The sequence below is a fragment of the Gordonia sp. DT30 genome, from assembly GCF_049844915.1.
In the GTDB taxonomy this organism is placed as follows: Bacteria; Actinomycetota; Actinomycetes; order Mycobacteriales; family Mycobacteriaceae; genus Gordonia.
Map to the genome: position 1 here is coordinate 57,672 of NZ_JBNCLY010000017.1, position 49,219 is coordinate 106,890.

Genomic DNA, 49,219 nt, shown 5'->3' on the forward strand with positions numbered 1-49,219 from the left:
GATCTCGTCGATCCAGTTGGTGCGCGCCGAGGAGTTCTGGCCCCACGGGTTGCCCTTGTTCTCGAGGTTCTTGAACATGCCCGCGAGCTCGGTCGGGAAGTCCGACTCGATGAGGACCTGGTAGCGGCGCATGTCGAGGATGTGGTCGACGTGCTCGATGTCGACGGGGCACTGCTCGACGCACGCACCGCACGTGGTGCAGCTCCACAGGGTCTCGGTGTCGATGACCGCACCGAGCTGCTCGGGATCGAAGACGCTGATGCCCGACTCGTCGTCGGCGACGATGCCGTCGCCGCCACCGAGGGCACCCTTCGACTCGCCGACCAGCTTGCGCGCGGCCTCGGCGCGGGCCGACTCGGGGATCTTCGCGAGCTTGGCCTCGTCGGGTCTGCCGTCGGCGTCGACGAGACCGACCTCGTCGCCGCCCATGTCGGTGCGGCCGCCGGCGATCAGGTACGGCGCCTTGGCCTGTGCATGGTCGCGCAGGGACATGATGAGCAGCTTGGGGCTCAACGGCTTACCGGTGTTCCATGCCGGGCACTGGCTCTGGCAGCGACCGCACTCGGTACACGTGCTGAAGTCCAGCCAGGCCTTCCAGGAGAAGTCCTCGGCCTTGCCCGCACCGAAGGCGTCGACGTCGGGGTCGGCGGACTCCATGTCGAGCACCTGGCCATTACTCATCATCGGCTTCAGCGGGCCGAGGGCGACGCCGCCGTCCTGCTCACGCTTGAGATAGATGTTGAAGAACGCGGCAAACCGGTGCCAGGCGACACCCCAATCGATGTTCGAGCCGACCACCGCGAGCCAGATCATGCCGCTCATCAGCTTGATGACCGCCGCAACCGTGACCCAATACACGGACCAACCGTCGAAGGCCATCGCGAAGTAGTGGGTGAAGAACGACGTCCAGATGGGCGGGTTCTCGATACCGGAAGAGATCTTGAAGGTCTTCACGAAGACCATGCCCAGGCCCTCGAGCAGCACCACCCACTCGACGAAGTACGCGGCGCCGAAGCGCGACCCGGCAAAGCGCGAGAGCCGTTCGGGCCGACGGGGGTGGTTGAGCTGGCGGATCGTCATCAGGACGAGGATGCCGATGACGGTGCCCAGTCCCAGCACCTCGTCGGCGAAGATGTAGATGTTCCATGCACCGATCACCGGCCAGTGGAATTCGGGGTCGAAGATCTGTCCGTAGGCCTCGAACCAGAAGATCGCGCCGATCAGGAAGCCGAACATGACCAGCCAGTGCGCCCAGCCGACGGTCCGGAATTTCACCATCCGCGTGTGGCCGACGAACTCCTTGAGCATCGTCCACAGTCGCGGCAGAACAGGCCAGAACCGCGCTCTCTCGACGCGCTGACCCTGCGCGATGGCACGGATCATCGTCCATACGCCCCGCAGGAACAAGGCCCAGCAGAACAGGCTGATGACCGCGGCAATTGTGCCGATGGTGATCGTCGTGGCATTCACGGCGTCACGGCCCCTCTCTGATTGTCACGAGACCCTGCGGCGCGGGCTGACGTGCGCGGGGTCCGACGTCGGTTACGGGTAACCGTAATTGCTGAATACACCCAAGCGCTGCCAAGGCTGACCTAAGAAGCACTCGGATGGGCACATGCTTGGGTCGCATGGACCGTCCGTCAAATGATACTTGCCAGTAACTTACTGTCTAGTCAGTTCCGGACGATGTGACGTTTGCGACCTTTTCGAGTTCTTCGAGTGCCGTATCGAGGTGCGTGAGCAGACGCTGCAGACTCGGTAGCTCCTTGCGGGCGCCGATCAGGCCGAAGTTCACGTGCTCGGCGGTCGTGGTCACGGTGATGTTGAGCGCCAGGCCCTCCATGACCACCGACACCGGATAGACGCCGTCGAGGCGGGCGCCGTTCCAGTACATGTGCTCGCTCGGTCCGGGGACATTGCTGATGATGATGTTGAGCTGAGGCGGCGTGTAACGCACAAAACCCGGAACGGTCGCAAACGCCAGCGACGCGATCGTGGCCGCACCGTAGGCCAATGCCTGCAGCGGCGAGAGCCCACGGCTCACCCGCTTCGACTCGCGCATCGAGTTGACCAGGGTCTGCAACCGGCGCTCGGGATCCGGCTCATCGGTGGCCATGTTGGCCAGGATCGCGGTGATGGAGTTGCCGTCCTTGCCCTCGGCACCCGCGATGTGCAGTGACACCGGCACCGCGGCGATCAGCGGCGTATCCGGCAATTCGTCGTGATCGATGAGATAGGACCGCAGCGCACCCGAACACATTGCGATGACCACGTCGTTGAGGGTGATACCCATCTGCTGGGCGACGTCTCGCAACCGGTCGGTGGACCACTGTTGGGCCGCGAACCGCCGCGCACTGCCGATGGGAACGTCGAGCATCGTCCGCGGCGCCGGGCGGAACGGGGCGGCAAAGTCCTTGTTGGTCAAGGCCGTCCATGCGATACGCGCGGTGGCCGGCAGCATGCCCACGATCTGGCCGCCGACATCGAGGGCCGAGCCGGCGAGGTCCAGGGCGCCCGAGAGGTCGGGGATGCGTGAGGACGACGACGACGAGGAGGACGAGGGCTTGGGCGCCCGGCGGTACAGTGCCGGGTCCCAAGGGGCCGACCCGTTGCGGTCCTCGGGGTCGGCAGTCAGGGTGCGCTGCAACATTCGCAGTGCGGAGACGCCGTCGATCAGGGAATGGTGGATCTTGGTGTACAGCGCGACGCGGCCGTCCTCGAGGCCTTCGATGATGTGGACTTCCCACATCGGCCGATTGCGGTCGAGCAGCGCGCTGTGCTGCAAAGACACGTAGCGCAGCAACTCCCGGACGCGTCCGGGCCGGGGCAGGACCGACCGGCGCACGTGGTAGTCGAAATCGATGTCGTCGTCATGGGACCACGCCACATAACCCATCACGGTGGCCGGGGTGGCGGGACGCTTGCGGAACAGCGGATCTAGGTCGGTGCAGGTGTTGAACCGCACCACGAACTCCTCGGCCAGCTCGCTCGCCGACTGGCCGGCCCGGGGGACGAAGAGTTGCAGCCCCCCGACGTGCATGGGCTGCTCGCGGGTCTCCGCGATCAGGAACATCGACTCCGTGATCGGCATGTACGGCATGCGGCCCACCCCCTCATCGTGTGGCTGAACTGTGTGGCTGAAACTGTGCTGGGGATCACACTACAGCCACTTGTGTCACGCGCACACATGGAGGCCGTATACGGCGGCCCGGCGACTGCAGCCGGGCGGCCGGCTTCTGGCTACGGTGTTCGGGAGGGGTGTTCGGGAGGGGGTGATCGGGTGGGTGTCCGGAACACGGCGCGGCTGATGATCCCGATGGCATTGATCGCCGTCGAATTGATCGTGACGATCGCGGCCACCTGGGTGTTCGTCGCCTCGCGCGGTCATTCGCTCACCGCCGCCGAGGTTCCGCCGGATTCGACGGTCGTCGTGCTCGGTTCACTGGTCCGCGACGGTGACCCCGGAGATTACGTGCGGGGTCGCCTCGACACCGCGTTGGCGCTGTACCGGTCTGGTGCGGTACAGCGGATCATCAACTCGGGCAACGGGTCTCCCGACGCGGGCGATGAGCCCGCGGTGATGCGTGCCTATCTGGAGGCGCGTGGCGTGCCGCCGGAGAAGATCGTCGACGACCCCGCGGGCTTCGACACCGCCGACACCTGCCGGCGGCTGCGTGACGTCTACCGAGTCGACCGGCCGGTGCTCCTCACGCAGGACTTCCATGCACCGCGGGCGATAGCGCTGTGCCGCAGTCTCGGGGTCGATGCGAGCGGGGTGGACGCGGGATGCGACTGTTCGGCGATCTCGCTGGCGCGCAACATTGTCCGGGAGACGATGCTGGCGCGTCCTCGGGCACTGCTGACTGCTGTCACCGGTTGGTGAGGCGCGTCGTTCACGCCGATGCGCCGACGACCTTCGCAACCGTGGCGGCGATCGCGGCCTTGCCCGACGGGGTCTCGTGGTAGGGCGCCGGACTCTCGTACCCGTACAGCCACGGGTCGGCGGAGCAGACGCCGTGATCGTGCCCGGCCGTCGACATGCGGACCACCTCGGCGCCGACCGAATTGGCCGCGGTGGCAATGGCTTTGGTCAGTCCGGCGTAGACCGTGAGGGTCTCGGCTCGCTGTTCGGGGCTCAGCGGCAACACGTCACATGTGGCATCGCCGGTGGTCAGGGGCAGGTAGTCGACGAAGACGATGGTCGCCTGCGGCGCACGATCGCGGATGGCCTGCAGGACCCGGTGCAGCGTGGTGCTGAGGTGGGCGAAGTCCGCGGCGGCCGGCGGCGGTGGCGGGCTCGAGTTGCAGTGCTCGGCGCGGGCGCCGACGATCGGCCCGACGGCCCGGCAACTCAACGCCATCAGGCGGCCGACGTAGTGAATGTTGTTGCCGCCGACCGTCAGCGTGACCAGCGACGTGTCCGCGGTGACGGCATCGATCTGTGGCCGGTCCGCGACACCGGGCTGGGCACGGTCGACGATGTCGGCGGTGGTGGCGCCCGAGCAGCTCACGTCGGTGAGTTGCAGACCGAGACTCTGCGCCACCAGGCTCGGATAATTTCCTTCCGAACGGGCGCACCGCATGTCGGTGAGCCGAATCCCGCCCGGGCCGGCCGCGTATGAACTCCCAAGGGCAACATACTTCTTGGTGGGTGCGTTACTCGGGTGGACGATTGTCGACGACACCGTCGACGAGTTCGTGACCGTCGTGGTCGCCGGCACGCCGCAACCGGCACCGAGGCAGGCGGCCGCGATGGCGACGACGATGCGGGCCCCAACGGGCACCGACAATCGACGGGGCCACCACGGCCGGCCCGGTGATGAACCCGATATCACCGTGGTGCGTCACCGGTGATTTGGCAGATCCATTGGCCGTTGGCGTCGATGTAGTGGCCGGGGGCGCCGTTTTGATCGGTGCAGGGCTGGCCGCCCGGGTCGTCGTCGCGCTGGCTGGGTGTCGTGGTATTGACTTGCGGTGCGTCTCCGGTGATTTGGCAGATCCATTGGCCGTTGGCATTGATGTAGTGGCCGGGGGCGCCGTCCTGGTCGGTGCAGGGCTGGCCGCTGCGATTGCCGCCGCCGGCGGGGGTGGTGGTCTGCGGGCCGGGGGCCGGGGCCTGCTGATGGTGAGTCGTCGTCATGGGCGGGGCCGCTGAGGCCGACGAACTCGATACCGAGGCCGACGAGGACGACGGCGCGCTCGAAGAGCTCGAACTGGTGCCCGAGTCGGTTCCGCCGCTGCTACACGCTCCGGCCACGAGCATCAGGGCGAACGCGCCCGTCACGAACACCGATCGATTGATTCTGGTCATCACACCTTCTATGCAGAGCTATCCGGAATGTTACTGGAATGATGGAACGCAAATTGACATTACAATGTCAGCAACCTTGGACGGTGGTGAACAAGAGAAACCTGTGAATCGACAACTGCCGTTTTTGTTTGACTCCGCGGGCGTGTGGACGAGGCTCTGCGAAAGTCATGCACGGTAGGTTGACCGTACCTACTAGCCCAGGACTGTTCACGAGCGAAAGGGTCGAATCGAGGTGCGACTGTTACGACGATGGCGTGCCGCTCTCGTGGTCGCCGCGATTCCGTTGCTGCTGGCGGGTTGTGCGACTGAGGATTCTACGACGCCGACGAGTTCGGCCTCCCCGACATCGGTTGACCGGGACGCGGCCCTGGCCGCGAAGGTTCCGGCCGATATCCGCGCCCGCGGAAAGCTGATCGTGGGCACCGCCATCCCGTATCGGCCGAGCGTGTTCCTCGGTGCCGACGGAAAGCCGACGGGCTTCGAGGTGGAGGTCGTCGATGCCGTCGGCAAGATCCTCGGTCTGACGCCGGGTTACGTCAACACCGACTTTGCATCGATCATCCCAGGGGTGGCCGCCGGAACCTACGACCTCGGAATGCGCTCGATCTTCGATACGAAAGACCGCGAGAAGCAAGTAGACATGGTGACGTACTTCAGCGGGGGAACCCAGTGGGTCCGCCGCGCCGACGACGGCGTGGATCCCAACGACGCATGCGGCAAAAAGGTCGGCGTCGAGAATGGAACCGTCCAGGCCACCACGGAGATCCCCGCGAAATCCCAGTCCTGCACGGTGACCGGCGACCCACCGATCACCGCGACGGGATTCGGCACGCTGGACGACGCGCTGGCGGCACTCAAAGACCGTCGCGTACAGGCGGTCTCGTCCGACTCGCTCGCCGTCTCCTATGCGGTCGCCCAGTCGGCGAACGCCCTGGCGACAGCTGGTGCACCGTTCGACACCGAACCGTATGCGTTGGCGATCCGCAAGGGCTCAGAACTGGCCAAGCCGCTTCAGGCAGCGCTGCAGAAGCTCATCGACACCGGGACGATGCGGGCCATCGCCCACAAGTGGGGACTCGATTCCGGGCTGGTCACCGCTTCGCAGATCAACGGAGCGACGTCATCGTGATCGAATTGCCCACGCGCCGTTGTTCCGCGGTGCTGTTGCCGCTGATCGTGGTCAGCGCATTGCTGGCCGCCGGATGTTCGTCATCGCCGCAGCAGGAGGGTCGGCCGTCGCAGACGGTCACGCCCGTCGGCGCCGGTCCGGCCGCGGGCGATCTGGCCAAGGTGATCGCCTCGTCGAATGTGGATGCGCGCCGGTATCTCTATCCGACGACGACCGGCACCCGTGACGATACCCAGAACTGGGCCGACGTCTTCCTGCCCCGCGGCAACCATCCCGATGGCAGTGTGCCGCTGGTGGTTCTGATCCACGGTGGCTCGTGGCTGTCGACGGTCGGTGCCGATAGCTTCGTTACGTTCTCGCGTCGGTTGGCCGAACGCGGGCTGGCTGTCTATAACGTCGAGTACCGGCGGGTCGGCTCCGGTGGCGGCTGGCCCACGACATTTCAGGACGTGGCCGCGGCCCTGGACTTCGTCCCGGCGATCCAGAAGGCGATTCCGCAGATCGACACCCGCAACGCTGTCGTCGTCGGTCACTCGGCTGGTGGGCAACTGGCCATGTGGGCCGGTACCCGACACAAGCTCGGTACCGGAGAAGTCGGCGCCGACCCGAAGTTCCGTCCCACCAGCGTGGTTTCGCTGGCCGGCCCACTCGATATGCGCAAGGCGGTCGCACTCGGCGACGACCGCGTGGTCCGTGCGCTCGGTGGGCAGCCGTCCCAGGTCCCCGATCGATACGCATCGGTCGACCCGATCCAGAACATCGATCCGGCCACGCCCACCATCGCGATGGCCGGCGCCGAGGACCGGGTGGTTCCGCCGATCCTGTCCGAGACGTATGTGGCCGCCGACCACGCGGCCGGCGGCCGTGCGGTGTTCGTCTTACTGCCCAAGACCGACCACGGGTTGATCGTCGACCCCACCTCGTCGGCCTTTCCGGTGGTGCTCGAAACGATCAGCCGTGCTGCCCACCACGCGGCGGGCTGATCGGCAGCAGCGATGACCTTCGAGTCGGCGACGCGGTGACGCTCAGCCGCGGTCGGTCCGCCGGCCGAAGGTGAGCGGCAGCCGTGGACGTCCGGTGAGATAGGCCGAGCCGGGCAGGCGCCGCAGGATCTCGACGAGGAGCAACGAGCCGGCCAGCGTCAGCAGGTAGACGACGAGGGTGCTCCACGGTTCGCCGACGCGAACCAGTATCGCCGGCCGGTCGTTGAGCTGCGGGTACAGGATGAAGAACAGCACCAGCACGTGACAGAGGAACACACTGAACGACCGGTTCGACGCGAATGACACCGCCCGCGCGAATCGCGGGGTGAAGTCGCGCCAGTGTTCGCCCCAGTGTGCGGCGGCCGCGTAGAGGCAGGTCATGGCGACGATGAGGAAGGGCACCAGCGTCGGATAGAACGCAGAGTTGTTGTCGTGGACCGGTTTTCCGTCATACCAGACGCCGTACAGGTAGGTGCCCAGGGCAAGGCCACCGGTCGCGAGCAGCGCCCCGAACAGCCACCATCCTTTGCCGGCGAGCCAACGAGCGACCTCTTCGCGGTGCACGGCCGCGACCGCGCCGTAGAGGATGAAGAACTGATACGGCACGAACGTCGCGTAGTTGTGCCACCAGTAGGGGGCGAATGCCGCGGGCGGCTCCCAGTAGGTGATGGTCACGGTGATCGCGACCTGCACGGCGAGACTGCCCCCAAGAAGCCACCAATGCTTGCCGACAGTCGCTCGCACGAGCCACAGCACCAGTGGGAACAACAGATAGACCTGCAGCATCACGAACAAGAAGTACATCTGGAATCCCGACAGACCCCACATCACGAGTTTGCCGAACTCGCCCATATGTGTCGGCACATCGGCGAGGCGTCCATGGACCCACATGTCCTCGACGAGCCAGTAGATGAACGACCAGATCAGGTACGGGAAGATGACGAGCTTGATGCGCCGGCGCCAGAAGGCGAAGGTCGAGAAGTCCGCCTTGTCGAAGTTCTGATACATCAGAACGAATCCGGTGAGAGCGAAGAAGGTGTTACGGGTGAAGTGCAACGCCAGCGAGGTGGTGTTGACCGGCAGGCTGGTGAACTCGTCGGTGGTCTGGGTCAGGCAGTGGACGAAGATGACCAGTGAGAACGTCGTCGCGCGGATGAGATCAACGTGGTGGAGGTATGCCCGCCGGGGACGCTGACCACGAGCGGGAGCCGGTGTCTGCGTCGTGTGCTGCACGCCGGATGTGGTCGCGCGCGTGAGTGCTGTCGTCATACCTCAACTCTCGAACGGCTGCTCAGGACGGTTCCTCGACGGCCTTCTGATGGTCCGCGGGCGCCCCGGCGATGGTTGGGGCGCGGCTCCGCGCCCGAAATGGCCGTGATCTATCCGTGATCAAGCGTCACACTATCAGCGCAACCTTGTGACTCGCTGAGACGTATCTGGATAGCTGTCCCTTGGTGGGTGGGCACGCCCGAAACGCTCGAATCGGACAATTGACCCACGTCTGGTCGTCGTCACACTGCGCTATCGCACTGCGTCGCATTCCGCCGTGGCGTGATCCGACCACTTATGATCACTGATCGGCATTGTGCCCCCGGAGCCCGCGCACCGCCTTGACGATCTCGTCGACCAGTCGGGGAAAGGTCGTCGAGGTCGGCGAGACGATCGATGAATGTGTCTGTCCGGCAAAGACCATCAGGCGTGCATGACCGCCGGCGGCGTTGTCGGCGGCCACATAGTCCTGTGTGAGGATCGCCGGGACCGTGGTGTCGCGACTGCCGATCACCGCGATCACCGGCACCTGCGGGTCGAGATTCTGGAACGGGTCGACCGCCGCATACCGTCGGGGCACCTGCCCCGGGCTCCCGCCGAGCACCTGCACCACGTTGCGATCACCGAGCGCGGCGGCGCGCCGCATGTCGAGGGGGCCCGAAATCGAGAAGGCGAGTGCCGGCCGGTACCGCACAGGCACGCCGATGGCGTCGGCAGTGCGGTGATCGCGGGTGGCGCTCCACACGGCCAGCTGTGCCCCGGCCGAGTGGCCGACCACCACGGACCGTTGGGCGTCGATGACCGGATAGCGGTTCGCGACGGCGGGGATGTCGTTGATCGCGGCGGCCACGTCGGAGAAGGTCGTAGACCAGCCGCCGCCGCTGCCCACTCGTCGGTATTCGACGTTGAGAACTGCCACCCCGCGGTCGGCAACGGTGGCCGCGAACACCGCGAAGCTGGCCGCGCTGATGCGGTTGCGCCACGCCCCGCCGTGGATGAGCACGACGAGCGGAAGACGACCCGGGCGGTGGGTGGGCAGATACAGATCCATCCAGTTCTGGGTGGGATCGGCCTTACCTGCGGGCACCGGGTAATCGATACGCGCAACCTCGACGCCCTGGGGTGGGGCGGGAACGGCGGCCGGAGCGCTCGCACGCTGCCCGCCCGCGCATGCCGTCAGTCCGATCACCATGCTCGCGACGACGAGCGCGTACGCAGCCCGCGACCACGAACGCGCGACTCGGGATCGCGGGCCGCAGGCTCGCTCGATGTGCACCTGATCATTGTGGCGTGAAACCCGGTCACGGCGCCCATCGGAGGGCGAGAAGTCCGTCATGTGGTACCCACAAGGTCATCACAATTCAGGAGGACATCGATGCGAGGTAGGGGCTGGGGTCTGGCGGACGCGCCCACGCAGCGCGGACGGTTGGCCGTGGTGACCGGCGCCAACACGGGCATCGGGCTCGAAACAGCGCGCCAATTGGCCCGACTCGGCGCACGCGTGGTGTTGGCGTGCCGTAACCCTGACCTGGCGGCCGCGGCCCGCGAGGACATCGCTGCGAGTGTGCCCGGCGCCGACCTCGACATTGCGCGCCTGGACCTGAGCGACCTCTCGTCGGTGCAAGACTGCGCCGACAGGTTGTGTGCCGACCATCCGGTCATCGACCTCGTCGTCAACAACGCCGGCGTGATGCGCCAGCGTCGCGAATTGACCCGCGACGGCTTCGAGATGGACTTCGCCACCAACTTCCTAGGTCACTTCGCGCTCAACGGTCTGCTGCTCGGTGCGGTATCGGCCGCTGCCGGTGGCCGATTCGTCACCGTCGGATCGACGGTGTACCGCGCCGGCATCATCGATTTCGAGGACCTGACCATGGAGCGCGGATTCACCCCCGCGCGCGCCTACGCCCGCGCCAAGCTTGCTCAACTGGTGTACGCGGTGCAATTACAACGTCGGCTGGCACGGCGCGCCGGCCCGGCTCCGATGTCGGTGGCGGCTCATCCCGGTGCGACGCAATCCGGCGTCATGCGGGATCAGCAGGCAGTCTTGCGCTGGCTGTTCACCACACCATCGCTGCGATGGATTCGGCGCACCTTCATCATGGAGGCTGCCGGCGGAGCGCTGATCACCGTACGCGCCGCGACCGATCCGGCCGTGCTGGGAGGCCAGTACTACGGCCCGCGGGGCCCGATGGGCTTGAGTGGTCCGCCCGTCCAGTCGTCGCTGGCCGAGAAGGCCACTGATCCCGTTCTCGGACAACAGCTGTGGGAGACCGCAGAAAAGCTCACGGGCGTGCATTTCGACCTGTGACGCCGGCCTGAAGACTTCAGGTGGAATCGAACCACGGGCGACGCAGGACGCGGACGGCTACATTGACGCAATGCCGACACATGCTCTCGCGAAGGGCGCGAATGTGCGCGTCGCCGAGATCTTCGGTGACCCCGCCCCACAACTGGATATACGTATCAGCGCGACGCCTGGCGAAAGCCTCCGAGCCGTCGATGCGAGCGTGCTCGTCCTGGGTTCCGGTGGAAACGTTCAATCTGCGGATGACCTCGTTTTCTACAACCAGCCGAACGCACTGGATGGTGCAGTGCGTCTGGTGGGTGACGACGGTACTGGGGACAACGAGGATGGGAGCGACGATCTCGGCGGCAGGCTGCAGATCGACGTGGCGCGGCTCCCGGACCCGATCGACCGCCTGATCGTCGCCGCGAGTGCGGATTCCGAGTCGGGTGAGGATTTCGGACTGGTGAAATCGCTGGAAATGACTGTGAGTCTTGGCAGCGGCGAGTCCGATGAATCTGCGTACCTCCGCAGCGAACTGGACGGGTTCACCGATGAACGCGCGCTGATCGTGGCCGAACTGTACCGGCACGAGAGCGGCTGGAAGTTTCGGGCGGTGGGGCAGGGATACGCGGGCGGGTTGGCGGCCCTTGTCACCGACTTTGGCGTAGAAGTCGACGACCCGGGGTGATTCGTTGCAGCCGGAAGCAGTCGATTCGCGGGAGGCGTCGGTCGTCGACGAGTCGGGAGGGACCGGTGAGGATACGAGCGTCACCGACGAGAATCGGGTGAGTATTCGTCGGCGGAAGCGAGTGGCGCGCATCGCCGCAGACTGGCGTACCCGGCATTCGCCATACCTCGTCTCGCCGGAGAATGCGGATGGCTGGACGCGTGCTCGACTGTTCCCCGCAGTGCGGTCGTCGACGACCACCGAGCAGGAAATGCGTGCGGCGTCGGTCGCACTCGCGGTCATGGCGATCGTGCCGGAACTGGGCAAGCAGATCGTCGGGCTGGTCGGTGGGCCACGCGGAAAAATCGAGTGTTACACCGAGGTCCGGTTCACCCACGCAGACCAAGACCTCAGACCGGATGGCTTGATACGGGTCACTCGAGGTGACAAGCAATGGACGGCTTTGGTCGAGGTCAAGACGGGCAAGGGTGTTATGAAGGCCGAGCAGATCGATGCCTACCTGAAGCTCGCCCGGGTCAAGAGCTTCGACGCCGTGGTCACCGTCAGTTGCGACATCATGCCTGCGCCCGACGAACTTCCCGTGGCTGTCGATGCGCGTCACACTCGATCTGTTGCGTTGCAACATATTTCATGGGAGGAAATACTTGCTGCGGCCGCACTGGTCAGCGCACACGGCGGAGTCGATGACCGAACACGAGCAGGCGTTCTGGCCGAGTTCCTGCGATATGGGTGCGACTCGAGATCTGGCATGTGCAGCTTCGACGACATGGGGAAGCACTGGGTCAAGGTCAGAAGCGGCGTCAAGGACAGCACGTTGTCGCCGGGTGAGGTCGCCACGGCAGAGATCTGCCGCCGGTTCGATCAACTCGGCATGCACCTTGCTCTTCAACTCAGTGCCCTGACCGGGCAGCAAGTCACCGCCCGGGGCGCCAGCGCGCACGTCGACGCGGTAAGTCGTGCGAAGCAGCTCGCGGATTCGGGTGAGTTGTTCGGGACATTGCGGATTCCGGGCACTGTCTCGCTCGTCGTCTATCACGCGAACCTGGCCCGCGAGCGAATCAGCTGTTCGATGACGATGCCGGCTCCACGATCGGGTCGGCCGGTCACCAAGGTCAACTGGTTGATCCGGCAGCTCGACGAGGCCCCACCGGCCCTGCGCGTTACGGGGCATCAATTGGGTAGCCGCACGGAGTCGGCTTCGGCGCTACTCGGCGGACTTCGAGACGACGTGGCGGCGATCCTTCCCCCAGCAGGCAAGGACATCCGTGAATTCACCATGACGATGGAAGTGGCGATGGGATCGAAGCGATCCACGGACAAAGGGTTTGTCCATGCGATGACCAACCTCGTCAACGACTTCTATGAGGCGGTCGTGGCCTCGGTGAAACCGGCCCCGCGAACATGAGCGGCCCGCAGTCGTCGCCGATGGCAACCGCCGCCGACCGGGTTACGGCCGGTATCGGCCGGCCCTACCCACCGACGGCTCGGCGACTCCGAGGGCTGACCGCCGGTAGATGGATCGGTCGTCGGACTCTGAAGAAAATCTGGGAGTCAGCATGTATGGTCGGCTTGCATCAGTGAAAAGGGAGGATCACCATGATCGACAATTTCTTGTGGAACGCAATTCAGTCGAACGAAACACTGCTCACCACACTGCAATTCATTTTCAGTGGCGTAAAGTAGTTCGCTCTGCGGAAATGCCCCGACACGCCTGGTGATCGGGGCATTTCGCTGTGGTGCCGACCTCGGCAGATCGACGTCAGGACTGGACCGTGCCGTCGTCTGCCTCGGCGATCTCGGCGCGGACCGCTGCCATGTCGAGACCCTCGACGGCCTCGATCAGCTGCTCCACCTGTGCGGCGGGCAGGGCACCGGCCTGATTGAAGACGAGGACGCCATCACGGAAGGCCATCAGCGTCGGGATCGAGCGGATGCCGAGGCTGCCGGCGAGTTGATCCTGCGCCTCGGTATCGATCTTGCCGAAGGTGATGTCGGGGTGGTTGTCGGCCGCCGCCTCGAAGACAGGTGCGAACTGACGGCACGGTCCGCACCAGCCGGCCCAGAAGTCGAGCAGAACGATGCCCTCCTGCTCCACGGTCGCAGGGAAGTTCTCGAGAGTGATCTCCTGTGTACGCATGTGCGTTCCAATGAACGCCCTGCAGGGCATATTCCCCACACCGGTTCCGCATGGCGGCTTGCGCCCAGCTCGCGTCGAACTGCTGACCATCGGGGCCACCGGCCCCAGCGGCGTACGAAAATATATTCGGCCTGGTGCCGACGGTAAGGTGAGTCGGTGCAATTCGCCCCAGACGACCCGACGTCGGACGAGTCTGAGGCCGATGACCTCTCGTCAGTGCCGCTCAAGCGCACGCCCACCCAGTCGCGGTCGCGGGACAAGGTCAGCCGCGCGCTCGCCGCTGCCGACCGGATCGCCGTCAGTGAAGGCGTCGACGCACTCACTCTGACCCGGGTGGCCGAGGAGGCCGGTCTGTCGGTCGGTGCCCTGCACCAGTATCTGCCCGACCGTGACGCCATCGCGGTGGCGTTGGTGGCCCGCTACCACGAGCGCATCGAGAGCCTGATGGACGATGTGATCGACCAGATCGAGGTCGAGCGGATCGCCGACCCGGTCGCCGCGGTGATCGACCACATCGCGAGCATCTACGCCGACGAGCGCATCGTGCGCATCGTGGGGTCGATCGCACGGCTGCCCGGCGACCCCGGCCGGGCGCACAAGGCGCGGATGGCCGTCAAGGTCTGCGAGCTGATGCATGCCTGCGGCCTGACGGGCTGCGATATCACCGTCGCCCGCACCGTCTTCGCCGCGGCCGACGCGGTGATGCGCGAGGCTTTCGACGGCACTGGTGACGACGGATCACCTGAGCCCGACGGTGCCCTGCTGGCCGAGCTCGAGATCATGATCCGGGCGTATCTGGATCAGTACTGATCTCCGGCGGTTGACGAGCGTCCCAGGTGGTGTCGCCGACGACCTCCAGCGCCGACAAGCCGATGAGCAGTGCCCGTAGGCCGAGCAGTAGGCTTTCCACCTCGGCGCCATCGGGATTGGCGATGCGATGCAAGGAGAATCCGTCGATCATCGCGAGCATCGCGTCGGCCGCCAGTGGATTGGCGACACCACCGGCGCGCAGCGCGCGCCTCGCCACCTTGCGCGTGGCCTCGATGATCGCGACGACGCGGCCGCGCAGATCTGGTTTCCGGGACGCATACAGATAGATCTCGAATTGTGCGACGGTGTGTGGATCGTGTTCGTGACGGATGAAGTCCGCGAAGTTGGCGATCAGTCGTCCGGCCGAGGTCGCCTCGTCGGCGACCGCACCCTCGAGTTCGCCGAGACGAGCGACCTCGCGGTCCATCGCCTCGGTCACCGCCTCGCCCATCAGCTCGTCGATCGATTCGAAGAAGTAGCTCGTCGACGACGGCGGCAACCCGGCCGCCGCGGCCACCGCCCGATGCGTGACCGCCGCCGTCCCCTGTGCGGCCATGATCTCGATGGTCGCGTCGAGTAGCTTTTGGCGTCGTTGCCGGCTGCGTCCGCGGACGCCGCGTTCGCCGGGCTGGCTGGTGCTCATCGAATTGCCAACTCTAAGAGGGGCTCTGCGCCGGTTGCCGGCGTGTGGTGTCGATCCGTCGCGCCAAGGGGATCACCGCGATGAGGCCCGCCGCAGGGATGAGGAAAGCTACGCCGATCCCCGAGCCCGACGCGATGGCGCCGATGATCACCGCACCCAGGATCACGCCGGCGTAGTTGAACAGGTTCACGCGCGCGATGACCTCGTCGCGGCGCGCGGGCAGGATGCGTCCGGCGGCGGCAAAGGTCACCGGGATGAGGATGCCACCGCCGACGCCCGCGATGGCCAGCCCCACGATCGCGCCGGGGAAGGCCGGGACGGCCGCGATCACCACGCACCCGACGACACCGATGCCCACCGCACTCAGCGCGAGCCGTACGACGCCGACCCGCATCTCGAGGCGGTCGGTCACCAGCCGCGACAGCAACGTGGTCACCTGATACATCGCATAGCCGAGCGGGGCGAGGTTCGCCAGGTTGTCGAAGGCGTTGGTGAGGTAGACGGTGCTCCACGTCGAGACCGCCGAATCGAGCATGTAGATCGCCATCAACGTGCTACCGACCAGCCAGATTGCCCTACGCGGCAACGGAGTCCGCGCTCGCGGGGAGTCGTCAGCGGCGTCGGTCGGCCGGGAGGCGGTCTGCTCGTGTGCCAGTTCCCGAGACGGATCGAGTCCGACGATGCCGAAGACCGCCACGCCGACCTGGACCACCGCAGCGGTCAACAGCGCCCCGACGGCGCCGCCCGCGGTGGACAGAAAGGCGCTCATGGCCACCGCGCCCAGCGCGGCGGCGGCGGTATAGGCGGCGTAGAACCTGCCCAGATGTGGTGTTGCGGTACGCGCCTCGAGCATCGTGCCCTGCATGTTCGCCGCGGCATCCATGGTGCCCAGCCCGATTCCGTACACCACCACCGCTGCGATGAACACACCGAAGGCCGGGGCGAACGCCATCGTCGCGACGGCCACCGCCTGCACGGCCAGGGCGGTGCACACCGCGACCCGGCTGCCCCGGCGAACCGCGACCAGGTCGGCGGCGACAGATCCGATGCCGGCCATGACGCAGGTACCGAGCAGGATCACCGAGATCCCCATATCGTCGATACCCCAGGTGTCCTGGAACGACGGCAAGGCGGTCATGACCGCGGCATAGCCGAGTCCCTGTGCCGCGTACCCGCAGGCCACCGCGGCCTTGCGGATCGGTAGCGCGGGCAGCCCGTCGACCATGCCCGGCCCCATCGGAGTGATCTGCATGCGTGTCCCCTGTCGATGTGCGATTCATTATCACCGGTGCCGTCACATCGCGATCATCGAGGCAGTGTTCCGGGGGTACCGCCCGGTCAGGGCAGCTCGAACTGTCCGGCGGGCGGGGTGAGCGCTGCCGAGGTGTCCTTGAGGGTCACGCCCGAGGCGCCCAGCCGGCGCGCGCCGGTGGCGAGGGCGGCGACGATCCGCGCCGCATCACCATAGCCGAGACCGTCGGGCGGATGGATGTTGGAGATGCAATTGCGTTGCGAGTCAACACGTCCCGGCTTCGGTGCGTAGGTCAGATAGATGCCGAGGCTGTCGGCGACCGACAATCCCGGTCGCTCGCCGATGATGACGATCACCATCTCGACACCGAGCGCCGCGCCGATGTGATCGCCGAGTGCCACCCGGGCCCCGGTCGCGATCACCGGGGCGGCGATCGAGAAGTGTGGTGCGAGAGCCGATGTGAGTGAATCCACCAGCGCGACGGCGTGCGCATCGACGGCGGCCGCCGACAACCCGTCGGCGACGACGATCCCGATGTCGGCACCCGTCGGCTGCACCGACGACAGATCCGCAGGTAGCCGGCCGAGGTCGGGGCGCCGCAGGTATTCGGCGCGCGAACCCGCCTGGCTGCGCACCACCACGGGACCACCGAAACCCAACTCCTGCAGACCTTTGCCGACCGCACCGGTGTCCATGGGGCTGTGTACCGCGTCGCGCGCCGCAGCATGATCGGCGGCAAAGTGTAGGACGTCGTTGGTGGAAACACCGAAGCCGCTGCGATGCAGACCGATTCGGGCCTGAGTCGTCCGACGCAGCGGCTCCCACGGGTCGGCGACCGGCAACGGATCGTCGGCGGTCATGAGGCCAGCCCGCGCAGTGGGGACATGTGTGGATCGAGGGGGATCACCCGGCCGCCCTCGTCGGCCATCCCGATGCTCTGCATCCAGGCCTCGAATTCGGGTGCGGCACGCAGCCCCAGCACCTCGCGCAGGTAGAGCGCGTCGTGGAAGGACAGGCTCTGATAGCCGAGCATGACGTCGTCGGCGCCGGGGACCGTGATCACGAAGGAGACCCCGGCCAGCCCGAGCAGACTCAGCAAGGTGTCCATGTCGTTCTGGTCGGCCTCGGCATGATTGGTGTAGCAGACGTCCACACCCATCGGCAGTCCGAGCAGCTTTCCGCAGAAGTGATCCTCGAGGCCGGCGCGGATGATCTGCTTGCCGTCGAACAGATACTCCGGGCCGATGAATCCGACGACGGTGTTCACCAGCAACGGGTCCAGGGCCCGCGCGACGGCGTAGGCGCGAGCCTCCAACGTCTGCTGATCGACCGGCCGCCCGCCGGTGCCCAGGTGCGCGCCCGCCGACAACGCCGACCCCTGGCCGGTCTCCAGGTACATCACGTTCTCGCCGACCGTGCCGCGGCCCAGTGATTTTCCCGCCTCGTTGGCCTCGGTCAGCATGGCGAGGTCGACACCGAAACCGCGATTGGCCGCCTCGGTGCCCGCGACCGACTGGAAGACCAGGTCGACGGGGGCTCCTTGCTCGATGAGGCCGATGGTGGTGGTGACGTGGGCGAGGACGCACGACTGCATCGGGATGGCGAACCGGGTGCGGACGTCGTCGAGCAACCGCAGCAGGGTCGCGGTCGCGTGTGGGGAGTCGGTGGCCGGATTGATGCCGACCACCGCGTCGCCACAGCCGAGCAGCAGTCCGTCGAGCAGAGCTGCTGCGATGCCGCGCGGATCGTCGGTCGGATGGTTGGGCTGCAGCCGGGTGGACAGTCGCCCGGGCAAGCCGATGGTGGTGCGGAATGCCGAGGTCACCTCGATGCGCCTGGCCACCGCGATCAGGTCCTGGTTGCGCATCAGCTTGCTCACGGCCGCAACCATTTCCGGGGTGAGGCCGCGCGTCACCGACCGCAGTCGTCGGCCGCCGGACTCGTCGCCGGCCTGCTCGAGGAGCCAGTCGCGCAGTCCGCCGACGGTCAGATGCGACACCGGCGCGAAGGCGTCCGCGTCGTGTGTGTCGATGATCAGCCGCGTGACCTCGTCGGACTCGTAGGGCACCACCAGCTGCTCGAGGAACACCGTCAACGGCAGATCGGCGAGCACCCACGACGCGGCCGCACGTTCGGCGTCGGATTCGGCGGCGCATCCGGCGAGTTCGTCACCCGAGCGCGCCGGGGTGGCCTTGGCCAGCACCTCGGTGAGATCGGCGAACCGATGGGTGTGCCCGCGCAGGGTCTGACGGTAGGTCACGGGAATTCCTCTTCGCGTCGGCGATGGTGTCGAACGCTTCGACGGCAGTGGCGAAGACGGGCCGGTGCGGGCCCTGCAGATCAACGTAGTCCATCGACCCGGCGAACACGATCGGACAACCCGCCCGCACACCGTGGCCGGTGCGGCTACCCTCGGAATCGAGGTGCTCGAGTAATGGGGCACCCCGCGCCCGTTCTTCGGGAAGCGGTCCGGCGCCGCGCCCCGGTGCCGGAGGCAACTGACAATCGGGTCCGGCCGGTTCTGTCCGGGCCACCGCCGTGGGAGGCGATATGTCCGAGAACAACGATTTCTACACGACCAGCGATTCGGGCGCTCCGGCAGGCAGTGACGAACATTCCCTGACCGTCGGCGCCGGTGGGCCCATCGTCCTGCATGATCACTACCTCATCGAACAGATGGCGCAGTTCAACCGGGAACGCATTCCCGAGCGGCAGCCGCACGCCAAGGGCAGTGGTGCGTTCGGCACCTTCGAGACCACCGCCGACGTCACCGACCACACCTGCGCGGGATTGTTCCAGCCGGGCGTGAAGACGGAGATGGTGGCGAGATTCTCCACCGTCGCCGGGGAACGGGGCAGCCCCGACACCTGGCGCGACCCGCGCGGATTCGCGCTCAAGTTCTACACCGACGAGGGCAACTACGACATGGTCGGCAACAACACGCCGGTCTTCTTCGTCAAGGATCCGCTCAAGTTCCAGCACTTCATCCGGTCACAGAAACGCCGCGCCGACAACAATCTTCGCGATCACGACATGCAGTGGGACTTCTGGACGTTGTCGCCGGAAACGGCGCATCAGGTGACCTGGCTGATGGGCGATCGCGGCATCCCGAAGACGTGGCGCCACATGAACGGTTACAGCTCACACACGTACATGTGGGTCAACGCGCAGGGTGTGAAGTCGTGGGTGAAATACCACTTCATCTCCGATCAGGGAGTCGAGTACTTCACCCAGGACGAGGGCGATCAGATGGCGTCGGCAGATACCGACTTCCACACCCGCGATCTGTTCGAATCCATTGCGGCGGGCAATTATCCGAGCTGGACGCTCAAGGTGCAGATCATGCCCTACGACGACGCGACGTCCTACCGGTTCAACCCGTTCGATCTCACCAAGGTGTGGCCGCACAGCGACTACCCGCTGCACGAGGTGGGCCGGATGACGTTGCACACCAACCCCACCGACAACCACACCCAGATCGAGCAGGCCGCCTTCGAGCCGAACAACGTCGTCCCCGGCATCGGTTTCAGCCCCGACCGCATGCTGCTCGGCCGGGTCTTCTCCTACTCCGACGCGCATCGGTACCGCCTGGGTGCGAACTACCGGCAGATTCCGGTCAACGCACCGCGCAACGAGGTGCACTCGTACTCCAAAGACGGTGTGATGCGCATCAATCCGGTGACCGACCCGGTCTACGCGCCCAACTCCAAGGGCGGGCCGGCGGCGACGTTCTCCGGTCAGCCGGAACCGCAATGGGCCGCCGACGGCGAGATCGTCCGCAGCGCGTACACGGATCATCCCGAGGACGACGACTGGGGGCAGCCGGGCACGCTGGTGCGCGAAGTGCTCGACGACGCCGCCCGGGAACGACTGGTGGACAACGTCGTCGGCCATCTGCTCAACGGTGTGTCCGAGCCGGTGCTGGCACGAGCCTTCGAGTACTGGCACCGGATCGATCCCGACGTCGGTGCGCGGATCAAGAAGGGCGTCACGGAGAAGGCCGACGAGCCGGACCCGAAGAAGCAGGCGCAGCACAATCCGGCCCGCTCGTCGATGCAGCGAAAGGCGTAGCGGCCCAAGAAGTTGTCGTCAGACTCTATCGCCGCCGGCCTCGCCCGCGGCGATAGAGCTGCCGGTAGTTCTCCTCGTCCTCGGCGGTCACCTCGGGCTGCAGCGGATCCTCTTGGGGCCGCTCATGTGCGGGCGTCGACGTCGCGAGAACCCGGCCGGTGGCGACCATCGCGAGGCCGACGATCCCGACGATCACGGTGGCCAGCCAGAGCCATCCGCCCGCGGCATGATGCCCGGCGGTGGCGCCGATGGCCAGCACCAGTAGCACGATGGCGATAGCCAGCACGACGAAGCCGAGGAGCCCGGTGCTCTTGATGGCACGTGCCCGCGATGCCGACCGATGGCCGGGATGCCCTTCGGTCCCGCCGCCACGTGTGCTGCGGTCGGATCGGTGATCGGCACTCATTCGACGACTCCTTCCCGGCTGTCGTCGAAGACCTTCCATTGTCCGGAGCCGCCGTCGGTATGGCCGGCCTGGTCGACGAGTCCGTCGTGACCGGCCTCGCGAGCGCAATGGGCGCAACAGAAGATGTTGCACCCGGACTCCACCCCGTGTCCGATGATCCGGCATCGGCAGTGTCCGCACCGCGGGGCCAGCGCGGCGATCGCGCATTCGAAGCTGTCGAACACGCCTCCGGAGTTCTTCTCACCGCCGATGGTGATCGTCATGGCTCTCGCATAGTCGTTGCCGCACATGTCGCAGATGGCCATCATGGTCTCCTTCTCCGACGGTCCTACTGATGTGTTGGGGTTACCCGACCCCCGGGAAGGTCAAACTCGCTGCCATCAGCACACGCGGGTGGTTGGCCCGCACGCCTCCTGGGTATCCGCAGTCACATGCCACCCCCCGAAGTCGTCGCGGCCGACGGATTGCGCATCATCGCCGAACACGGCTTGCCCGCAGCGATTCTCGAGAGGTCAGAGGATCGGATCCGCGAAGTCCTGGAATCGAATTCGCTGCGCTATCGCGGTCTGACCATCGCGACCGAGTCGTCATTGGAGATGGAACCGAAGCTGAGCCTCGACGCGATCCGCTCCCACGAGCCCATCGGTCCGGACGCGGTGGTGTTCGTGACGGAGATCCCCCGCTTCGGCGACGCGCAGCAGCCGGACGGGCTCCGGCCCGACAAACTGCACCCCGACCGGCTGCGGCCCGACAAGAACCGCTCCGACAAGCCCTGTGTGGTGGTGATCGAGGTGGATCCGACGCGGCAGTCCGCAGTCATCTCCACCCCGGCGCTGGGGCCGTTTCCGCACCGGCGGCTGATCTCGGGGATCGGCACCGCGGCGCGCCGGATTCGCGGGGAGCGGGATGCGGCGACGAGCGCGGGGAGGCAGTGGGTACAGGATTGCCGGGACGGCACCGACCGGCTGATCGACGAGCGCCCACTGGGCCGGCTGCGCCTGGCGTTGGGGATGGTTCGCGACAACCGGCCGTGGCGTCTGATCCCCACACTGACGGGGATGATGGCGGCGGCGGCCGCAGCTGCATCGTTCGGCGTCTTCTACGCGTCGATCTGGTCGATGGCCAACTCCTTGAGTGTGTGGCGTCTGCTCGCGATCTCGCTGCTGTCGCTGCTGCTCGCGACGGTGTGGCTGGTGGTCAACAACCGCTTGTGGGAGAACCCGCGCAATTCCTCGCGGCGCCGCGCCCGTCTCTACAACACGGCAACGGTCGTCACCGTCGCGTTCAGCGCCGCCGTGCTCTACCTGGCGTTGTTCACCGCAACCCTGCTCGCCGCGGCGGTCGTGATCGACTCCGGGTACCTGGCGCGCACGCTGGGCGGTCCGGTCGGCCCCGCCAACTACGTCTGCCTGGCCTGGCTGGCGACCTCCCTGGGGATGTTCGCCGGAGCGATCGGATCGAGTGCCGACAGCCGCGATGATGTGCTGCGGGCCACCTACGGATACCGGGAGCGGATGCGCCGGCGTACTCGAGAAGACCGTCGTGAGCAGTGAGGAGGTCGTCTCTGGGCCGATCGTGCGCGACACGGAAGCGAATGACAATCGACTCAAATGGTTTTGCTTGTGCGTTGAGCGGGTAAAAAGGAAACGAAGTCAACGCTCGTGAGGAGAGGTTAGTGGGATACAGAGGGACCACAGACGCGCAGGTGGTGATCGGCGACCTGCTGCACGCGTCGGGTGCGCCCGTCGAGCTTGCGGTCGTCGCGGAATCCGACCGGCTCTCGATCGTCCGGTCAGTGATCGAACGGGCACTCTTCCTCGATGACTGGACGGTCGACGATGTAGCCGACGTGAAGATCGCCGTGGACGAGATCAGTTCCCAGATCATTTCGGCGACCGTGTCCGACGGACGACTGCAGGTCTCCCTCCGGATCGGCCCGACCGGTGCGCTCGCCCGGGTCAGCGGCACGGTGGTGCGCGGATTCGATATCGACACCGACGGGTTCGGCTGGCGCGTGGTGACCACGGTGACCGATGCCCAGGCCATCGACTACACCGACCATCCCGACCGGCGCGACATCGTCGTCACGATCGGAAAGTGCAGCAGCGCAAGACAATAGATGACGCGAGACAATAGATGACGAAACGAGTAACGGCCGTGGCCTTCAAGGCCACGGCCGCTATTCGTATGAAGCAGAAGACCCGCGTCAGTATGGCAGGACGTCAGTGCGACACGTCAGTGCGACACGGCGGAGGTGATCACCGCCCACCCTGCCGACTCCACCGAGCCGTGAATGTCGATCGGGATGTCCACCGGGCAGGCGCGGACCGGCCGGTCGATCGCCCGGCTGCACACGACGGCAACCGGGACCGACAGCCGCGCAGCCTCATCGCAGAAATTTACGAGTATCCCCAGCCCGGATGCGCTGACGAACTCGACCTGAGACATGTCGAGGACGACGGCCTCGGGCGCACGCCCGAGAACACGGTCGAGTGCCGCCGCGAAGTCCGCTGTGGTCTGCATGTCGATCGCACCGGAGAGCTGCTGGACACAAAAAGATCGGCCGACGCCCATCGACGATTCGGTTGAATACCGCTGCGCCAGAGGATTTCTCGCCTCCGGCAATGGATGGTACGAGATTTGCGTATCGAGCTGGTTCATTGGACGGACTCCGTCTCGGTCGATGACAATCAAGAACGTCAAGACCCCGGTGTGCGCAGTCTTGGCCGTATGCAGCTACTTGACTGAACCGCTGATGTTTACCGTACGGCGACTGCGCCCGACCTTCAAGGTGGTTTCGGATCTTCCGTGACTGGGTACCGTGGGAGGTACGCCCATCGTCGCCGGTCAGCCGCCCGCGCGAGGGCATCGAGTCGATCGGAGGAAATGTTTGTCGTCGGTCCGGGAGCAACGCCAGGAACTCGCTCGCACGCCGTCCGGGGCGGACGGCGCGCAGAGTGCTGGGAAGGCACCACGGGAACGCGACGACGAGTACGCGGACGTGGTCGGTCTGCTCGCGGATCTGCGAGCCGAGGACGACGCGACGCGGCACGCGGCCAGGCGCGATCAGATCATCGAGCGCTGTCTGCCCCTCGCCGACCACATCGCCCGCCGCTTCTCCGACCGTGGCGAGGCCTTCGACGATCTGGTGCAGGTGGCACGAATCGGGCTGGTGAACGCGATCGACCGATTCGACGTCGAGCGCGGGGCAAGTTTCCTGTCGTTCGCGGTGCCCACCGTGATGGGGGAGGTCCGGCGCCACTTCCGGGACGGCACCTGGAGCATGCGCGTGCCGCGGCGCACCAAGGAGGTGTCGCTGCGGATCGGGCGGGCCGGCGACGAGCTGGTGCAACGGCTCGGGCGATCGCCGCGCCCCAGTGAGCTCGCGGAATATCTGGATCTACCGGTCGACGAGGTCATCGACGGCCTGATGGCCCGTTCGGCGTACAACGCGAGTTCTATCGATGCCGAGGTCGACGACGAGCGACGCTCGATCGGCGAGACACTCGGTGACGAGGACGAGCACCTGGCCCAGGTCGACGACTACGTGACACTCGCCCCGGCGATGGCCCGGCTCCCGGAACGCGAACGAACCATCTTGTCGCTGCGCTTCTTTCACGCCATGTCGCAGAGCGAGATCGCCGCACAGGTGGGGATTTCGCAGATGCACGTCTCGCGGCTGCTTGCCCGCACGCTGCGGGCGTTGCGGGAGGAGCTCGCCGAGCCCGACACCGACGCCCCCGACGCCTCGGCCGGATGACGGCCGGCGGGCCGCGGCCTATCCCCGTGGCGTACGCACCTGGTTAGTATCGGGCGCGTGGACCACTCGCGCGCACCATTGTTGGAAGCACTTGTGTCATACCGGAGCCAGGGTCGCTACGGTTTCACCCCGCCCGGGCATCGCCAGGGCCGTGGTGTCGACGAACGCACTCTCGAGGCCATCGGTGCCGAGGCATTCGGCTCGGATCTGTTGGCCTCGGGCGGCCTCGACGACCGGCGGACGTCGAACGGTTACCTCGCATCCGCCGAGACGCTGATGGCCGATGCCGTCGGTGCCGACATCGCCTTCTTCTCCACATGCGGAAGTTCGCTGTCGGTCAAGGCGGCCATGCTCGCCGTGGCCGGCGGCAGTCGCGGCGAGCTCCTCGTCACCCGCGACGCCCACAAGTCGATCGTCGCGGGCCTCATCTTCTCCGGCCTGCAACCACGCTGGGTACGTCCCCGCTGGGACACGACCCTGCATCTGACTCATCCGCCCTCGCCGCAGGCGGTTCGCGAGGCATGGGAGCAACGGCCGGAGGCCGCCGGACTGCTGATCGTCAGCCCCACTCCCTATGGCACCTGCGCCGACATCGGCGCCATCGCCGATATCTGCCATGAGCGCGGCAAGCCGCTGATCGTCGACGAGGCGTGGGGCGCCCACCTGCCGTTCCACGACGAGTTACCCACCTGGGCGATGAACGCCGGCGCCGACGTCTGCGTGGTCAGCGTGCACAAGATGGGCGCCGGATTCGAGCAGGGCTCGGTCTTCCACGTGCAGGGCGACCTCGTCGACCGCTCTCGGCTCATGCAATGTGCCGACCTGCTGATGACCACGAGTCCCAGCGTGCTGGTGTATGCCGCACTCGACGGCTGGCGGCGGCACATGATCGAGTCGGGAACGGAATTGCTGGGCCGCGCACTGAGTTTGGCACGAGCCGTCCGTGGCGAGATCAACGCCATCGACGGCCTTCGGGTCATGGAGGACGAGTTGCTGCGTGAGCAGGCCAGCCACGACCTCGACGAACTCCAGGTCCTCATCGACGTCAGCGAAATGGAGGTCAGTGGCTACCAATGTGCCGATTGGCTACGCGACAGGCGACAGCTCGACGTCGGGCTCAGCGACCACCGCCGGATCCTCGCGACCATGTCGATGGCCGATGACCAGCGCAGCGCCGACCGGCTGTTGGCGGCCCTGCGTGATCTCGCCTCGGCCGCACCGGGATTCGAGACACCGCCGCCGATTCACCAACCCGGTCCCACCGGGCTCGAACTCGAGACCCGCATCCTGCCGCGCGACGCCTTCTTCGGCGACACCGAGGCCGTCCCGCTCGATCGGGCGGCCGGACGTGTGGCCGCAGAACAGATCACGCCGTACCCACCGGGTATCCCGGTGGTGGTGCCCGGCGAGGTGCTCGACGACGAGGTGCTGGAGTACCTGCGCACGGGCAAGGCCGCCGGGATGAATCTGCCCGATGCCGCGGACTCCGAGCTCGATACCATCAAGGTCGTGCGGTGAACCGGCTCAGGGCTTGAGGATGATCTTCACCGCGCCGTCGCGCTTGTTTTGGAAGATGTCGTAGGCGTGTGGCGCCTGGTCGAGTGAGAGTTCGTGCGTGGCAAAGGTATCCACGCCCAGCGGGTCGTCATCGGTGAGTAGTGGCAGGATCTCGGGCACCCAACGCTTCACGTTCGCCTGGCCCATCCGCAACTGGATCTGCTTGTCGAAGAGGGTGAGCATCGGCAGCGGGTCGGCGGTTCCGCCGTACACCCCGATGAGCGAGATGGTGCCGCCGCGGCGCACCGTGTCGATGGCGGTGTAGAACGCGGCCATCCGGTCGACCCCGGCGTTGCGCATGAGCGGGTCGGCCACCGCATCGGGGAGCATGCCCACGAGGCGCTGGGCGAGCTGATTGACCGGTGAGCCGTGGGCCTCCATGCCCACCGCGTCGATCACCGCATCGCTGCCCCGGCCGTCGGTCCGTTCACGAACGGCTTCGGCGACGTCATCGACCGAGTCGAGGTCGATCGTCGTGGTACCGCGGTCCTCGGCGCGTGCGAGCCGTTCGGGAACCCGGTCGACGGCGATCACGCGGGCCCCGCGGTACGCGGCGACGCGGGTGGCCATGTCGCCGATCGGGCCGAGGCCCAGGACGGTAACCGTGCCGTTGTCGGGGATGTTCGCGTATTCGACGGCCTGCCAGGCGGTAGGCAGCACATCGGAGAGGTAGACGTACCGTGAGTCGGGTGCGTCGTCGGGCACCTTGATGTGGGTGAACTGGGCCTGCGGGACGCGGAGGTATTCGGCTTGCCCGCCGGGCACCGAGCCGTAGAGCTTCGAATATCCGAACAGCGCTGCGCCCATGCCCTGATCGCGGACTTGCGTTGTCTCGCACTGGGTGTAGAGCTGCTCGTCGCACATATGACAGGTGCCGCACGAGATCTGGAACGGGATCACCACCCGGTCGCCGACGTGCAGATCGCCGGCGTCGGCACCGACCTCCTCGACGACTCCCATCGGCTCATGACCCAGGATGTCCCCGGGATTCATGAAGGCCCCGAGCACCTCGTACAGATGCAGATCCGATCCGCAGATGTTGGTCGAGGTGACCTTCACGATGGCATCGGACGGCTTCTCGATCCGCGGATCGGGCACCTTGTCCACCGACACCTTGCGTTTACCCTGCCACGTGACTGCTCGCATCCTGCTCTCCTGATCGGCCGGCCTTTGGAGTCAGCGTGCCCAGCAGGGTGTCGACTCAAACTCGCGCGGCCGGCCGGGGCGCGCCGGTCACTCGTCGTCGGTGGGAGGCGCCGCGGTATCGGTGTCCTGATGTGCGGTGAGCAGCAGATGGTCGAAGGAGTGCCGGGCGCTGTCGGGAATCGAGATGGCCTGGCTGCCCGCGATGATGTTGCGGCACAGGATGCTGACCTTGACGTTCGTCACCTGGGAACGCCACTTCAGCACCTCGAAGGCCTGGTCGGCGCTGACCCGGTAGGTGAACATGATCATGCCCTTGGTCTGCTCGATCACGCCCTGGCTCTTCCGGAACCGGTTGACGTGATGATCGATCTGGGCCTTCACGATCCGGGAGTCGAGTCCGTCCATGTCGAGGTAGAAGCCTTCGGTGCCGATCGGGGTGCCGGACTCGTCGACGATCGGCTGGCCGATCACCATGATGTGGTGCACCTCGCCGCGGGTGTCGATGATGCGGTGGCGACTGGAGAAGACACTGTGGTTGGTCGCCATCTCCTCGACCAGGTGCTCGAAGTCGTTGCGGTCGTCGGGATGCTTGTGCCCGGCCAGCAGTTCGGTGGTCGGCTCGACCTCGCCGGGCGCGTATCCGTGCAGCCGCGCCACCTCGTCGGACCATTCCCAGGACTGGGTGTCGAAGAAGAACCGGAAACTTCCGACCTTGTCGGCATCCGCGGAATCATCGAAATCAGCGCCCTCGAAATCAGCGTCACCGAGACCAGCGTTGTTTCCCACATCATCGAGCACTGTTCCAACCTCCACAACAACATGCAGCAGCGGTGCCGGCGGTCTCGGGCACGATCACTTTACTCACACCCCGTCCGTGCTGCGTAGTGGCCTTGGTCCCGCCGAACAGGCGCGGTCGACGCCGTTCGGGTGCACACTGCAAGGGTCCGGGCGCGGCAGCGCCGAAATGTTCGTGCCGCGCATCGGCGCAAGTTCGAGGAGGATGAGTGCGGTGGAACCGCCGACCTACGCGCGGATCGCCGAGTTGGCGCGCACCGTTCACGGCGCCCCGGAGGCCGAGTTCGGTCCGGATCAGGTGCTTCGGCGGATGACCGAGTCGGCGGTGGAGATTCTGCCCGGCGTCGACTACGCCGGCGTCACCCTGGTGACCCGCAGCGACCGCAATGGCAGGCCCGAGCTGGCGTCCACCGCCGAGACCGGCCCGATCGCCCGGCAGTTCGACGACTTGCAGCACGAATACGGCGACGGGCCCTGCTTCGAGGCGATCTGGCAGGAGCGCACCGTGGGCATCGCCGACGTCGAGACCGAGGTGCGGTGGCCGGAACTGATGCACGCCGTGCGGGAACGCACCCCGATTCGGTCGACCCTGTCCATCCAGCTGTATGTGGGTGATCGCGAACTCGGTGCACTCAATCTGTTCGCGGCGTCACCGAATGCCTTCGACCAGAAGAACCGGGACCTCGCCAGGGTCCTGGCGACCCATGCGGCGATCGCCCTGAGCTCTGCCCGCCGCGGGCAGCAGTTCCGCAGCGCCCTGGCCAGCCGCGACATCATCGGCCAGGCGAAGGGCATGATCATGGAGCGCTATCGGGTCGACGCGGTGCGCGCCTTCGAGATCATCCGGCAACTGTCCCAGGAGTCCAACATCCCGGTCGCCGAGGTGGCCGTACAGATCGTCGCCGCCGAGGAGGTCGGCGACCGCGAACCCACCTCGTGAGCCGAGGGGTCGGGATTCAGCCGTCGACCGTGCCGACGAGTGCGTCGGCGGCACGGACGAACGCCAGATGCGACAGCGCTTGCGGCACGTTGCCGACCTGCCGCTGGTGGACCGGGTCGTACTCCTCGGAGAACTGGCCGAGATCGCTCGCGGTAGCGGTGGCCCGCCGCATCAGTTTTCGGGCGTCGTGGTGCCGGCCGCTGCGCGCGTATTGCTCGACGAGCCAGAACGTGCACGCCAGGAACGGATATTCGGTACCGGACACGCCGTCGACGCCCGTCTCCGACCGGTAGCGGTGGACCAGCCCGTTGCGCATCAGGGTGCGCTCGATCTTGTCGACGGTGGCGAGCATGCGCGGATCGTCGGGGTCGCAGAATTCGACCTGCGGCAGTTGCAGCAGTGCGGCATCGACCTCACGGGTGCCCGAGTACTGGACGAAGTTGCCGTCGTCGGGATCGACCATCTGACTCTCGATCTCGGTGCGGAGCTTGTCGCGCAACTGCTTCCATTTCTCGAGCGGGCCGGTCAAATCGAAGTCCTCGATCGCCCGCACCCCGCGGTCGAATGCGGCCCACTCCATCACCCGTGAATGGGTGAAGAACTTCGGTTCGCCCCGCATCTCCCAGATGCCCTGATCGGGGCGGTCGAGGTAGGCCTCGACCCGCTTGATCAGATGGCGCTGCAAGGGCCACGAGAAGTCCGTCTCGGCTAGCCCCGCGGTGCGTGCCACGTGTAGTGCGACGAGCACCTCCCCGAGGGTGTCGGCCTGGAATTGCCCGACCGCGGCGTTGCCGACCCGCACCGGCGTCGAGTCGTCGTAGCCCGGCAACGGCAGCTCCCGCTCGGGCAGATCCCGTTCTCCGGCAACGCCGTACAGGATCTGCACCTGCTTGGGGTCGCCGGCGATCGCCCGCATCAGCCAGATTCGCCAGAAATCGGCGACGTGCAGGAAGCCATGGGAGATCAACACGATCAGGGTGAGGGCGGCGTCGCGCAGCCACACATATCGGTAGTCCCAATTACGTTCGCCGCCAGGCATTTCCGGCAACGACGTGGTGGCCGCGGCGACGATCCCGCCGGTGTCCGGATTCGACAGTGCACGCAAGGTGACCAGGGACCGGACGACCTGGTCGCGGTAGGGGCCCTCGTGTTCGATGTGCCCGGACCACTCGATCCACCAGTCGCGGGTCGCCGCCAGGGCGGCGTCGACGTCGAGCGGCTCGGGATGCGGGCGGTACGAGTGGAACCAGGTGAGCACCAGATCGTGGTGGTCGCCGGCGCCCACCGACACCGTCGCGTGGTGCACGTGATCTTCCGCGTGTAAGGCCACCCCGCGCACCAGTACCGCGTCCGGTCCGGCGATCGCGAGCAGCTCGGGCTGCTCGTCGCCGGTCTGCTGCACCCATGGCACCGAGCGTGCGTAGTCGAATCGCATCCGCAACTCGGTGGTGAACTCGACGGTGCCGCTGATCCCGACGATGCGCCGCACCACGTCGACGCGTGCGCCGTCGATCGGCATGAACTCGTGGACCTCGGCGATCCCGGTCTCGGTCTCCCATCGGGTCACCAGGATCATGGTGTCGCCGTCGTAGCGCCGGCCGGCGGGTGTGGATTCACCGGTCGGCCTCAGGGCCCAGTTCCCGTGGTGATGCGACCCGAGCAGGGCCGCGAAGATCGACGAGGAGTCGAATCGCGGCACACAGAGCCAGTCCACCGAACCGGACCGGGAGATCAACGCCCCGGTCCGGCAGTTGCTGATGAGTGCGTAGTCTTCGATGCGGGTGGTCACGAGACGATTCTGCCGTCTTTGCCCACGCGCGCTCAGGACAATCCGTCAACCAGCAGTTCGAGCGCGTGAAGGGTGGTGGCCTCGACGATCTGCGACGGCTCGCCGTCGAATCGGTGCTTGCTCGTCTCGGTGCGCCCGTGGGCGCACACGCCGAACCAGACGGTCCCGGGGGCGTCCTCCTGGGGTTGGGGGCCGCCCTCGCCGGTGACCGCGACCACCAGATCGGCGCCCAGCAGTCGAGCCGTCGACTCGGCCATCGCCGACGCCGCCGCGGCCGAGACGATCGGGCCGTCGGGGACACCGAGCAGTCCGTGCTTGACCTCGGGCCGGTAGGCGACGACGCCACCGGCGAACCAGTCTCCAGAACTCTCGGCCCGGCTCAGTGCCGCGGCGATGCTGCCGCCGGTGAGGGATTCGGCGACCGCGATGATCGTGTTCTCCTCGCCTTCCCCGGCCAGGCGCGACAGCGTGGCGCAGAGGTCGCTCTGCTCACTCATCGGGTGTCGGCCCACCGATGATGAGCGGGATTGCCGGGATCGTGACCGTCACACCGCATGATCGGCGACCGCCCGGGCCGCCGCCACCGGGTGACGGCGGTTTCCGACGAACCAGGAGACGGTGCGGCGCAGGCCTTCCTCCGCTGACACCCGAGGCGTCCACTTCAGTTCGCGGCGCGCCACGCCGATGTCCGGGCAACGGCGGACCGGATCGTCGACGCGGGCCGGGTGATGCTCGACGGACCTGGATCCGCCGGTCGCGTCGACGATGATCTCCGCGAGATCGAGAACCGTCATCTCGTGCGGATTCCCGATGTTGACCGGGTCGCGCCACGACGAGTCGCCGAGTGCCATGAGTCCGTCGACGGTGTCGTCGACGTAGCACAGTGACCGGGTCTGGGTGCCGTCGCCGAATACCGTGAGCGGCCGGCCGTCGAGGGCCGCATCGATGAACGCCGGCACCACGCGACCGTCGTCGACGCGCATCCCCGGTCCGTAGGTGTTGAAGATGCGGGCGATCGACGTGTCGGTCCCATACTCGCGGGCATAGGCCATGGTGAGCGCCTCGGCGTAACGCTTGCCTTCGTCGTACACCGAGCGCGGCCCGACGGAATTGACGTTGCCCCAATAACTTTCGACTTGCGGATGTTGTGCGGGGTCGCCGTATACCTCGCTGGTCGATGCCAGTACGTAGCGCGCGCCGGAGCGTCGGGCCACCTCGAGGGTGTTCCGCGTCCCCTCCGACGCGCAGCGGATCGTGTGCACCGGCCGTCCCAGGTAATACTCCGGCGACGGTGGACAGGCCAGGTGGAAGACGAGGTCGACGGCGCCGAGCGCGGGCAGCGGGTCGACGACGTCGTGCCGGATGAGCGTGAAACCGTCGTCATCGCACAGGTCGGTCAGATTTGCCTCCGAACCGGTCGACAGGTCGTCGACGCACACCACCTGTGCGCCACGGGCGAGCAGACGCGTGCACAGCCGGTGCCCGATGAGGCCGGCACCACCGGTGACCAGGACACGCTGGCGCTCACGCATGGGACCGGTCCCTCGTCTCGGATTCGGCCGGGGTGTTGCCGCGGGCGGCGACCACCCGTCGGTAGATACGCGCGGTCTCCGACGCCACCCGCGCCCACGTATACCGGGTACGCACCCGTTCGAGACCCGCTGCGGAGTAGCCGTCGATCCGATTGCGATCGGCGAGAAGGGCATTGAGCGTTTCGGCGAGTGCGTGCGGATCGCGTGGCGGCACCAGCTCGCCGCAGACCCCGGACGCGACCGTGTCACGCAGGCCGCCGACGGCGGCAGCGACCACCGGGGTACCGGCCGACATCGCCTCGAGGGGCACCATGCCGAACGGTTCGTACCAGGGTGTGCAGAGGACGAGATCGCCACACTGCAGGATCGCGGGCATCATGTCGCGGTCCATGCGACCGGTGAGCAGCACACGGTCGGCGACGCCGAGTTCCTGCGCGCGAGACCACAGGCGCGCACCCTCCGGGTCGTCGAGGACATCGCCGTCGGCGGGCCCGCCGACGATCACGAGTTCAGTATCGGGTACCTCGGCCAGTGCCTCGATGGCAACCTCGAAACCCTTGCGCGGCACCAGCCGTCCCACACTCACCACCCGGTGATTCGTCCGGCGCGGCGTCAGCACGGCGGGCGGATCGGCGGGTGCGGCGAAGGCATCGAGGTCCACTCCGCACGGTACGACCGTCACCCGGTCGGTGGGTGCACCCATCCGCGAGAGCGCGAACACCTCCTCGGTGCACGTCGCCGCGATCATGTCGGCGTGGCGGGCGATGACGGTTTCCATCGCGATCCGCGACGGCGGGCTGGTGTCCTCGCTGCCCTGGAAGCGGCGCTTCTCGGCACCGAGGGCGTGATAGGTGACGACCACCGGGAGACCGAGGGGCTTGCCGGCCAGGATCGCTGCGAGACCCGACATCCAGAAGTGCGCGTGGATCACGTGCGGACGGTCGGCGATCAGTGCTTCGCCGAGTTCATCGGCGAACGCCCCGAGGTGCGGAAAGATGTCGTCCTTCGGGATCGACTGCGGCGGGCCGGCATTGATGTGGTGTACCCGGTAGCCGGCGTCGGCGGTCACCACGACGGGGGTCCGCCGGCGGTCGCGGCGGGTGTAGACGGTGACGTCGTGGCCGTCGCGGGTGAGTGCAGCGGCGAGCTCGGCGACGTGTACGTTCTGCCCACCCGCGTCCGGCCCGCCGAAGTCGGCCAGTGGGCTGGCATGTTCGGACACCATGGCGATCTTCATTTCACTTCGGCCTTTCGTCCCGGTGCGGGTGAACTGAGTTCACAGACCGCGTACATCTGCTGATCCCAACGTTCGAGAAAACGCGTCAAACCGAACCGCTCCAGGGCCCATTCGCGCGCGCGTTTACCCGCGAGCCGCGCGGCGGTCGGCTCCGCGACGAACTCGGCCAGCGCCGCGCCGAGGGTGTCGACGTCGTTGGAGACGACGCCGGCCCCTTCGGGAACGGCGGCGGGGGCCTCGGTGGTGCCGACCGCCACCACCGGCATCCCGAGGTGCATCGCCTCGATCAGGGAGAGACCGAGCGACGTCCAGCGCGCGGTGTGGACGAAGACGCGGTGGGCGGCCACCTCGGCGTGCAACTGTGTCTGATCGAGATCACCGCTGCCGCGGATGTCACCGAGACCGGGATGCCGCGACTCGAGACCTGTTGTACCGATGCCGTATACATCGATCCCGCTCCATCGCGACAGTGGGGCGAGGAGATCGGTGCCGGTGATCCGCCAGCGCCGGTCGGGCTCGTTGATCATGGTCGCGGCGCGGTCGACGGTGCCGGTGTAGAGGTATCCCGGATCGACGATGCCGTGGTCGATGGTGGCCGTCCGGGCCCGGCCGCAATCCCACATCAGCCGGTTGAAGTCGGTCACGTGCACGATCGGGATGGCGTCCTGATCGGCGAGGGGGTGCCGACTCGTCGCCGCGTGCTCCCGCGGCGTGTTGTGCTCGACGTAGACGGCCGGGAGATCGCGGCCGGGGCGCCGCCCGGTCCATCGTTCGGTGAGTTCGATCTCCTCGGGCCGCTGCAACACCACCAGATCGAGGTCGGCGGATCGTAATTCGCCCGGGGAGATCTCGATCGCCCCGGCCGGCCAGTCCCGGCCGGCACGGCCGCGACCGTCGGGATCGTCGGCGTCGCCCGTGGTGGGGATCAGATATCGGTGGCCGCCGCGCACGAAGGCACTTATCCAGGATCCGTGTACATGCCAGGCGAGCACCGTCAGCCCGGGCGAGAGCTCGGCCGGGCCCCGTGCCAAAACGTCGACGGACCGCGGCGGATCGATGCGATCAACGGATCTGGTCACCGGTACTCTCCTTGGTCTTCTGCTCTTCTGGTCTTCTGGGCATTCAGGTCATCTGGGCATTCTGGTTGGCGCGGGCACTTGCCGTTGCAGGCCGGAATACCCGTCGGCGCAGGTGCCAAACATCACCCGGATACCGGTGGGTGTGGCGGTGACCGCGGTATTCATGTCGATCGGCCCGTCAACCGACGTATTGCCTTGCGACCGAATGGTCCTGACTGTGTTCGAGCGTCCGCAGTCCGGCCTCGACGTGATCGGGCACCACCTTGCGATGGCGCAGCACCCAGCCGGCGGACCGAGCCGCCTCGGCGACGGCACCGAGCGTGACACGGTCGCGTGGAGCGGAGGCGACGATGCGCCACGAACGTTGCAGCGCGTGGATCGCCGGGCGCCGTAACCACAACGTCCACAGGGTGTTTCGGATGCCCAACTGGCGTCGGCGGGTCGGGTCGCGGCGCACCGACGGTCGATGGTGGATGACCATCTGCTCATCCCAGACCATGTGCCAGCCCGCGGCCGCGAGATCGAGTGCGAGCAACTCCTCCTCGCCACCGAGCCAGTAGCGCTCGCAGAAGCCGCCGGCCTGACGGAACGCGTCGGTGCGAATCATGGTCAGCCCGGCCATGATTCCCAGCAGTGCGGGGCCGGGCATCCACTCGGGCCGCCGAAGCGGTGACCCGCGCATCTCCGGGGTGATGGGGTCCTCGGCGAGTTCCGGCTCGACGAGACACTTCCCGGTCACCGTCGCCAGCCCGGGGTGGGCGTCGAGCAGCGCGACGCCGCGCTCGAGCGACCCGGGTTGCCACACCGTGTCGTCGTCGCAGAACGCCACATACGGGGTGTGCACCCGCTCGATCGCGATGTTGCGGCCCACCGCGCCGGCGTTGTCGGGCAGCCCGATCACCTCGACACCCGGATGCCGGGTCTGCACCATCTCGACGGTGCCGTCGTCGGACCCGTTGTCCACCACGATGACCCGTACGTCACCCACCGTGGGCTCCAGCCGGGTCAGCGTCTGGTCCAGTTGGTCCCGGCGATTATGGGTGATCATCACGACGGTCACCCGCGAGGCCGTCGTCGCGAATTCGGTCATCGGCCGGCCTCCAGGGCCACCAGATCCCGCTCGACCTCAGGGGGTAGTCGAACCCGGTGCCGTAGGGCGCCCGGCAACGCCGACAGTGCCCGGCCCAGATGGCCGGGCGGGACCTCGCGCCGCAGCAGCGCACCGAGCAGCGTGGCGCCCGAACGTGCGGCACGAGGTAACGGCCGACGCATCGCATCGGTCAGCACGGAGTTGGTCAGTTCGCGGCCGCGCCGGTCCGACGGTGACCGCATCGGTGACGGGTGGTGATGGACGACCAGCTCCTCGACGTAGCACGCGTACCAGCCGTCGGCGGCGAGATCCATTGCGAGCAGCGCCTCTTCACCCACGAATCCCAGAACGGGCGAGAATCCGCCGACACTGCGGAAGGCGTCGACCCGTACGACCGTCGCACAGGCGAGGAAGCCGAGTACCCGCGGACCCGGTAGCGAGGCCGGCCCCGGCAGCGTGCTCGCGGCGAGTTCGGCGTTGATCGGGTCGGGCCGGTTCTCCGCATTCACCAACGTCCGGCCGGTGAGCGCCCCGACCTCGGGGTGCGCGTCGAGTACCTCGACCGCGGCATCGAGACTGCCTGGCGCCCACCAGGAGTCGTCGTCGCAGAAGGCGACGTAGGGAGTGTCGGCCAACGTAACCCCGTGATTGCGTCCGAGCGCACCGATGTTCTGCGGTAAACGGACATAGCGCACCATCGGATGCGCCGCCGCGTGGCGGCCCACCACATCGGCGGTCGCATCGGTGCCGGCGTTGTCGACCACGATCGTCGGCGGCATCCCGCCACGGTCGAGTTCGGCCAGCGTCCGGTCGAGTTCGGCGCAGCGGTTGTGGGTGATGATCACCACGGTGATCGCCGGCCCATCGCCCCCGCGTCTGTCTTCGGGGCCCAGCGCTTTGTCGGAGTCCATGGCACGCCGTCTACCCGGCCGGTGACCGGGCCAAACGTCGAGCATCGAGGCCGAGCCGGACGCGGCGTGCAGGCCCGTGACCGGCGAATTCCCTATAGGTGGTTTCGAGTCGGTGGCGACGGGTAACCGCCCGTCATCAACCGAACGAGACTCGGGGAGGACAGAGTGCGGGTCCTGGGTATCAATGCCGTCTTTCACGACTCGGCGGCAGCGCTGGTGGTCGACGGGCAGGTGGTGGCTGCCGCCGAAGAGGAACGTTTCAGCAGACGCAAGCACGGCAAACGGCCGGTGCCGTTCTCCGCGTGGGAACTCCCGGAGAACGCGATCCGCTGGGTGTTGTCGCGAGCCGGCCTCACCGGCGCCGATCTGGATGCGGTGGCGTACTCCTACGATCCCGATCTGGCCGCCGACCATGGTCCGGGCCTGGATCCCGGATCCGAGCCGATCCGCACCGACTTCGCCCGGCGCGCACCGCTTTTCCTGCGCACACTGCTCCCCAGGGTCGACCTGGGCGGCTTCGTGTTCGTCCGCCATCACGTGGCGCATGCGGCGTCGGCCGGTCTCCTGCATCCGCGGGGAGATTGTGCCGTCCTGACCTGTGACGGGCGTGGGGAGAACACGTCGATGCTGGCCGGGCACTACCTCGACGGGCAGCTGAAGATCCTCGCCGAACAACAACTGCCGCATTCGCTGGGACTGTTCTACGAGGACCTGACCGAACATCTCGGGTTTGCGCGCTCCAGCGACGAATACAAGGTCATGGCGCTGGCTTCCTATGGGCAGCCACGGTTCGCCGCAGACCTGCGCGAGCGGGTCCACGCGACCTCGGGCGGACATTTCGTCACCGAACCGATCGACTGGGACGGCTTCGTCCCACGACGCGAACCGACCGGGCCCTTCGATCCGCAACACGCCGACCTGGCGTGCAGCGTGCAGATGGTGACCGAAGAGGTGCTGCTCGAGCTCACCACGTGGCTGCACCGGGCCACCGGCGCCGCGCACCTCGCCATGGCAGGCGGCACCGCGCTCAATTGTGTTGCGAACACCCGCATTCACCACGAGGGCCCCTTCGAGTCGGTGTGGGTACAACCCGCCGCCGGCGACTCGGGCACCGCACTCGGTGCGGCGCTGGCGGTTTCGGCTGACGCGGGCGACACCATCGCACCATTCCCCGGCGCCGACCTCGGCCGCGAATTCGACGATAGGGACATCGCCGCACAACTGACCGCCGCCCGCGTGCCCTTCGAGCGGCCCGACGACATCGGCGCGGCCTGCGCACAGATCCTCGCCGACGACGGCATCCTCGCGTGGTTTCAGGGCCGGTCCGAGTTCGGGCCGCGGGCACTAGGGCATCGGTCGTTGCTGGCCAACCCATCCAACGAACGAAACCTCGAGCGGATCAACGACGTGAAGGGCCGCGAACAGTTCCGGCCCATCGCCCCGATGGTGCTCGCCGATCGCGCCGCCGAGATCTTCTCCCGCGGCCCGATTCCCAGTCCTTACATGCTCTTCGTCCACGATGTCCACCCCGACTGGCGTGTCCGGTTGCCCGCGGTCACCCACGTCGACGGGACGGCGCGCATCCAGACGGTCGACCGTGAGTCGGATCCGCAGACCGCGCACCTTCTCGAGTGCGTCGCGGAGAAGACCGGGGTGCCGGTGATCGTCAACACGAGCCTGAACACGGCCGGCCGCCCGATGGTCGACAGCGTGCTCGACGCCCTCGAGCTGTTCGGGTCGGCGCCCGTCGACGCGATGGCACTCGGTCCGTTCCTGGTGCGGCGGCATGACTGACCAACTCACCTATGCGGTGGTCATTCCCACGATCGGTCGAGACGCCCTCACCGATCTGGTGGGGGGCATCCTGGCGGGCCCGGCACCGCTGCCCGAGGAGATCGTCGTCGTCGACGATCGGCGCGATCCCGATCCGGCCTTGCGGATGCCGTCCACGGAGGCCTGCCCCACGCGGGTGGTCGCCAGCGACGGCCACGGTCCGGCGGCGGCGCGTAACCGTGGCTGGCAGTCGGTGTCGGCCGAATGGGTGGTCTTCGTCGACGACGACGTGCAGTTGCCCGCGGACTGGACCCGGCAGGTGGCCGACGATTTGCGAGTACTCGATCGCAGTATCGTCGCCAGCCAGGCCCGGGTGCACGTTCCCGCGCCGTCGGGGCGGCCCACCGACGACCAGCGGCGCACGCTCGGATTGGCCGGGGCGCAATGGATCACCGCCGAGATGGCCTACCGGCGCAGCGTGCTGCTGGAGGTCGGCGGCTTCGATCCTCGATTCCCGCGCGCCTACCGCGAGGACTCCGACCTCGGCCTGCGGGTGTCCCGCGCCGGCCACGAGATCCGTTCGGGGGAGCGCGTCGTCGACCATCCGATCGCCCCGGGCGGGTTCCTGCGCAGTGTGAAGGTCCAGGCCGGCAACGCCGACGACGCCCTGATGCGCCACAAACACGGACGGAATTGGCGCGCCGCGACCGGGGCCGGGCCCGGGCGCCCGGGTCGGCACCTACTGACGGTGCTGGCCGCGGTCGGTGCCGTTGCCGGAGCTATGTCTCACCGTCGGCGCCCGGCTGCGGTGTCGGTGACCGTTTGGGGCGCCGCATTTCTCGAGTTCGCCCTGCGACGGATCGCGCCCGGACCGCGCACGCCACGCGAAGTGGCCTCGATGCTGCTGACCAGTGCCCTGATCCCGTTCGCGGCGATCACGCATCGGCTGCGCGGTGAATGGCAGATCCGCCGATCACGCGGCCCGCGCCGTCCCGCCGCGGTGCTGTTCGATCGCGACGACACCTTGATCGTGGACGTGCCCTACCTCGACGATCCGGATGGGGTGGACCTCGTCCCGGACGCCGTCGAAGCACTGAGCGCATTGCGCCGCAACGGAATACGCACAGGAATCATCAGCAACCAATCCGGCGTGGGCCGCGGACTCATCAGCACCGATGCGTTGGCGCGGGTCAACGCGCGGGTGAGCGAGTTGCTCGGTCCCTTCAACACCTGGCAGGTGTGTCCGCACGCCCCCGACGCCGGCTGTTCCTGCCGTAAGCCGCTGCCGGGCATGGTCCGCCGGGCCGCCGAAGAGCTGGGTGTGCCCGCATCCGAGTGCGTGGTCGTCGGCGACATCGGCGCCGACGTCGAGGCCGCACGAGCGGCCGGAGCCGACGCGATCCTGGTGCCCACCAACCGAACCCGGCCCGAGGAGGTATCGGCGGCGCGCGAGCACGCCCGAGTCGCCTCCTCGCTGGTCCATGCCGTGGACCTGATCATGGGTGCGAACCGATGACCGCGGAATCGACCGGTCCGCTCACCGGGCGACGCGTGTTGTGCGCCCGTCTGGACTCGGCCGGCGATGTGCTTCTCGCCGGCCCGGCCTTGAGAGCGGTTGCGCAGCAGGCGCGCTCGCTGACTCTGCTGGTCGGTCCGGCAGGAGAGCCGGCCGCCCGCCTGCTCCCCGGAATCGACGACGTCGTGGTGTACGACGCGCCGTGGAGCGGGGTCGAGTCGCCGCCGGTCGGCGCCGCCGAGATCGCCGCGCTGTGCCGGCGTCTGCACGGACACGACGCCGCCCTCATCTTCACGTCGTTTCATCAGTCATCGCTGCCGTTGGCCTTACTGCTGCGGATGGCCGGTGTCGGGTGGATCGGAGCGGTGAGCGAGGACTATCCGGGCTCGTTGCTGGATCTGCGGCTGCCGCCGCCGGGCGAGGTGTCCGAGGCACAACGCATGCTCGAGTTGGCCGAGGCTGCCGGTGCACCCGCCGATGCGGACGGCTCGCGGCTGCGAGTGTTGCTCCCGGAGATGCAAGCACCATTCGAGGGCGACTATGTGGCCATCCATCCCGGCGCCGCAGTGCCCGCGCGAATGCCCACGCCCGCCCACACCGCGCAGATCGCCGCAGCGCTGCGTCACGCAGGCCGCCGTGTGGTGGTGACGCACGGGCCCGGTGAATCCGATTGGGCTGCAACGGTGGCACAGTATTCCGACGCCGAGCCGGCGGCCACGCCCACCCTCGGGCACCTGGCTGTGGTGCTCGCCGGCGCGCGGGTCGTGGTGGCACCTAACACCGGGCCGGCCCACCTCGCCGCCGCCGTCGGCACCCCGGTGGTCTCCTTGTTCGCGCCCGTCGTGCCGGCGGCGCGTTGGGCGCCCCACGGCGTCCCGCGAGTGGTCCTCGGCGATCAGCAGGCACCGTGCCGGATGACGCGGGCACGCACCTGCCCGGTAGCCGGACATCCGTGCCTGGACTCCATCGCACCCGATGCGGTCGTCGCTGCGGTGGATTCGCTGTGGCACCAGAATCCTTTGACGCACAACGACTCTCCGGATCGCTCCGGAATCGCCACCGACGACGGTTGGGAGACCGACATGATCGAACAGCACTTCGCCGCGTTGTCCCGAGCGGCGCAGGCCGCCACGTCCGCGGCTCCGGTGATCCGGTCGTGGGCCACTCGACTCGCCGACATGTACGCCCACGACGGGCGACTCCTGGTGTGCGGCAACGGTGGGAGTGCCGCCGAGGCGCAGCATCTCACCGGTGAACTGGTCGGCCGCTTCCGCTACGACCGGCATCCGCTCTCGGCGATCGCGCTGCACTCCGACGGCACCGCGCTCACCGCCATCTGCAACGACTACGGCGAAGAAAGCGGGTTTGCGCGGCAGGTCCGCGCGCACGGCCGGCCCGGAGACGTCGTATTCCTGCTCTCGACCAGCGGCGAGAGTCGCAACATCCTCGCGGCCGCGAAAGCGGCACAGGAGATGGGGCTGCGGACGTGGTCGATCACCGGGCCTGCACCCAATTCGCTCGCCGGGAGCAGCGACGAGAACATCGCGGTCGAAGCGGACACGGTGGCGACCGTACAAGAGATCCACCTGATGCTGATCCACGCCCTGTGCCTGGGCCTCGACAGCGAACTGGGGGTGCGCGTATGAGTGCGCCGCGAGTCGTCGTCATCGGTGACACCCTGCTGGACCGCGACATCGTCGGCACGTCGACCCGGACGTCGCCGGAAGCGCCGACGGCGCCGGTCGTCGACGCCGACGAATGCCGCGAGAGCCCCGGTGGCGCAGGCTTGACCGCGATTCTCGCGGCGCGCCGGGGTGCCGAGGTGACCCTGGTGACCGCACTGGCCGATGACGCCGCGGGCGAGCGGCTCGAGGCCGCGCTCGCCGAGCACGTCGACGTCGTGGCGTTGCCGCTCGACGGCGAAACCGTCTGCAAGACAAGGATCATCGCCGACGGCGCGCTGGTCACCCGGGTCGACACCGGCCACGGCGTCGCACGTGCTGACGTGCCGATCGACAAGGCCTGCGACGCGATCGGATCCGCCGAGACTGTATTGGTGTCCGACTACGGCCGGGGCGTCACCGCGATCGGCTGGTTGCGCGATCGTGTCGCCGAGGCCGCGCTGCGCGGTACGCCGGTGGTCTGGGATCCGCATCCGCGGGGCCACGACCCGGTCTGGGGCACGACGTTGATCACCCCCAACGCCGACGAGGCGGCGCGACTCGGATTCGATTGGCGCAGTGCGCCTGCCGATACACCACGGTGTTGGTCGGGTGCGTCGTCGATCGTGGTGACCTGCGGCGCCGATGGAGCCGTCCTGATCGCCGAGGAGGCGACGAGTGCGTCGGCGCCTCCGGTGATCCCGGCCGAGCTCGCGACGATGCCGCTCGATACCTGCGGCGCCGGTGATGCTTTCGCCGCCGCGGCCGCCGTCGCCCTGGCCGGTGGACGCGACGTCCGGCAGGCCGTCGCCGACGCCGTCGGGGTCGCCTCGGCACTGGTGCAGGGCGGCGGTCCGAAGCAGTGGGCGCACCGGGCCGTCGACGAGGATTCGGTGGTCGATCTGCTGCTGCGTCCGGCCCGTGAGGCGACGTCGCGTCGCGACGGCACGCTGGTGGCCACCGGCGGATGTTTCGACCTGCTGCACGTGGGGCACATCTCGCTCCTGCGGCGGGCGCGTGAGCTCGGCGACCGTCTCGTCGTGTGCCTGAACTCCGACGAGTCCATCCGCCGCAACAAGGGGCCGGGCCGCCCGCTGGTTCCCGCGCAGGACCGGGCGCGGGTGTTGCGTGCGCTCGAATGTGTCGACGACGTCATCATTTTCGACGACGACACCCCCGAACGTGTGCTGGCATCGCTTCGCCCTGACGTGTGGGTGAAGGGCGACGACTACGACCCCGACGCCATGCCGGAGACACCGGTGGTGCGGGCGCACGGCGGGCGGGTCGTCGTGCTCGGCCGGGTGCCCGGTCACTCCACCACCCGCCTCGCCCGCGCGGCCACAGCATCGTGACCAGACCAGCATCGTGACCAGACCAGCATCGTGACCAGACCGGCATCGTGACCAGACCAGCATCGTGATCCATTCCGACAGAACAGGAGCCGACATGACACTTGCAGCAGATACCAGCCCCGGGACGGTGTTGATCACCGGGGGCGCGTCGGGTCTCGGCGCGGCGACCGTCGACGCGGTACGCAAGGCCGGCGGCACACCGCTGGTCCTCGACCGGGCCGAACCCGCACCGGGCGTGGAGCATCGGCGCATCGACCTCGCGGATACCGCCGCGGTCGGGGAGGCGATCGATGATCTGGTGGCCGCGACCACCGGCCGCCTCGACGGCGTGTTGACCGCGGCCGGTACGGATGCGTGCGGCCGGCTCGAGGACGTGGACCGCGGGCTTTGGGAACAGGTCATCTCGGTGAACCTGCTCGGCACCGCGGCGGTGGCCCGCGCGGCGATCCCGCATCTGCGCCAGACGCACGGCCGCATCGTGACCTGCGCGTCCACGCTGGGGCTGCGGGCGCTGCCGGACGCCACCGCATACTGCGCGTCCAAATTCGGTGTCGTCGGATTCTCGCGGGCGCTCGCCGCCGAACTCGCCGGTGAGGTGGGCGTGACCACGCTGGTGCCGGGCGGGATGTCCACCGCGTTCTTCGACGGTCGGCCCGACCAGTACAAGCCACCGGCCGATGTGCGCCTCAACGATCCGGCCGACGTCGCCCAGACGGTGCTCTTCGCCCTGTCGCAGCCGTCGGGTTGCGAGATCCGCGAACTGGTGGTGTGCGAATCCACCGAATCGTCCTGGCCCTGACCGGGTCGCCGACCGGAGACCGAGATGACTGTGAACATCCTGGTGCTGCGGGCGCTGGGACTCGGCGATCTGTTGACCGCGGTCCCGGCCCTGCGGGGATTGCGCCGCGGATACCCCGACGCGCACATCACCCTGGCCACCCCGGACCACCTGCGTCCGCTGGTGGAGCAGATCGGCAGCGTGGATCGGTTGCTGCCCGTGAATGGACTCGACGCCCGCATACCGCGGTGCGACCGGGTGGACATCGCGGTCAATCTGCACGGTGCCGGGCCGCAGAGCACCCGGCTGCTTGCCGATACCCGTCCGCGCGAACTGATCACGCACGCCCATCCGGACCTTCCGGGCGTGGCGGGTCCGGAGTGGCAGGCGGATCTACACGAAACCCGTAAGTGGACGCGGCTGCTCGAGTGGGCAGACATGCCCGCCGACCCGACGGATCTGCATCTGAACCGGCCGCACACATCCGGGCGTCACGATGGCGTGATCGTCGTGCACGTCGGTGCGGCGGCGGCAGCACGGCGATGGCCCGAGTCGGGTTTCGCCGAGGTCGTCGCAAACCTGGCCTGCTCGGCCGAGGTGGTGCTGACCGGCAACGAGGCCGAGCGGCCCAGCGCGCTCGCGGTCGCCAACGCCGCCGGACTCCCCGACGAGCAGGTCCTCGCCGGCCGGCAGGATCTGACCGAGCTCGTCGGGCTGATCGCGTCCGCGCGCCTGGTGATCTGCGGCGACACCGGGGTCGCGCACCTCGCCACCGCCTATCAGACCAGTTCGGTGGTGCTGTTCGGGCCCACCCCGCCTTCGCTGTGGGGCCCACCGAGTTCGCCGCGTCATCGCGTGCTGTGGTCCGGCACCACCGGAGACCCTCACGGCGACACGACCTTTCCCGGCCTGGCCGCGATCCGTCCGGAGCAGGTGCTCGCTGCCGTCGACGACCTGAACAGAGAGGTACTGCATGCGTGACGAATTCGGTGAACCGCAGACTGGGCAGGCGCAAACAGGGCAGGCGCAGACGGGGCAGGCGCGGACCGTCGGGGTGATCGGCGCCGGATACGTGGGTGCGACCACCGCCGCCGCGATGATCCGCCTCGGCTGCCGCGTCGTGGTGATCGACAACGACGCCGACAAGGTGCGCCGACTGCAGCAGGGGCACTGTCCACTCGCCGAGCCCGGATTGGATGACGCATTCGCCGCCGGGCGCAGCGAGGATCGGCTCCTGTTCGGCACCGAGCTGTCGCGTCTCGCCCCGGCCACGGTGGTCTTCGTCTGCGTGCCCACGCCCGGTCGCCCCGACGGCAGCGCCGACACCTCCGTCGCCGACTCGGTGATCGACGACGTCGTCGTCCACCTCGCCGCCGACTCGGTCATCGTGGTGAAGTCGACGGTGCCCGTCGGTACCGCCGACACCATTCGAAAGCGATTGGCGCACCGGCAGATCGAGGTCGTGTCCAATCCCGAGTTCCTTCGCGAGGGCCGGGCGCTGCACGACTTCCTCGAACCCGACCGCATCGTCGTCGGCGGCGCCTCACCGGACGCGGTGAACGAGGTGGCCGCACTGTACGACGGGCTCGACGCGCCGCTCATCCGCACCGACAGCCGCTCGGCGGAGCTGGCGAAGTATGCGTGCAACGGCTATCTCGCGCTCAAACTCTCCTACGTCAACGAACTGTCCGACCTGGCGCACGCGGTGGGCGCCGACATCGGCGTCACCACCGAGATCATGGGACTCGATCCGCGCATCGGGCCCGCGCATCTGACGCCCGGCCCCGGCTGGGGTGGCTCGTGTCTGCCCAAGGACAGTCAGGCGCTGCTGGCCTCCGCGTCGGAGACCGGAATCGGCCTCACCACGATCAGTGCGGCCGTCGACGCCAATGACGACCGCGGGCGCCGGATCGCCCAGCGGTTGGCCGAACTCGCCCGGCGGCGCAACCCCGAGCGGCCGACGGTGGCCATCCTCGGACTCACTTTCAAGGCCGGCACCGCCGACCTCGCTGCGTCACCCGCGCTGCGAATCGCGGGGCACCTGATGGACGCGCGTGTGGCGGTGGTCGGTCACGATCCCACCATCTCGCCACCGAGTCGGGTGGGCGAGGTGGTGGACGTCGAGGTGGTGGACGTCGAGGGGGTGGACGTGTTGCCGACCGCCGCGGCCGCGCTGGACCGCGCGGACGCCGCCGCGATCCTCACCGACTGGCCGGAGTATCGCGAACTGCGCGCCCGCTGCGACATCGTCCCGACGGCGTGAAGGATTCACGTTCTCCGGGAACTCACCACACGACGAAGATGGCGACCAGGATGAACACGATCACGATCAGCGCCACCGCGACCAGCGCGAGTCTCCCCGTGTAGGGAAACCGCTGGGCCATCGGTGCTTCCTGATGGGAGAGGCCCGACGTCTGCGGCGATTCGGGCGGGGTGTCGCCCGGGCGCACCGAACCGCCCGGTTCGAGGCCGGGCGTCTGCGATGGGTCCGGGTTGACCTCGCTCGTTGGGTCCTGGGTGCGGCGGTCGGTGTCACTGTCACTGGGGTCGTCACGATTCATTTACGTTTCCTCACCGTCGAGCTCGTGGGAGTTCTTTCCAGAGCGGTTACCCGCCGCCGCGATATCTACACCCGCGATCTCTGCACCCGGGACGCGCGCGCCGAAGAATGCGTAGGCTTCGAACAGGTGCCGCACCGGCGCGTCGATCGGCGTCGATCAGAGGAGAAGCATGTCCGAGACCACCTTGATCATCTTCGGTGCCACCGGAGATCTGACCAAGCGGCTGCTGTTACCCGCCTTGGGGCAATTGCTGGACGGTGAGCCGGATCGGCAGGTGCATCTGGTCGGGGTCGGTCGGTCGGAGCGGGCGAACGACGACTGGCGTTCGGAGGTGCGGGAGGCCTTCGGCAGCGATGCCGGCCCCGCCGCCAGCGCGCTCGCCGGCGAAACCGTCTACCGCCAAGGGGATCTCACCAAGTCGGCGGATCTCATCCGGCTTCTCGGTGAGGCAAAGGGTCGGCCAGTGCTGTATTTCGCGGTGCCGGCCGCCATCACGCAGCGCTCTTGTGAAGCGTTGCGGGATGTGAACATTCCGGACGGCACGATTCTCGTGTCGGAGAAGCCGTTCGGTACCGACGAAGCCGGCGCGCACGCGCTCAACAAGTTGCTCACCGAACTCGTCCCCGAGCGCCAGGTTTTCCGCGTCGACCACTTCCTCGGGCAATCGGTGCTGCTCGACCTGCTCAGTGTCCGTTTTGCCAATCGCATGTTCGAGCCGGTGTGGTCCGCCGATCACATCGAGTCCGTGGTCATCCGATACGACGAGGATCTCGGTCTCGAGGGCCGCGCCGACTTCTACGAGAAGACCGGTGCGCTGCGCGACATGGTGCAAAGCCATCTGTTGCAACTGTTGTCGGTGGTCGCGATGGATTCGCCCGCGTCGCTGGGTGAACGCGATCTGCGGGATGCGACCGGCGCGGCCCTGCGTGCGGTCCAGATCTGGGATGACGACCCGGTCGCCCACTCCCGTCGGGCCCGCTATACCGCCGGTGAGGCCGGAGGCAAACATCTACCGTCCTACGTCGACGAAGACGGAGTGGATCCGTCACGCAACATCGAGACCCTGGCGGAGGCGACCTTCGAGGTGCGCACCGCCCGGTGGCAGGGCGTGCCGTTCACGCTGCGCTCGGGAAAAGCACTCGAACCCGCGACCAAGGAGATCGCCCTGACCTTCCGCCCGGTGCGCCATCTGCCCGAGCAGTTCGGCAGCACCGTGGCACCGAATGTGTTGCGGCTGAGGTTCAGTCCGGATGTCATGCGCGTGGAACTCAACATCCACGACGGCGCCAACCCATTCGAGATCAAGGCGATCGGGTTCGACGCCGACCTCGGCCATGGGTCGTTGCGGGCATACGCGGAGGTGCTCTCGGGGATTCTCGACGGCGACGCCACCCTGGCCGTTCGGGGCGACGCGGCCGAACAGTGCTGGCGGATCGTGCAACCCGTGATAGACGCGTGGAACGCGGGCAAGGTGCCGCTGGAGGAATATCCGGCCGGCAGTTCCGGCCCGGAATCGTGGCCCCGGCTGGGAGCCGGGTCATGATCAGAGCAGGATCGTGAACCATGGGACCGACGATGCGGATGTTGGTGGCCGATGTGACGGTGGATTTCGCCGCCGATCGCGATGACGTCTACCGCTATCTGACCGATCCGCGTCACCGCCCACTGTGGCAGGCGAGTTTGCGCCGCGTCGACGGCGTCATGGATCTCGGTACGCCGGGCGGCGTCGGCTCGAGTTGGACCGACGTCACGGCCGTCCCGTTCGTCAGCTCGGCGATGGAGGTCGTCGAGAGCACCGCTGGGCGACGCTGGCGGGAGATCGGGCGGTGGGGGCCGGTCGATGCCGCGCTCAGCCTGGAATTCGCCGACCACAGCGCGCAATCGACCTGCGTGCAATCGACCAGGGCGCAGTCGACGAAGGTCCGGGCCCGTGCGCACCTGACCGTGCCCGTCCTCGCCGCACCGGCGCTGTACTTGGTGCGGTCGCTCGCGCCCGCGGCGGTGCGTGGCGATTTACACAAGGCCGCAAGCATCCTCGACGCGCGGGCGCTTGGCGCCCGCAGTAGCAACATCCACCACCAGGAGGCATCATGACCGACCGTCCCACTCTCATCCCGGACGCCACCCATCCGATCACCGTCGATCCCACACCGGGTCGGGTGCGGATATGGTTCGGCGATCAACTGATCGCCGACACCACGCATGCGCTGACTCTGCGCGAGGCGACATACCCACCAGTGCAATACATTCCACGTGCCGACGTCGATGCGCAGGTACTCACCGACAGTGCACATTCCACCTATTGCCCGTACAAGGGTGAGGCCGGATATCACGGGCTGCGAGCCGCCGACGGCACCGCGGCCGCAGACAAGGCCTGGTTCTACGCCGATCCGTACCAGGCCGTCGCGCCGATCGCCGACCATCTCGCGTTCTACCCCGACGCCGTACGCATCGAGACCGAAGAGCCTGCGTAGCCGCGTTCACGTGTCGCCATCTTTTCACGTGTCGCCATACACGGGGCGTGGGCCGAAGCCCTATGAAGTTCTCAACGAACGGTCGCGGTCCCGGCAAGCCGGGTGCAGGGTCAGAAAGGCGTTGTGGGTAGGGCAGTTTCAAGCAGCTGAGTTCAGGCGGCTGGTGTCAGGCGGCCGGTTTCAGGCAGCGCTGTCGAGGCGTAGGGTGCGCCGGTTGTAGGCCGGCAGCGGTCGTCGTCGGGGATCGACCGTGGCGGGTGGGATCAGCCACGGATGCCG

Annotated in this window: 49 protein-coding genes and 1 pseudogene (1 of these 50 running past the window's edge); 25 read left to right on the forward strand and 25 right to left on the reverse strand. The window is 67.5% G+C overall.

Features of this window, described 5'->3' with window-relative positions:
* Positions 1 to 1,470: the 5' end (the start) of a heterodisulfide reductase-related iron-sulfur binding cluster gene (locus tag ACLQ3C_RS15775; protein WP_425706031.1), read on the reverse strand. 1,914 nt of this gene lie to the left of the window's left edge; only the first 1,470 of its 3,384 coding nucleotides appear in the window; its start codon is at positions 1,468 to 1,470; its stop codon lies off the left edge, out of view.
* A gap of 199 nt (positions 1,471 to 1,669) precedes the next feature.
* Positions 1,670 to 3,100, reverse strand: coding sequence for a WS/DGAT/MGAT family O-acyltransferase (locus ACLQ3C_RS15780; RefSeq protein ID WP_425706032.1), 1,431 nt, complete (start codon positions 3,098 to 3,100; stop codon positions 1,670 to 1,672).
* Between the two features lie 207 nt (positions 3,101 to 3,307).
* On the opposite strand from ACLQ3C_RS15780, the gene ACLQ3C_RS15785 reads away from it, so the two are divergent.
* Positions 3,308 to 3,883, forward strand: coding sequence for a SanA/YdcF family protein (locus tag ACLQ3C_RS15785; protein ID WP_425706075.1), 576 nt, complete (start codon positions 3,308 to 3,310; stop codon positions 3,881 to 3,883).
* Between the two features lie 10 nt (positions 3,884 to 3,893).
* Here ACLQ3C_RS15785 and ACLQ3C_RS15790 read toward each other — a convergent pair whose 3' ends face one another.
* Both ACLQ3C_RS15790 and ACLQ3C_RS15795 read right to left on the reverse strand, forming a co-directional pair.
* Positions 3,894 to 4,784 (reverse strand): SGNH/GDSL hydrolase family protein, encoded by an 891-nt coding sequence (locus tag ACLQ3C_RS15790; protein ID WP_425706033.1) that lies wholly within the window; start codon positions 4,782 to 4,784, stop codon positions 3,894 to 3,896.
* A gap of 47 nt (positions 4,785 to 4,831) precedes the next feature.
* Complete coding sequence (locus tag ACLQ3C_RS15795; protein ID WP_425706034.1) at positions 4,832 to 5,140, reverse strand: hypothetical protein; 309 nt, start codon at positions 5,138 to 5,140, stop codon at positions 4,832 to 4,834.
* Here ACLQ3C_RS15795 and ACLQ3C_RS15800 point away from each other — a divergent pair.
* The 3 genes from ACLQ3C_RS15800 to ACLQ3C_RS15810 are packed head-to-tail and all read left to right on the forward strand — an operon-like array spanning position 5,139 to position 7,423.
* Complete coding sequence (locus ACLQ3C_RS15800; RefSeq protein WP_425706035.1) at positions 5,139 to 5,489, forward strand: hypothetical protein; 351 nt, start codon at positions 5,139 to 5,141, stop codon at positions 5,487 to 5,489. The two genes, ACLQ3C_RS15795 and ACLQ3C_RS15800, sit on opposite strands and share 2 nt — an antisense overlap.
* Positions 5,490 to 5,543: 54 nt before the next feature.
* The gene (locus ACLQ3C_RS15805) at positions 5,544 to 6,440 is read left to right on the forward strand and encodes a transporter substrate-binding domain-containing protein (RefSeq protein ID WP_425706036.1); all 897 of its coding nucleotides are present in this window, start codon (positions 5,544 to 5,546) and stop codon (positions 6,438 to 6,440) included.
* The gene (locus tag ACLQ3C_RS15810) at positions 6,437 to 7,423 is read left to right on the forward strand and encodes an alpha/beta hydrolase family protein (RefSeq protein WP_425706037.1); all 987 of its coding nucleotides are present in this window, start codon (positions 6,437 to 6,439) and stop codon (positions 7,421 to 7,423) included. Before ACLQ3C_RS15805 ends, ACLQ3C_RS15810 begins: the two co-directional genes overlap by 4 nt.
* A 42-nt stretch (positions 7,424 to 7,465) precedes the next feature.
* Here the strand turns inward: ACLQ3C_RS15810 and ACLQ3C_RS15815 are convergent, their stop codons facing one another.
* Together ACLQ3C_RS15815 and ACLQ3C_RS15820 are read right to left on the reverse strand one after the other, a co-directional pair.
* Positions 7,466 to 8,692 (reverse strand): acyltransferase, encoded by a 1,227-nt coding sequence (locus ACLQ3C_RS15815; RefSeq protein ID WP_425706038.1) that lies wholly within the window; start codon positions 8,690 to 8,692, stop codon positions 7,466 to 7,468.
* 301 nt (positions 8,693 to 8,993) lie between these two features.
* Positions 8,994 to 9,968 carry an alpha/beta hydrolase gene (locus tag ACLQ3C_RS15820; RefSeq protein ID WP_425706039.1) on the reverse strand — a complete coding sequence of 325 codons (975 nt, stop codon included), beginning with the start codon at positions 9,966 to 9,968 and terminating at the stop codon, positions 8,994 to 8,996.
* A 99-nt stretch (positions 9,969 to 10,067) separates the two neighbouring features.
* Between ACLQ3C_RS15820 and ACLQ3C_RS15825 the strand changes: the two genes are divergently transcribed.
* The 3 genes from ACLQ3C_RS15825 (at position 10,068) to ACLQ3C_RS15835 (ending at position 13,075) form a co-directional block, all read left to right on the forward strand.
* Positions 10,068 to 11,003: an oxidoreductase gene (locus ACLQ3C_RS15825; protein WP_425706040.1), complete on the forward strand. Its 936-nt coding sequence runs from the start codon at positions 10,068 to 10,070 to the stop codon at positions 11,001 to 11,003.
* Positions 11,004 to 11,073: 70 nt separating this feature from the next.
* On the forward strand, positions 11,074 to 11,670 hold the full coding sequence (locus tag ACLQ3C_RS15830) for a TerD family protein (RefSeq protein WP_425706041.1): 597 nt from the start codon (positions 11,074 to 11,076) through the stop codon (positions 11,668 to 11,670).
* A gap of 4 nt (positions 11,671 to 11,674) precedes the next feature.
* Positions 11,675 to 13,075, forward strand: coding sequence for a TerD family protein (locus tag ACLQ3C_RS15835; RefSeq protein WP_425706042.1), 1,401 nt, complete (start codon positions 11,675 to 11,677; stop codon positions 13,073 to 13,075).
* Positions 13,076 to 13,429: 354 nt separating this feature from the next.
* Here ACLQ3C_RS15835 and trxA read toward each other — a convergent pair whose 3' ends face one another.
* On the reverse strand, positions 13,430 to 13,807 hold the full coding sequence (gene trxA, locus ACLQ3C_RS15840; RefSeq protein WP_425706043.1) for a thioredoxin: 378 nt from the start codon (positions 13,805 to 13,807) through the stop codon (positions 13,430 to 13,432).
* 156 nt (positions 13,808 to 13,963) lie between these two features.
* Here trxA and ACLQ3C_RS15845 point away from each other — a divergent pair, with 156 nt between their 5' ends.
* Positions 13,964 to 14,617, forward strand: a complete 654-nt coding sequence (locus tag ACLQ3C_RS15845; RefSeq protein ID WP_425706044.1) for a TetR/AcrR family transcriptional regulator — start codon at positions 13,964 to 13,966, stop codon at positions 14,615 to 14,617.
* Here the strand turns inward: ACLQ3C_RS15845 and ACLQ3C_RS15850 are convergent.
* The 4 genes from ACLQ3C_RS15850 to ACLQ3C_RS15865 all read right to left on the reverse strand — a co-directional run bounded on the left by ACLQ3C_RS15850 (position 14,586) and on the right by ACLQ3C_RS15865 (position 18,772).
* Positions 14,586 to 15,260: a TetR/AcrR family transcriptional regulator gene (locus tag ACLQ3C_RS15850; RefSeq protein ID WP_425706045.1), complete on the reverse strand. Its 675-nt coding sequence runs from the start codon at positions 15,258 to 15,260 to the stop codon at positions 14,586 to 14,588. The genes ACLQ3C_RS15845 and ACLQ3C_RS15850 overlap by 32 nt on opposite strands.
* A gap of 13 nt (positions 15,261 to 15,273) precedes the next feature.
* Positions 15,274 to 16,512, reverse strand: a complete 1,239-nt coding sequence (locus ACLQ3C_RS15855; protein ID WP_425706046.1) for an MFS transporter — start codon at positions 16,510 to 16,512, stop codon at positions 15,274 to 15,276.
* Positions 16,513 to 16,598: 86 nt separating this feature from the next.
* Complete coding sequence (gene eutC, locus ACLQ3C_RS15860; RefSeq protein ID WP_425706047.1) at positions 16,599 to 17,372, reverse strand: ethanolamine ammonia-lyase subunit EutC; 774 nt, start codon at positions 17,370 to 17,372, stop codon at positions 16,599 to 16,601.
* Positions 17,369 to 18,772 carry an ethanolamine ammonia-lyase subunit EutB gene (locus ACLQ3C_RS15865; RefSeq protein WP_425706048.1) on the reverse strand — a complete coding sequence of 468 codons (1,404 nt, stop codon included), beginning with the start codon at positions 18,770 to 18,772 and terminating at the stop codon, positions 17,369 to 17,371. The genes eutC and ACLQ3C_RS15865 overlap by 4 nt, the downstream gene beginning before the upstream one ends.
* 290 nt (positions 18,773 to 19,062) lie before the next feature.
* Here ACLQ3C_RS15865 and ACLQ3C_RS15870 point away from each other — a divergent pair, with 290 nt between their 5' ends.
* Complete coding sequence (locus ACLQ3C_RS15870) at positions 19,063 to 20,583, forward strand: catalase (RefSeq protein ID WP_425706049.1); 1,521 nt, start codon at positions 19,063 to 19,065, stop codon at positions 20,581 to 20,583.
* Positions 20,584 to 20,608: 25 nt separating this feature from the next.
* Here ACLQ3C_RS15870 and ACLQ3C_RS15875 read toward each other — a convergent pair whose 3' ends face one another.
* Positions 20,609 to 20,989, reverse strand: coding sequence for a hypothetical protein (locus ACLQ3C_RS15875; protein WP_425706050.1), 381 nt, complete (start codon positions 20,987 to 20,989; stop codon positions 20,609 to 20,611).
* A complete protein-coding gene (locus ACLQ3C_RS15880) occupies positions 20,986 to 21,294 on the reverse strand; it encodes a hypothetical protein (RefSeq protein WP_425706051.1) in 309 nt (102 codons plus the stop codon). Before ACLQ3C_RS15880 ends, ACLQ3C_RS15875 begins: the two co-directional genes overlap by 4 nt.
* Positions 21,295 to 21,420: 126 nt before the next feature.
* Here ACLQ3C_RS15880 and ACLQ3C_RS15885 point away from each other — a divergent pair, with 126 nt between their 5' ends.
* On the forward strand, positions 21,421 to 22,542 hold the full coding sequence (locus tag ACLQ3C_RS15885; RefSeq protein WP_425706052.1) for a hypothetical protein: 1,122 nt from the start codon (positions 21,421 to 21,423) through the stop codon (positions 22,540 to 22,542).
* A 122-nt stretch (positions 22,543 to 22,664) separates the two neighbouring features.
* Positions 22,665 to 23,108 (forward strand): anti-sigma factor, encoded by a 444-nt coding sequence (locus ACLQ3C_RS15890; RefSeq protein ID WP_425706053.1) that lies wholly within the window; start codon positions 22,665 to 22,667, stop codon positions 23,106 to 23,108.
* 116 nt (positions 23,109 to 23,224) lie between these two features.
* Here the strand turns inward: ACLQ3C_RS15890 and ACLQ3C_RS15895 are convergent, their stop codons facing one another.
* The gene (locus ACLQ3C_RS15895) at positions 23,225 to 23,650 is read right to left on the reverse strand and encodes an STAS domain-containing protein (protein WP_425706054.1); all 426 of its coding nucleotides are present in this window, start codon (positions 23,648 to 23,650) and stop codon (positions 23,225 to 23,227) included.
* 349 nt (positions 23,651 to 23,999) lie between these two features.
* Here ACLQ3C_RS15895 and ACLQ3C_RS15900 point away from each other — a divergent pair, with 349 nt between their 5' ends.
* Positions 24,000 to 24,749: an RNA polymerase sigma factor SigF gene (locus tag ACLQ3C_RS15900; RefSeq protein WP_425706076.1), complete on the forward strand. Its 750-nt coding sequence runs from the start codon at positions 24,000 to 24,002 to the stop codon at positions 24,747 to 24,749.
* Positions 24,750 to 24,806: 57 nt separating this feature from the next.
* Complete coding sequence (locus ACLQ3C_RS15905; protein WP_425706055.1) at positions 24,807 to 26,267, forward strand: aminotransferase class I/II-fold pyridoxal phosphate-dependent enzyme; 1,461 nt, start codon at positions 24,807 to 24,809, stop codon at positions 26,265 to 26,267.
* 6 nt (positions 26,268 to 26,273) lie between these two features.
* Here the strand turns inward: ACLQ3C_RS15905 and ACLQ3C_RS15910 are convergent, their stop codons facing one another.
* Entirely contained in the window at positions 26,274 to 27,452 is a 1,179-nt protein-coding gene (locus ACLQ3C_RS15910; protein WP_425706056.1) for a zinc-dependent alcohol dehydrogenase, read from the reverse strand.
* An 87-nt stretch (positions 27,453 to 27,539) separates the two neighbouring features.
* Positions 27,540 to 28,250: a PAS and ANTAR domain-containing protein gene (locus ACLQ3C_RS15915; protein WP_425706057.1), complete on the reverse strand. Its 711-nt coding sequence runs from the start codon at positions 28,248 to 28,250 to the stop codon at positions 27,540 to 27,542.
* 202 nt (positions 28,251 to 28,452) lie between these two features.
* On the opposite strand from ACLQ3C_RS15915, the gene ACLQ3C_RS15920 reads away from it, so the two are divergent.
* Entirely contained in the window at positions 28,453 to 29,187 is a 735-nt protein-coding gene (locus ACLQ3C_RS15920) for a GAF and ANTAR domain-containing protein (protein WP_425706058.1), read from the forward strand.
* A 16-nt stretch (positions 29,188 to 29,203) separates the two neighbouring features.
* On the opposite strand, the gene ACLQ3C_RS15925 is transcribed toward ACLQ3C_RS15920, so the two are convergent.
* The 7 genes from ACLQ3C_RS15925 to ACLQ3C_RS15955 all read right to left on the reverse strand — a co-directional run bounded on the left by ACLQ3C_RS15925 (position 29,204) and on the right by ACLQ3C_RS15955 (position 36,825).
* The gene (locus ACLQ3C_RS15925; protein WP_425706059.1) at positions 29,204 to 30,976 is read right to left on the reverse strand and encodes a glycoside hydrolase family 15 protein; all 1,773 of its coding nucleotides are present in this window, start codon (positions 30,974 to 30,976) and stop codon (positions 29,204 to 29,206) included.
* A 32-nt stretch (positions 30,977 to 31,008) separates the two neighbouring features.
* Complete coding sequence (locus ACLQ3C_RS15930) at positions 31,009 to 31,473, reverse strand: CinA family protein (protein ID WP_425706060.1); 465 nt, start codon at positions 31,471 to 31,473, stop codon at positions 31,009 to 31,011.
* 48 nt (positions 31,474 to 31,521) lie between these two features.
* On the reverse strand, positions 31,522 to 32,508 hold the full coding sequence (locus ACLQ3C_RS15935; RefSeq protein WP_425706061.1) for a UDP-glucuronic acid decarboxylase family protein: 987 nt from the start codon (positions 32,506 to 32,508) through the stop codon (positions 31,522 to 31,524).
* A complete protein-coding gene (locus ACLQ3C_RS15940; RefSeq protein WP_425706062.1) occupies positions 32,501 to 33,745 on the reverse strand; it encodes a glycosyltransferase in 1,245 nt (414 codons plus the stop codon). Before ACLQ3C_RS15940 ends, ACLQ3C_RS15935 begins: the two co-directional genes overlap by 8 nt.
* Positions 33,742 to 34,743 carry a glycosyltransferase gene (locus ACLQ3C_RS15945; protein WP_425706077.1) on the reverse strand — a complete coding sequence of 334 codons (1,002 nt, stop codon included), beginning with the start codon at positions 34,741 to 34,743 and terminating at the stop codon, positions 33,742 to 33,744. Before ACLQ3C_RS15945 ends, ACLQ3C_RS15940 begins: the two co-directional genes overlap by 4 nt.
* Positions 34,744 to 35,002: 259 nt before the next feature.
* Positions 35,003 to 35,914, reverse strand: a complete 912-nt coding sequence (locus ACLQ3C_RS15950) for a glycosyltransferase family 2 protein (RefSeq protein WP_425706063.1) — start codon at positions 35,912 to 35,914, stop codon at positions 35,003 to 35,005.
* The gene (locus ACLQ3C_RS15955) at positions 35,911 to 36,825 is read right to left on the reverse strand and encodes a glycosyltransferase family 2 protein (RefSeq protein ID WP_425706064.1); all 915 of its coding nucleotides are present in this window, start codon (positions 36,823 to 36,825) and stop codon (positions 35,911 to 35,913) included. The genes ACLQ3C_RS15950 and ACLQ3C_RS15955 overlap by 4 nt, the downstream gene beginning before the upstream one ends.
* Positions 36,826 to 36,990: 165 nt before the next feature.
* Here ACLQ3C_RS15955 and ACLQ3C_RS15960 point away from each other — a divergent pair, with 165 nt between their 5' ends.
* The 8 genes and pseudogenes from ACLQ3C_RS15960 to ACLQ3C_RS15995 all read left to right on the forward strand — a co-directional run bounded on the left by ACLQ3C_RS15960 (position 36,991) and on the right by ACLQ3C_RS15995 (position 46,168).
* Positions 36,991 to 38,619 (forward strand): carbamoyltransferase family protein, encoded by a 1,629-nt coding sequence (locus tag ACLQ3C_RS15960; RefSeq protein WP_425706065.1) that lies wholly within the window; start codon positions 36,991 to 36,993, stop codon positions 38,617 to 38,619.
* On the forward strand, positions 38,612 to 40,114 hold the full coding sequence (locus ACLQ3C_RS15965; protein ID WP_425706066.1) for an HAD-IIIA family hydrolase: 1,503 nt from the start codon (positions 38,612 to 38,614) through the stop codon (positions 40,112 to 40,114). Before ACLQ3C_RS15960 ends, ACLQ3C_RS15965 begins: the two co-directional genes overlap by 8 nt.
* 338 nt (positions 40,115 to 40,452) lie before the next feature.
* Positions 40,453 to 41,040: pseudogene (locus tag ACLQ3C_RS15970) on the forward strand (glycosyltransferase family 9 protein); the annotation flags it as partial.
* A 156-nt stretch (positions 41,041 to 41,196) separates the two neighbouring features.
* Entirely contained in the window at positions 41,197 to 41,760 is a 564-nt protein-coding gene (locus ACLQ3C_RS15975; RefSeq protein WP_425706078.1) for a D-sedoheptulose-7-phosphate isomerase, read from the forward strand.
* Positions 41,757 to 43,127 carry a PfkB family carbohydrate kinase gene (locus ACLQ3C_RS15980; protein ID WP_425706067.1) on the forward strand — a complete coding sequence of 457 codons (1,371 nt, stop codon included), beginning with the start codon at positions 41,757 to 41,759 and terminating at the stop codon, positions 43,125 to 43,127. Before ACLQ3C_RS15975 ends, ACLQ3C_RS15980 begins: the two co-directional genes overlap by 4 nt.
* 94 nt (positions 43,128 to 43,221) lie before the next feature.
* The gene (locus tag ACLQ3C_RS15985) at positions 43,222 to 43,926 is read left to right on the forward strand and encodes an SDR family oxidoreductase (protein ID WP_425706068.1); all 705 of its coding nucleotides are present in this window, start codon (positions 43,222 to 43,224) and stop codon (positions 43,924 to 43,926) included.
* 24 nt (positions 43,927 to 43,950) lie between these two features.
* Complete coding sequence (locus ACLQ3C_RS15990; protein WP_425706069.1) at positions 43,951 to 44,886, forward strand: glycosyltransferase family 9 protein; 936 nt, start codon at positions 43,951 to 43,953, stop codon at positions 44,884 to 44,886.
* Positions 44,879 to 46,168, forward strand: coding sequence for a nucleotide sugar dehydrogenase (locus ACLQ3C_RS15995; protein WP_425706070.1), 1,290 nt, complete (start codon positions 44,879 to 44,881; stop codon positions 46,166 to 46,168). Before ACLQ3C_RS15990 ends, ACLQ3C_RS15995 begins: the two co-directional genes overlap by 8 nt.
* Positions 46,169 to 46,190: 22 nt before the next feature.
* Here ACLQ3C_RS15995 and ACLQ3C_RS16000 read toward each other — a convergent pair whose 3' ends face one another.
* Positions 46,191 to 46,466, reverse strand: coding sequence for a DUF6480 family protein (locus tag ACLQ3C_RS16000; protein WP_425706071.1), 276 nt, complete (start codon positions 46,464 to 46,466; stop codon positions 46,191 to 46,193).
* Positions 46,467 to 46,635: 169 nt separating this feature from the next.
* Between ACLQ3C_RS16000 and ACLQ3C_RS16005 the strand changes: the two genes are divergently transcribed.
* Genes ACLQ3C_RS16005 through ACLQ3C_RS16015 form a run of 3 tightly spaced genes read left to right on the forward strand, consistent with a single transcriptional unit; the run spans position 46,636 to position 48,940 of the window.
* A complete protein-coding gene (locus ACLQ3C_RS16005; protein WP_425706072.1) occupies positions 46,636 to 48,009 on the forward strand; it encodes a glucose-6-phosphate dehydrogenase in 1,374 nt (457 codons plus the stop codon).
* A gap of 20 nt (positions 48,010 to 48,029) precedes the next feature.
* Complete coding sequence (locus ACLQ3C_RS16010; RefSeq protein WP_425706073.1) at positions 48,030 to 48,560, forward strand: SRPBCC family protein; 531 nt, start codon at positions 48,030 to 48,032, stop codon at positions 48,558 to 48,560.
* A complete protein-coding gene (locus ACLQ3C_RS16015; protein WP_425706074.1) occupies positions 48,557 to 48,940 on the forward strand; it encodes a DUF427 domain-containing protein in 384 nt (127 codons plus the stop codon). The genes ACLQ3C_RS16010 and ACLQ3C_RS16015 overlap by 4 nt, the downstream gene beginning before the upstream one ends.
* Before the next feature lie 180 nt (positions 48,941 to 49,120).
* Here ACLQ3C_RS16015 and ACLQ3C_RS16020 read toward each other — a convergent pair.
* On the reverse strand, positions 49,121 to 49,219 hold a 99-nt coding region (locus ACLQ3C_RS16020; RefSeq protein WP_425706079.1), incomplete at its 5' end, for an HNH endonuclease.

Bases quoted from the DNA above. Each gene is read 5' to 3' on its own strand.
- ACLQ3C_RS16005 (WP_425706072.1), top strand. From the start codon at position 46,636: ATGTCCGAGACCACCTTGATCATCTTCGGTGCCACCGGAGATCTGACC.
- ACLQ3C_RS15940 (WP_425706062.1), bottom strand. From the start codon at position 33,745: ATGAAGATCGCCATGGTGTCCGAACATGCCAGCCCACTGGCCGACTTC.
- ACLQ3C_RS15880 (WP_425706051.1), bottom strand. From the start codon at position 21,294: ATGGCCATCTGCGACATGTGCGGCAACGACTATGCGAGAGCCATGACG.
- ACLQ3C_RS15955 (WP_425706064.1), bottom strand. From the start codon at position 36,825: ATGGACTCCGACAAAGCGCTGGGCCCCGAAGACAGACGCGGGGGCGAT.
- ACLQ3C_RS15935 (WP_425706061.1), bottom strand. From the start codon at position 32,508: ATGCGTGAGCGCCAGCGTGTCCTGGTCACCGGTGGTGCCGGCCTCATC.
- ACLQ3C_RS15995 (WP_425706070.1), top strand. From the start codon at position 44,879: ATGCGTGACGAATTCGGTGAACCGCAGACTGGGCAGGCGCAAACAGGG.
- ACLQ3C_RS16000 (WP_425706071.1), bottom strand. From the start codon at position 46,466: ATGAATCGTGACGACCCCAGTGACAGTGACACCGACCGCCGCACCCAG.
- ACLQ3C_RS15885 (WP_425706052.1), top strand. From the start codon at position 21,421: ATGCCACCCCCCGAAGTCGTCGCGGCCGACGGATTGCGCATCATCGCC.
- ACLQ3C_RS15975 (WP_425706078.1), top strand. From the start codon at position 41,197: ATGATCGAACAGCACTTCGCCGCGTTGTCCCGAGCGGCGCAGGCCGCC.
- ACLQ3C_RS15985 (WP_425706068.1), top strand. From the start codon at position 43,222: ATGACACTTGCAGCAGATACCAGCCCCGGGACGGTGTTGATCACCGGG.
- ACLQ3C_RS16015 (WP_425706074.1), top strand. From the start codon at position 48,557: ATGACCGACCGTCCCACTCTCATCCCGGACGCCACCCATCCGATCACC.
- ACLQ3C_RS15920 (WP_425706058.1), top strand. From the start codon at position 28,453: ATGAGTGCGGTGGAACCGCCGACCTACGCGCGGATCGCCGAGTTGGCG.
- ACLQ3C_RS15815 (WP_425706038.1), bottom strand. From the start codon at position 8,692: ATGACGACAGCACTCACGCGCGCGACCACATCCGGCGTGCAGCACACG.
- ACLQ3C_RS15780 (WP_425706032.1), bottom strand. From the start codon at position 3,100: ATGCCGTACATGCCGATCACGGAGTCGATGTTCCTGATCGCGGAGACC.
- ACLQ3C_RS15930 (WP_425706060.1), bottom strand. From the start codon at position 31,473: ATGAGTGAGCAGAGCGACCTCTGCGCCACGCTGTCGCGCCTGGCCGGG.
- ACLQ3C_RS15990 (WP_425706069.1), top strand. From the start codon at position 43,951: ATGACTGTGAACATCCTGGTGCTGCGGGCGCTGGGACTCGGCGATCTG.
- trxA (WP_425706043.1), bottom strand. From the start codon at position 13,807: ATGCGTACACAGGAGATCACTCTCGAGAACTTCCCTGCGACCGTGGAG.
- eutC (WP_425706047.1), bottom strand. From the start codon at position 17,372: ATGACCGCCGACGATCCGTTGCCGGTCGCCGACCCGTGGGAGCCGCTG.
- ACLQ3C_RS15830 (WP_425706041.1), top strand. From the start codon at position 11,074: ATGCCGACACATGCTCTCGCGAAGGGCGCGAATGTGCGCGTCGCCGAG.
- ACLQ3C_RS15875 (WP_425706050.1), bottom strand. From the start codon at position 20,989: ATGAGTGCCGATCACCGATCCGACCGCAGCACACGTGGCGGCGGGACC.
- ACLQ3C_RS15870 (WP_425706049.1), top strand. From the start codon at position 19,063: ATGTCCGAGAACAACGATTTCTACACGACCAGCGATTCGGGCGCTCCG.
- ACLQ3C_RS15785 (WP_425706075.1), top strand. From the start codon at position 3,308: ATGATCCCGATGGCATTGATCGCCGTCGAATTGATCGTGACGATCGCG.
- ACLQ3C_RS16010 (WP_425706073.1), top strand. From the start codon at position 48,030: ATGGGACCGACGATGCGGATGTTGGTGGCCGATGTGACGGTGGATTTC.
- ACLQ3C_RS15855 (WP_425706046.1), bottom strand. From the start codon at position 16,512: ATGCAGATCACTCCGATGGGGCCGGGCATGGTCGACGGGCTGCCCGCG.
- ACLQ3C_RS15795 (WP_425706034.1), bottom strand. From the start codon at position 5,140: ATGACGACGACTCACCATCAGCAGGCCCCGGCCCCCGGCCCGCAGACC.
- ACLQ3C_RS15950 (WP_425706063.1), bottom strand. From the start codon at position 35,914: ATGACCGAATTCGCGACGACGGCCTCGCGGGTGACCGTCGTGATGATC.
- ACLQ3C_RS15895 (WP_425706054.1), bottom strand. From the start codon at position 23,650: ATGAACCAGCTCGATACGCAAATCTCGTACCATCCATTGCCGGAGGCG.
- ACLQ3C_RS15850 (WP_425706045.1), bottom strand. From the start codon at position 15,260: ATGAGCACCAGCCAGCCCGGCGAACGCGGCGTCCGCGGACGCAGCCGG.
- ACLQ3C_RS15800 (WP_425706035.1), top strand. From the start codon at position 5,139: ATGGGCGGGGCCGCTGAGGCCGACGAACTCGATACCGAGGCCGACGAG.
- ACLQ3C_RS15910 (WP_425706056.1), bottom strand. From the start codon at position 27,452: ATGCGAGCAGTCACGTGGCAGGGTAAACGCAAGGTGTCGGTGGACAAG.
- ACLQ3C_RS15825 (WP_425706040.1), top strand. From the start codon at position 10,068: ATGCGAGGTAGGGGCTGGGGTCTGGCGGACGCGCCCACGCAGCGCGGA.
- ACLQ3C_RS15980 (WP_425706067.1), top strand. From the start codon at position 41,757: ATGAGTGCGCCGCGAGTCGTCGTCATCGGTGACACCCTGCTGGACCGC.
- ACLQ3C_RS15965 (WP_425706066.1), top strand. From the start codon at position 38,612: ATGACTGACCAACTCACCTATGCGGTGGTCATTCCCACGATCGGTCGA.